We start from the raw sequence: 57,060 nt of genomic DNA on the forward strand, positions 1-57,060 counted from the left end.
TCGGGGCGAACACATCACGAGAGCGGTGCGAGAGGAGGAATAATCCCCTCGCACACAGCGTCCTCGCTGTGTATTTTCAAAGGAACCTCGCCCTCCCAGACGGGAGAGACGGGGTATCAACATATCTGGCGTTGACTTTTGGCACGCTGTTGAGTTCTCAAGGAACGGACGCTTCCTTCGTACTCACCCGAGAGACTCTCTCGCGGCTTTCCTCCGGGCGCTTCCCTTCGGTGCTTCCAACTCTACCAGCGTTTTCCCGGCTCTCTGACCACCGTCCTGCGGGCATGCAGGAGGCGACCCCGAGATAGGATCTGGCGAGTTGGGTTGCTGCCGGGCAAGGACGCCTGGTCGCGTCGCTCAACCCCAAGCAGGCGTACGACTGTACACGGAGCCGCCGAGCGGGTGCAAACCGATGAGAGATGCGGTCTAGACCTCTAATCTGGATCTCTCACACGGAACCGGTACTTCCTATGCCATACCCTGCTGCACAGTTGCGCCGTCCGGGACAGGCAGTGACGGCGTAAAGATCTCCACCCCTGGGAGGCTTCCCATGACCACCGTGACGTCCCCGCTGGCAGGACGCGCCATCGCACTGGCAGCCGTGCCGGATCCGGTCTTCTCCGGGGCCATGGTCGGCCCGGGCACAGCCATCGACCCCGTACGTGAGCCTTCCGAGGCCGTCGCGCCCGTCGACGGAGTCATCGTCTCTCTGCACCCGCACGCTTTCGTCGTCGTCGACGAGAGCGGACACGGTGTGCTCACCCACCTTGGTATCGACACGGTGCAGCTCAACGGCGAGGGTTTCGAGCTGCTCGTGAACAAGGGCGACACCGTTGCGCGGGGCCAGGGCATCGTGCGCTGGAACCCGGCCGCCGTGGAGGCCGCCGGCAAGTCCCCGGTGTGCCCGATCGTGGCGCTGGAGGCCACGGCCGAGGCTCTCTCCGATCTTCGTGACGACGGCGATGTGAAGGCCGGCGACAGTCTCTTCTCCTGGAAGTGACGTCAGTGCCGTCGTATGACGGCGAGTAGGACAACCAACGCGGCGGCGGGACCCGCCGCTCTATCGGAGACGGGTGAGATGGAGACAACGCTGCGAGGCGTCGGCGTAAGCCACGGTGTGGCGATCGGCGAGGTTCGGCATATGGGAACGGCGGTGCTCGAGCCGCCGGCCAAGCAGATCCCGGCGGAGGAGGCGGAGCGTGAACAGGGGCGCGCCCGCAAGGCCGTCGAGGCTGTGGCGGCCGACCTGATTGCGCGCGGCAATCTGGCGGGAGGCGAAGCCCAGGCCGTGCTCGAGGCGCAGGCCATGATGGCTCAGGACCCCGAGCTGATGGCGGATGTGGAGCGGCGTATCGCCGTCGGCAGCACGGCCGAGCGAGCGGTGTACGACGCGTTCGCCGCGTACCGCGAGCTGCTGGCGAGTGCCGGTGAGTACCTTGCCGGTCGCGTGGCCGACCTCGACGATGTGCGGAATCGTATCGTCGCCCGTTTGCTCGGAGTGCCCATGCCGGGCGTTCCGGACAGCGACGAGCCGTATGTCCTTGTCGCCCGTGACCTCGCGCCGGCCGACACGGCGCTGCTGGACCCGGCTCTGGTGCTCGGTTTCGTCACCGAGGAAGGCGGCCCGACCAGCCACAGCGCGATTCTGGCGCGGGCCCTGGGAGTGCCGGCCGTTGTGGCGTTGCCTGGTGCCGGGGAGCTCGCCGAGGGCACGGTGATCGCTGTCGACGGCAGCACCGGCGAGATCTTCGTCAGCCCGAGCGAGGAGAAGAAGGCGCAGTTGCAGGCCGCTGCCGCCGAGCGCAAGGCCGCGCTGGCGGCCTCGACCGGGCCGGGTGCCACCGCCGACGGTCACAAGGTGCCGTTGCTCGCCAACATCGGCGGTCCTGCGGATGTGGCGGCCGCTGTCGAGGCGGGGGCCGAGGGCGTCGGTCTGTTCCGTACCGAGTTCCTCTTCCTGGACGACAACAAGAAGGCGCCGTCCGAGGAGAAGCAGATCGCGGCCTACCGGCAGGTCCTTGAGGCGTTCCCCGAGGGTCGTGTCGTCGTGCGGGTGCTGGACGCCGGTGCGGACAAGCCGCTGGACTTCCTCACGCCGGCCGACGAGCCGAACCCGGCGCTCGGCGTGCGGGGTCTGCGGACGCTGCTCGACCACCCCGAGGTGCTGCGCACGCAGCTGACCGCGCTCGCGAAGGCGGCGGAGGGTCTGCCGGTCTACCTCGAGGTCATGGCCCCGATGGTGGCGGACCGTACTGACGCGAAGGCCTTCGCGGACGCGTGCCGTGAGGCGGGGCTGCGGGCGAAGTTCGGTGCGATGGTCGAGATTCCGTCGGCCGCGCTGCGGGCGCGCTCGATACTGCAGGAGGTCGAGTTCCTGTCGCTGGGGACGAACGACCTCGCGCAGTACACCTTCGCCGCCGACCGTCAGGTGGGTGCCGTCTCCCGACTGCAGGACCCCTGGCAGCCCGCGCTGCTCGACCTCGTCGCGCTCTCCGCGGAAGCGGCGAAGGCCGAGGGCAAGAGCTGTGGTGTCTGCGGTGAGGCCGCGTCCGACCCGCTGCTCGCGTGTGTGCTGACCGGTCTGGGCGTCACCTCTCTCTCCATGGGTGCGGCGTCGATTCCCTATGTCCGTGCGACGCTGGCGAAGTACACGCTGGCGCAGTGTGAGCGGGCCGCCGCGGCGGCGCGGGCGACGGACAGCGCCGAGGACGCGCGCAACGCCGCTCAGGCGGTGCTGTCGGGCGAGTAGGTCGGACCTGGCCGGCCGGTGATCGGCCCGGAGGGGCGCTCCACGGGAGGTGGGGCGCCCCTTCCGCGTTCAGTGGCGGTGTCCCTGGGACGGTTCCTCCTCGCCGAGGTCGGGCGGCTCGCAGTAGTCGACGTTGGACTCCGGGGAGATGAGGTCTCCGGATTCGATGTCGGTGCAGTAGGCGTCGAAGACCTCTCCGGCGGTGAGGGGTGCGAGGCCGTAGGCACGCAGGCGCCAGCCGTAGATGCGGTCGCAGGTGCCGGGGGCGCTGGTGCGCATGACGAGGCCACCTGGGCTGTCGGTGGCGAGGCCGAGGGCCAGGACGGTGGTGAATTCGAGCGCTTCGGCCTCGTCCAGTTCTGTGATGCCGTCGCTGTCGTCGGCGTGGAGGACGGCGACGAGGGTTTCCGGCGGTCCGGAGACGCTGCAGACGAGGTGCCGGTTGCCTGGTGGCGCCGTGTCGAGGATGCGAACGAGGAGGTCGGATGCACGTACGAAGGCGGCGCGGCCGATGTCCTCTCCGCAGGAGGTGCAGGCGCCGAGGCGGGCGAGAAGTGTGGTCGCGTACTCCCAGGTGGCCTGGCGGACGGCTTCGTCGACGAGTGCAGGGAGAAGGTCGGCCAGGGGCTGGCCTTCGTAGGGGATGGCGGGCCCTGTCGCCGCGAGTTCCGCCGTGAACCGCGCGCGGCTCGAGGGGCGGTCGGGGTCGATACCCGCGTCCGTGCAGTACTCGGCGTACTCCTCCGGGTCGAAGAGGGTCACCGTCGTGTGGTTGCCCTGGGAGGCGCGTGCCCGGAGGAGGCCTTCCACCTGCTTGAGGTAGGTGGCGTGGTCGTCGAAGGTGAAGGTTCGGTAGCGCCGCATGGCGCGGAAGTCGTGCTCGTCGGTCAGCAGGCCGATGGTGCCGGCGATCTCGCGGCGCAGAGCGCGCCGCATGGTCTGGTGGTCGGTGTGCGCCATGTTTCCCCCTGTGCGCAGTCGATCAATGCTCACTCACAGTAATCGACGGCACTGACAACGGCGTCCGGGCGAGGCGGTCGGGGACCAGGGGGATGCTGATTCAGGCAGGTCGGGGCTATGTCGGTGATGAAGACGGTCAGCCGACGGGCCGGTGCGCAGAGTGGCGGTGACGCGACCGCCGGTGGCCCAGAGGGCCGCGCCTCACCGTCGCCGGACTCGAGCCGGCCGACGCGGTGCGGGCGGCCTCGGACTTCAGCGCCCTGTTAGGCGAGTCCGAGGCCGGCCACCTGTGGAGGCTGACCACTCTGACCACTCTTGCGAGGGCCGGTCAGGCGCGTTTGCGGGCCAGGTCCTCGTAGAAGTGGAGGAGGTCGAGGTTGTCGATGGAGCCCGGGTTGACCGCCTTCTCCAAGGGGGTGCCCTGGAGGAGGCGTTTGACCGGGACCTCGATGCGTTTGCCGGTGAGGGTGTGCGGGATGCCGGGCACCTCGATGATCTCGTCGGGGACGTGGCGCGGCGACAGCTGTTCCCGGATGGTCTGCTTGATGCGGTTCAGGAGGGCCTCGTCGAGGACGGCTCCCGGGGCCAGGTGCACGAACAGGGGCATCCAGTAGCCGCCGTCGGGCTGCTCGATGCCGATGACGAGGGATTCCCTGATCTCGGGGAGGCGTTCGACGGCTTCGTAGATGTCGGCCGAGCCCATGCGGACGCCCTGGCGGTTGAGCGTGGAGTCGGAGCGTCCGTGGATGATCACGGATCCGCGCGAGGTGACGGTGATCCAGTCGCCGTGCCGCCATACGCCGGGATAGGTGTCGAAGTAGCTGTCGTGGTAGCGGCTGCCGTCCGGGTCGTTCCAGAAGTAGATCGGCATGGAAGGCATGGGGTTGGTGACCACGAGTTCGCCGACCTCGTCGATCAGGGGCTTGCCGCTCGGGTCCCAGGACTGCACGTCGGTGCCCAGACAGGGCGCCTGGAGCTCGCCCACGTACACCGGGAGGGTCGGTACGGCTCCCGCGAAGCAGGAGCACACGTCCGTGCCGCCGCTGACGGAGGCGATCCACAGGTCGTCGCGGACCTCGTCGTGCAGCCAGCGGAAGCCGTCGGGGGGCAGGGGCGAGCCGGTGGTGGCGACGCACTGTACGGCGGACAGGTCGAAGTCACGGGCCGGGTGCACGCCCGCCTTGCGGCAGGCCATGACGTACGCGGCGGAGGTGCCGTAGAGGGTGGCCCCCGTGCGTTCGGCGACCCGCCACTGGGCGCCCGTGTCCGGGTAACCGGGGCTGCCGTCGTACAGGACGATCGTCGTGCCGGTGAGGAGGCCGGAGACGAGGAAGTTCCACATCATCCAGCCCGTCGACGTGTACCAGAAGAAGCGGTCGTCCGGGCCCAGGTCGCAGTGGAGGCCGAGCTGCTTGAGGTGCTCGACCAGGATGCCGCCCTGGGACTGGACGATGGCTTTGGGCAGGCCGGTCGTGCCGGAGGAGTAGAGCACCCACAGGGGGTGGTCGAAGGGCACCTGCTCGAAGACGGGGTCGGTGTCCGCGGCCGTGAGGGCCGACCAGTCCAGGGCGCCCTCGGGGGCCTCGGTGCCGAGGAGGGGGATGTGGACGACGGCGCGCAGGGTGGGCAGTTCACGGCGCAGTTCGGCGACGATGTCGCGGCGGTCGTGTTCCTTGCCGCCGTAGCGGTAGCCGTCGACGGTGAGCAGGACGACGGGTTCGACCTGCTGGAAGCGGTCCAGGACGCTGCGGGCGCCGAAGTCGGGCGCGCAGGACGTCCAGACGCCGCCCACGGCCGCCGTGGCCAGGAGGGCGACCACGGCCTGGGGGATGTTCGGGAGGTAGCCGCTGACGCGGTCTCCGGGGCGTACGCCGAGAGCGCGTAGCTCGGCGGCGAGGGAGCCGACCTGGCGGCGCAGTTCGGCCCAGGTGACGGGGCGCGGCTCGTGGGTCTCGTCGACGTGCAGGAGGGCCGGTTCGTCCGGGCGGGTCGCTGCCGCGCGCAGGGCGTGCTCGGCGTAGTTCAGAGTCGCTCCGGGGAACCACTGGGCGCCCGGCATGGCACGGTCGCCCAGCACGCGCGCGTAGGGGGTCGAAAAGCGGACGTCGAACCACTCCGTGACGGCTTTCCAGAACGTGTCCAGTTCGTCGACGGACCAGCGGTGCAGGGCCGCGTAGCCGCCGCCGGAGGGGGCGCCGTGGTGTTCGGCGGCCCAGGCCTGGAACCTGGTGATCTGTGCCTTGGCGATGCGTTCCGGATCTGGCTGCCGGAGCGGCTGGGGCTTCACGGTCGACATGGGGCGGCTCCCGGAATGTGCGCGTCGTGTGCGTCCTCCGCGCACGGGCTGGGTGTGCGCGTGACGCGGCTGACACGGACGATGCCACGTGATCGACTTCCGCACCAGGGAGCGCTCCACATAGTCCGTGTCGTGAAGATGTGGTCCCGCCACGGGTGAACGGCAGTTGAACGACACGCACGCGTGGGGCGCTCAATGGCAGGGTGAGCAGCATGGACGGTCGTGACCTGGTGCGTTCGGTGAAGGCGGTCGGTTCGGTGGGGGCGGCGCAGGGGGTGCGCACCGTACGGGCCGCGTGGCGCAGGCGGCGTGCCGACGCCGCCGGGCTGCCGCCGCGGGGGACCGAGCGCGCGCGGGTGCCCGGCCCCGTGCAGGAGGTGGAGCCCGGGCCGGGTGGCGGCATCGTGCGGTTCGGCCGCTCCGAGCTGCGGGTCCTCGTCGCCGTGAACGGGGCGGTCTTCTGGGGCTGGGACGGGGCCGGTCCCGAGCCGTCGTACGCGCTGGCGGGCCGGTGCCCCGAGCCGGATCCGCGGGCGGTACTGGAGCCGGACAAGGACGGCGGCTGGCGGGTCGTGGCCGAGCGGGTGACGGTCGTCGTCTCGCGGCACGGCGCGATCGAGGTGCGTACCCCCGGTGGGGTGACCCTGCGCCGTGACCTTCCGCCGCGGTGGTGGGAGCCGGTGGGTGGTGGCCCTGCGCGCTGGATGCAGCGGTCGGAGGTGGCCGCTGACGCGCGGTTCTTCGGGCTCGGGGGGCGTGCCTCGGGCCCTCGGCTGCGGGACGGGACCTACCGGCTGTGGAACACCGATCCCGGCTACGCCTTCGCCCCTAGCGACAACCCGCTGTACATCACGATGCCGGTCCAGCTGGTGGTGGCCGACGCGGGCACGCACCTGATGTTCCACGACAGCTCGTGGGACGGCACGGTGGCGCTGCGGGAAGGTGAGGAGGGCGCGGGGTCCGGGCACGATCGGGCCGGGACGAGCGAGCTGCGGATGGACGGCGGTCCGCTGCGCTGCTGGGTGATGGTGGGCACCCCCGCGCGCGTGCTGCTCACGTGGGCCTCGCTCACCGGTGCGCCCGCTCTGCCGCCCGCGTGGGCGCTCGGCCACCATCACGCGCGGTGGGGTTTCGGCAGCGAGCAGGAGGTGCGGCGGATCGTCGCGGGCTATCAGGAGCACGGTCTGCCCCTCGACGCCGTTCACCTGGACATCGACCACTACGACGCTCACCAGGTGTTCACCGTGGACACGGAGCGCTTCCCGAAGCTGCCGGTGTTCGCCGAGGAGCTGCGGCGGGACGGGATCCGGCTGGTGTCGATCGTCGATCCCGCGATCAGGGCCGCGCCGGGCAACGCCGTGTACGACAGCGGGACGGCCGAGGACGCGTTCGTGCGGGACGCCTCGGGCCAGGTGGTGCGGGGAGTCGTGTGGCCCGGGGAGGCGGTCTTTCCGGACTTCACGCACGCGCGCGTGCGGGAGTGGTGGGGCGGCCTGTACGAGGAGCGGCTCGCCCAGGGGTTTTCGGGCTTCTGGCACGACATGAACGAGCCGACGTCGTTCGCGGCCTTCGGGGAGACCACGTTGCCGCGTTCGGCCCGGCACGCGCTGGAGGGACGGGGCGGCGATCATCGCGAGGCGCACAACGTGTACGCGCTGTGCATGGCCAGGGCGGGCTACGAGGGGCTGCGGAAGCTGGCGCCCCAGGAGCGCCCGTTCGTGTTCTCGCGCTCCGGGTGGGCGGGCATGCAGCGGTACGGCGGGACGTGGTCCGGTGACGTGGCCACGAGCTGGCCGGGGCTGCGGGCGTCGCTGGCGTCGGTCCTGGGGCTCGGGCTGTGCGGAGTTCCGTACTCGGGGCCGGACATCGGAGGCTTCGACGGGAATCCGTCGCCCGAGCTGTATCTGCGGTGGTTCCAGCTGGGCGCGTACCTGCCGCTGTTCCGCACACACGCGAGTCTGCGGGCCGGACGCAGGGAACCGTGGGAGTTCGGTTCCGAGGTGCTGGAGCACGCGCGCGTGGCGCTCCTGGAGCGACGTCGGCTGCTGCCGTACTTCATGACGCTGGCGCATCTGGCATGTCGTACGGGGGCGCCCTATGTGCGGCCGGTGTGGTGGTCGGCGCCTGAGGAGCGTGCGCTGCGGGACTGTGAGGACGTCTTCCTGCTGGGTGACTGCCTGCTGGTTGCCCCGGTGCTCGATCCGGGCGCGGACCGGCGTGCCGTGCAGCTGCCGAGGGGACGCTGGTACGACACGTCGACGGGACGGGCGTACGAGGGGCCGGCGCAGGTGCTCGTCGACGCTCCCCTGGCGCGGATTCCGGTGTTCGCGCGCGCGGGTGCCGTCCTTCCCGTGCGCGGCGAGGACGGCGGGCTGGAACTGGAGGTGTGGGCGCCCGCGCAGGGCCGGACCGGAGGTGGGCTGGTCGTGCCGGACGCGGGCGACGGCTGGGACGAGCCGGAGATCGAGCGTTACACCGCCCGCTGGGAGGGGCGTCGGGTCGTCATCGAGCGGGAGGGTGAGGACGGCGGGAGCGAGCCGCCTCACCCGGTGCGCGTCCGCGGGCTCCAGGAGCGCTGAGCTCAGACGTAGCGGCCCTCGAACCAGGCCCGCACGGCCAGGGTGTGCAGGGGGAAGGCGAGTTCCTCCGGCCTGCGCAGGAGGTGCCAGCCCTCCGTCTCGTCCGTGGCGGCGGAGGGCGGCAGGCCCTCGGCGGGGCGTTCCGGGAGGAGCCCGAACAGCAGGAGGTGTCCGTCGGGCGAGCTCATCGCGTCGACGAGCCGTACGTCGCGGCTCGCGGCGTCGATGCCGGTCTCCTCCTTGAGCTCGCGGACGAGCGCCTGCCGCCAGTCCTCGCGGTCGTTGATGTAACCGCCGGGCAGGGCCGTGCCCCCGCGCGCGGGAGCGACGGTTCGGGTGATGACGACCAGGGCGGTGCCCTTGGTGTCGTACACGGGCTGCAGGGCGACCGCGACCGGCAGCGGATTGCGGTAGGCCACCGTGCCGCACGCCGGGCAGGTGCGGGGCCAGCCGGAGACGCCCTCTTCGTAGGGCGCGCCGCAGCTCGAACAGTGGGAGTTCGGCGCGGGATTGGAACTGGAGTGCTGAGTTTCGGACACGCGGCGGACTGTATCCGATCACGGGAGCGACGTCTCCGGGAGGCGACTCAGTTGTTGCCGGTGAGCGACCTGGAGGACACCGGGAAGTCGAAGTAGGTGTCCGGGTGGGGCTCGGGCTTGTACGTGTAGTGCCACCATTCCTCGGCCAGGTTCACGAAGCCGAGGTCTTCCATGGTGCTCTTGAGCAGCAGCCTGTTGGCGCGTTGTTCGCCCTGGACGCGCGGGTCCAGGGTGTGCGAGAGGGTGTCGAAGCAGTCGAAGCCGGTGCCCATGTCGACGGAGTTGTCGGGGAACCTCTCGTCCTGGGGCGCGAAGCAGGGCACGAGGGGCTCTCCGGGGTGGTACGGCCGGGTCGGCCGCGCCGGGAGCCGCACGATGGTCAGATCCACGGTCGAGCCGCGGCTGTGGCCGGATTTCTCCGCGATGTAACCGTCCGCGAACAGCCGGGCCTTGTCGACGTTCGGGTAGAACTCGCCCTTCATGGCCTGGTCGTCGAGGTCCTGGGCCCAGCGCACGAAGTGGTCCACGGCGCGCTGCGGCCGGTAGCAGTCGTACACCTTGAGGGCGTAGCCCTGGCGCAGCAGCTTCTTCTGGGCCTTGTGGAGGGCTTCGGCGGCGGGGCGGGTGAGGATGCAGATGGGCTGCTGGTAGCCGTCGATGCGCTGGCCCACGAAGTTGTGGAGGGTGAAGTAGCGCATCTCCTGGAGAATCGTCGGGTCCACGCTTCTGAGGGCCACGAAGTCCTCGGGCGCCTTGGGTTCGGTCTTCGCCTGGGCGGGGGCGGAGGCGGTGGTCACGGCGAGCAGGGTCGTGAGCACGGTGAGCAGACCGCGTAGCGCGCTGGAGAGTCGTGTCATGTATCTGCCTCTGCCCAGGCCGGGACTCCCATGACACACCGACGTCCCGCCGGTCCACGACCGGCGTCTCACGTCGTACGAACACCCGTGTCGGCGTACGAACGCGTTCTCACCGGCGTACAGCGGACTCGGCGAGATCCTTCTACGCTCTGTGATCACGCCGGAATCCTGCGTGAACGTCTCATGAACTGGGCTTGCGCCTGTTGCGGCGGAGCCATCATGCTCCCGTGCGCTCCTGGACGGATACTCTCCGCTTCGCCTTCCAACCGGTGGTCAACCTGACGACCGGCGGGGTCGCAGGGCTGGAGATACTCGCCCGCCCGGAGACCGGCGGCATTCTGGCCGAGGCCCGCCGCGATCCCGAACTCGATGTCCGGCTGGCGGTGTCGGCGGTCCGTGCGGCGGTGCGCAAGGAGACGCTGCTGCCGCTGCACATCAACGTGTTCGCCGGCACGCTCGCCGACCTGGGCGGGCTGCCGTCGTTGCACGACGCCGTGCGCCAGGCCGGACGGCTGCCGTGGGAGGTGACGATCGACGTCAGCCCGCCCTGCACGCATGTGCCGCAGCAGTCCCTGCTGGAGGCGGTGACCGCGTTGCGCGGCCAGGGCTTCCGGATCTGCGCGGACGGCGTCGGGGACGGGGACGTGCCGTTGCGGCTGCTCACGGACCTCTCTCCCGACCTGGTGAAGCTGGACGGGTCGCTGCTGGCGCGGCCCGCGGCGGTGCGGGCGATGCGGACGCTGTGCGACGGGCTGGGAGCGCTCCTGTCCGTCGAGGGCGTGGAGACGGAGGGACAGTGCGCGACCGCGCTGTCGGCCGGTGCGCAGCTGGCGCAGGGCGAACTGTTCGCGCCGCCGGCCCGGCTGCCCGCCGCGGACGTGTACGTTCCGACTCGCGGCCCCGGTGTGGTGGCCACGCCCCCGTCCGGCCCGTCGGTACGGGAGTTCGTGCGGCCCGCCGCGCTGCTGCCCGCCACCGCGTCCGCGGGACAGGTACGGGACCTGCTGACCGGGTCGCCGGACGTGTCCGGGGTGCTGCTCGTGGACACGGCCGGGGTGCCGGTCCGGTCGGTGCACCGGTCCCGTTTCCTGCTGTCGATGTCGGGGCGCTACGGACATGCCCTGTATGCCGACCGGCCCGCCGCCAAGCTGGGTGATCCGCCGCGCACGGTGGGCATCAACGCCACCGCCTGGGAGGTCCTGGACGTGGTGGCGGTCGGCGACCGGGACCGTACCTCGGACGACGTGGCCGTCGTCGACGAGTATGGGCGGTGCGTGGGCGTCGTACGGCTGGCGGACCTCGTGCGGGCACTGGCCGAGAGCCGGGTGGAGGAGGCGGCCGGACTCAATCCGCTGACGCGGCTGCCCGGCTCGGACGCCATCACCGGTGAGGTGGACCGGCGGATCGCGGCAGCGCGGACGTTCGCGCTGAGCTGGCTGGACGTGGATCACTTCAAGCAGGTCAACGACGGTGCCGGCTTCGCGGCGGGCGACGAGCTGATCCGGTCGGTCGGACGGGCGCTGCAGCAGGCCGCGTCCGGCAGCACGCGCGTGGGGCACATCGGCGGGGACGACTTCCTGGTGCTGACCGATCCGGAGCGGCTGGATCCGCTGGCGGCCGCCGTGCTGGACGCGCCCTGGTCGGCGGGTGGCCGCCCGGTCACGTTGTCGCTGGCCACGGTGGTGTGCGCGCCGGGCAGCGTGACGGATCACCGGCAGGCGGCCGCCTGTCTGGCGCCGCTGAAGAAGGCGGCGAAGGCGTTGCGGGGGGCGAGTTGGGTGCTGGGGCGGGCGGGCGTGCCCGGGCATGAGATCCGCCGTGGCTCGGAGATGGCGTCGGCGCCTGCCGGGTGAGCGCCGCGCCATCCGCGGTGAGGGAGCCGGGAGGGTGAGCCGGGTGAGTGAGCCGGGTGCGTGAGCCGGGTGGGCCTGTAGTCGCTGCATGCCTCCTGCACGACGGCCGGTGCTTGCGTAGGCGGCTCGGGCGACGTCATCGGCCGAGCCGTTCGGCCTCCGCTCGGTCCAGCAGCGGCATCGCTCGTGGCCGGGCCTCGGCGGGTGCCGAACCATCGCCTCTGCCCGTCCGCCCCGCGGGCTCAGCTGATCGCTGCGGGCCGCCCCGGCGCCGGTCGCCCGGCTGCCCGCCTTCGGCTTGGCAGGCGCCGAGCGCCGGCCTGTGCGAACCTGATGAAAAAGCGGCCGTCCGTCCGGTCTCAACCGTTGGCGTCAGCGACCTTGACGCCCCAGGGGTGCCGGTGAACACTTCCGGTGTCAGTCGACATCGTCGTACATACTCGGCGTAATCCGGCACCGCGCCACGGGGCCCTCCTGCGTCAAGGCCCATTCCCCCACGGGCGATTCGGCTGCGACGGCACGCTCGTCACGGACGCCGGGCGGGGCGCGGGACTCCCTGCCTTCGGCTGAAGTCGCCATGGGAACCGCACCTCGCACGGAGGACCGGGGCCGACGCCCCGGGCAAGGGCCTAGGAGCCGCCATGAGCAACGTAGACATTTTCGTCGGCGAGATCATCGGTACGGCGATCCTCATACTGTTCGGCGCGGGAGTCTGCGCCGCAGTCACCCTCAGATACTCGAAAGCGCGGGCCTCGGGGTGGACCGTGATCGCTTTCGGCTGGGGGTTCGGTGTGCTGGCCGGCGCGTACACCGCCGCTCCCCTGTCCGGCGGCCACATCAACCCCGCCGTCACCCTCGGTATCGCCATCGACACCGGCAAGTGGGACAAGGTCTGGATCTATGTCCTGGGCCAGCTGGTCGGTGCCATGCTCGGCGCCGTCCTGTGCTACCTCACTTACTTCGCCCAGTTCCGGGCCAACGTCAGGGATGTGGGCACCACGGAGGGCACGGAGGAGGAACCGGTACCGACGCTCGGCATCTTCTCCACCATCCCGGAGATCCGGAACCCGGTCGCCAACCTGATCACCGAGATCATCGCGACGATCGCCCTGGTCCTACCGATCCTCGCCTTCGGCCTGACCAGGGGTCTCGGCGAGTCCGGCATGCTCGTGCTGATCGTCGCGCTGCTCGTCGTCGGTATCGGCCTCTCCCTCGGCGGGCCGACCGGCTATGCCATCAACCCGGCGCGCGACCTCGGCCCACGGATCGTGCACACCTTCCTGCCGATTCCGCACAAGGGCACGTCCGACTGGGGCTACGCGTGGGTCCCGGTCATCGGCCCGCTGATCGGCGGAGCGCTCGCGGGTCTCATCTACAACATCGCCTTCTGAATCCAGCCCAAGGGGTAGCCATGACGGACAACGCCGAGAAGTACGTCGCCGCAATCGACCAGGGCACCACCTCCAGCCGCTGCATCATCTTCAACCAGGACGGCGCGATCGTCGCCGTCGACCAGCGCGAGCACCGCCAGATCTTCCCCAAACCCGGCTGGGTGGAGCACGACGCCACCGAGATCTGGTCCAAGACTCAGGCGGTGGTCGCCGGGGCGGTCGCCAAGGCCGGGCTGCGCGCCGACCAGCTGAGCGCACTCGGCATCACCAACCAGCGGGAGACGACGGTCCTGTGGGACCGGGCGACGGGCAAGCCCGTGCACAACGCGATCGTGTGGCAGGACACGCGCACCGCGGCCCTGTGCAACCAGCTGGGCGGCTCCGACGGGCAGGACCGTTTCCGCGAGCAGACCGGGCTGCCGCTGGCCACCTACTTCTCCGGCCCCAAGGCGGCCTGGCTGCTCGACAACGTGCCCGATCTGAGGGCCCGCGCCGAACGCGGCGAGATCGCCTTCGGCACGATCGACTCCTGGCTGATCTGGAACCTCACCGGCGGCACGGACGGCGGGAAGCACGTCACCGACGTGACCAACGCCGGGCGCACCATGCTGATGAACCTGGAGACCCTCCAGTGGGACTCCTCGATCCTCTCCGCGATGAACATCCCCGAGGCCGTGCTGCCCGAGATCAAGTCCTCGGCCGAGGTGTACGGCACCGCCATCGGCCAGCTCGGCGGGGTGCCCGTAGCCTCCGCGCTGGGCGACCAGCAGGCGGCGGTGTTCGGGCAGGCCTGCTACGACGTGGGCACGGCGAAGAACACGTACGGCACGGGCAGCTTCCTGCTGCTCAACACCGGCAACCGGCCGGTGGCGTCCAAGAGCGGGCTGCTGACGACGATGGGCTACAAGATCGGTGAGGAGGCGCCGGTCTACTGCCTGGAGGGGTCGATAGCCATAACGGGCGCGCTGGTGCAGTGGTTCCGCGACCAGCTCGGCATCATCCGCACCGCCGACGAGATCGAGCCGCTGGCGGCGAGCGTGGAGGACAACGGCGGGGCGTACATCGTGCCCGCGTTCTCCGGCCTGTTCGCGCCGTACTGGCGCTCCGACGCGCGTGGTGTGATCACCGGGCTCACCCGGTACGTCACGAAGGCACATCTCGCGCGTGCGGTGCTGGAGGCGACGAGCTGGCAGACGCGCGAGGTCGTGGACGCCATGTACCAGGACTCGGGGGTGCACATCACGACCCTGAAGGTCGACGGCGGCATGACGAAGAACAACCTGCTCATGCAGCACCAGGCGGATGTGCTCGACGTGCCCGTGGTCCGGCCCAAGGTCTCCGAGACGACCTGCCTGGGCGCCGCCTACGCGGCCGGGCTCGCCACGGGCGTGTGGAACGACCTCGACGAGCTCAAGGCGCACTGGCAGAAGGACGTCGAGTGGACGCCGGCCATGGAGGCGTCGGTGCGGGACCGCGAGTACCGCAACTGGCACAAGGCCGTGGAGAGGAGCTTCGGTTGGGAGGACGAGGACGGCGGCAGCTAGGCACACGCGCGTGGGCGTCGTTTTCCGGACTGCGGCCCGTACCCCGGTCGGCGGGGGTACGGGCCGCTCCGTCAGGTGGTGACGGCGTTGGTCCGGCGGCGGTCCGCCGCGTACGCCATCGCGTGCTCCACGACGCCGATGAGGACCTCCTTGACCGACTCCCGGTCACGCGCGTCACACATCACCAGCGGTACGTCGTCGTCGAGGTCGAGGGCCTGGCGGACGTCCTCCACCGGGTAACGGGCCGCTCCCTGGAAGCAGTTGACGCCGACGAGGAACGGTATGGAACGCCGTTCGAAGTAGTCGACGGCGGCGAAGCAGTCCGCCAGGCGGCGGGTGTCGGCGAGCACGACGGCACCGAGCGCGCCCTCGGACAGCTCGTCCCACATGAACCAGAACCGTTCCTGACCGGGCGTGCCGAAGAGGTACAGCACCAGGTCCTCGCGCAGCGTGATGCGGCCGAAGTCCATGGCCACGGTGGTGGTGTGCTTGCCTTCCACACCGCTGATGTCGTCGACCGGGCGCCCGGCCTCGGTGAGCAGTTCCTCGGTGCGCAGCGGCCTGATCTCGCTGACCGCGCCGACGAGCGTGGTCTTGCCCACGCCGAAGCCGCCGGCCACCAGGATCTTGAGCGTGACGGGCTCGACCGGGGGCTTGCCGCGCTCAGAACGCCCGAAGATCATCGATCTCTTCTCCTGCGTGATGGGGGTCGTGCGACGGTGGGCCGTAGCCTCCGCCGCCGGGGGTTTCGATGACGAGGACGTCGCCGGGGCCGACGTCCGCCGAGTCGCTGCCGCCGAGCTCGGTGACCGTGCCGTCCGTGCGCTCCGCCCGGTCGGCGCCCAGCGCGCCGGGCTCGCCGCCCGCCATGCCGTACGGCGGCACCCTGCGGTGCTGGGACAGGGTGGAGACGGTCATGGGCTCCAGGATCCGGATGCGGCGCACCGCTCCGTCGCCACCGCGCCACCGTCCGGCGCCGCCGCTGCCGCGCCGGACCGCGAACTCCTCGAGGCGGACGGGCAGTCGCCACTCCAGGACCTCGGGGTCGGTGAGCCGCGAGTTCGTCAGGTGTGTCTGGACGACGGGCGCGCCGGGGAAGCCGTCGCCCGCGCCGGAGCCGGAGGCGACGGTCTCGTAGTACTGGTGGCGTTCGTTGCCGAAGGTGACGTTGTTCATGGTCCCGGAGCCCTCGGCCTGCACGCCGAGCGCCGCGTACAGGGCGCCGGTGATGGCCTGCCAGGTCTCCACGTTGCCCGCTACGACGGCGGCCGGGGGCTCGGTCGCGAGCAGGGAACCGGGCGGAACGACGGTCTTCAGGGGGCGCAGGCAGCCGTCGTTGAGCGGGATGTCGTCGGCGACGAGGGTGCGGAAGACATACAGGAACTGCACGACGGCGTCGGTGGCGACCGTCGTGCCCATGCGCACGGCCTCGATGGGGTCGCCGGAGCCGGCCAGCAGGACGCGGGCGCCGGCGACCGCCGCGTCGGAGTAGCGCGCCGGGTTGTCCGACAGCAGCTTGTGCGTGAGCAGCCGGCCGTCCGGGCGCCGCGCGACGATGTCGGTGAACGTGCCGCCTCGGTCGACCCAGAACTGCCAGCCTGTCACGTCACTACCCCGCTTCCGCGCCGCTCACAGTGCTCGGAGGCCGTTGATCACGTCGCGCAGAATACTCTCGTCCGGCAGTTCGGCCGGGGGTACGGGCCGGTTCACGTGGACGAGTTCCGCGTCCACGAGGTCCCCGATGAGGACCCGTACCACTCCGATCGGCAGGTCGAGTTCGGCGGCGAGTTCGGCGACCGACTGGGGAGTGTCACGGCACAGTTCGACGATGTCCACGTGTTCCGGGGACAGGGCGGGGTCCGCTTCCGGATCGTCCGCGTGGGGTTCCGTGACGACCACCGCGATCAGGTCGAGGCGGTGCTGGGCCGGACTGGTGGTGCGGCCGCGCGTCATGGCGTACGGACGGACCACCGGTCCGGCCTCGTCGTCGAACCAGTGGCTTCTTCCCTGACCGTCTGCGCTCATGTCATCCCACTACCCGCCTGCGGGCAGATCGGTGCGCGGAGCGGTGCCCAGATGCACGCCGACCCGCTTCACGAGGAGGGTCATCTCGTAGGCGACCTGTCCGACGTCAGAGTCGGCGTCCGACAGGACGGCGAGGCAGCTGCCGTCTCCGGCGGCCGTGACGAACAGGAAGGCGTCGTCGAGCTCGACGACGGTCTGCCGCACGTTGCCGGCCTCGAAGTGGCGCCCGACGCCCTTGGCGAGGCTGTGGAACCCGGAGGCGACGGCGGCCAGGTGCTCGCTGTCCTCCCGGGTCAGGTCCTTGGACACGCCGGTCGGCAAGCCGTCTCCCGAGAGCACGATGGCCTTGCGGATGCTCGCGACGCGGTCCACCAGGTCGTCGAGGAGCCAGTTCAGCTCGCCCTTGTCGGCTGCGGTGTGGCCGGTCGCCTTCGGTGCGGTCATCGACCGTCCCCCTTAGTCGTTCCTTGTGGTGCTGTGCCGCTGTGGGCGTCGTCGCCCGCGGCGTTCTCTGCGCGGCCGCGCTGCCAGCCGCGCTGGAGCGAGGCCATACGGCTGCGTACTTCCTCGGCGTCCCGCTCGACGGGCTCGGCCGTGTCCTCGGTGCGCCGCTGGGAGCTCTTCTTGAGCTGCGGGGCCAGGTTGGCCTGCCGTACGCGCCGGGGCAGCGGTGTGGTGCCGGAGGGGAGTCCCTGCGGGTCGGAGCCGGCGCCGGGCCGCAGCGGTGCGGATCCGCTCTCCGGTGGCATGGGGCCGGAGCCGGTCTGCGGCACCGCTCCGGAACGCCGGGTGGTCTCCGGGCCGCCGCCCGGGACGATCTTAGTGCCGGACGGGTGCCTGGGCAGGTCGGGGGTCTCCGGTCGGTCGTCGAGGGTGCGACCGGGCGACTCCGGGGATTCGGTGGGCTCGTCGGCGCCGGTACCCCGGTGCGCCGGGTCGGTGCCACGGCGGCGGGCGGGCAGCGGGGGCGGTGCGTCCGGTCCCGACCGGCCCTGTGTCCCGCCGGTCGAGGGTTCCTCGCCACGGCGGCGGACCGGCAGCGAGGGCGCCGGTTCCGGCCCGGGCCCGGTCGCACCGCGACCGCTGGTGGAACCCTCACCACGGCGGCGCATCGGGAGCGACGGCGCAGGCTCCTGCCCGGACCGACTCGTTCCCTGGTCGCTCGCGGGCTCGGCATCGCGACGGCGGGCCGGGAGAGACAGCGGGGCCTCCGTTTCCGGCCGGCCGGCGCCGGTCGCGGTCTCCTCGTCCGTCCTGTCCCGCCGGCCACGTTGCTCGGTGACCGGACGGCCGTGCGAACTGACCAGCTTCGGGGTGTGGCGGCGGGGCAGCGGGACCGGTGGGCTCAGCTCGTCCTCCGTGTCGGCCGGGTCCGGTGCGCCGCGGGAGCCGGGGGCCTGCCGGTGCGGCTCACGGCGGCGGCCGGAGGCCTCCTCCTCGGCGCGGGTGCCGGGACGGCGGGGTCGGAACAGGCCGCCGTGTTCGCCGTCCTCCTCCAGCGCGTCGGGGAAGTCGTCCAGGGCGTCGAGGTCGACGGGGGCCTCCAGTTCGACCGGGCCGTCCAGGAGCGAGGCGGGCAGGCCGGGCAGCTGTACGGGCACCTGGGAGAGTGCGGCACGGCGGCTCTCCCGCGGGTCGCTCTCCTTGGCGCGCTGGGGGCGGTCGAGGCGGAAGCCGATGCCGTTGGTGTCGGGGACGTCGTCCGTCAGCAGCGCGTCGGGGACGAAGACGACGGCGGTGGTGCCGCCGTACGGGGAGGGTTGCAGGGAGACCCGGACGTTCTGCCGCTGGGCGAGGCGGCTGACCACGAACAGGCCGAGCCGGTCGGTGTCGGTGAGCTCGAACTCCGGTGTCTCGGCGAGCCGGAGGTTGGCGTCCAGGAGCGCTTCGGCCGTCATACCGAGGCCACGGTCGTGGATCTCCAGCGTGAAGCCGTTGGCGACCCGCTCGCCCAGGACCTGGACGGCGGTGTGCGGCGGCGAGAACACCGTGGCGTTCTCCAGCAGTTCGGCCACGAGATGGGTGAGGTCCGCGACCGCCGGGCCGGTGACGGCGATCCGTGGCAGACGGCGTACCTCGATGCGCTCGTAGTCCTCGACCTCGGCGACGGCGGCGCGTACGACGTCCATGAGCTGGACGGGTTTGCGCCACTGCCGGGAGGGCGCGGCACCGGAGAGGATCACCAGGCCCTCGGCGTGCCGGCGCATGCGCGTGGTCAGGTGGTCGAGCCGGAACAGGTCGGCGAGTTCCTCGGTGTCCTCGGTCCGGCGCTCCATGGCGTCGAGCAGGGTGAGCTGCTTATGGAGCAGGACCTGGCTGCGGCGGGCGAGGTTGACGAAGACCTCGGAGACCCCGGCGCGTAGTTCGGCCTGCTTGACGGCGGCTTCGACGGCGGCGCGCTGCAGGGTGTTGAGGGCCTGGCCGACCTCGCCGATCTCGTTCTTGTCGTACTCCAGGCGCGGGACCTCGGTCTCGACGTCGACCTGCTCGCCCGCCGAGAGGCGGCGCATCACGCTGGGCAGCCGTACGCCGGACGCCTCGTGGGCCTCCAGGCGCAGTTGCCGCAGGTCGCGGATGAGGGCGCGGCCGACGCGCACGGACAGGAAGAGGGAGAGCAGGAGGGCGATCAGTCCGAGGACGCCGGCGATGACCGCCTTGGCGATGACGCCCATGGCGACCGGCCGCACGCGGTCCTGATAGCGGTCCTGGGCCTGGTCGTTGAGGGTGCCCAGCTCGTCGAGCACGTTCCCGGCCGCGGTGTCCCAGCTCTTCGCGGTGACGCTGCCGGGCGTGCCGGTCCCGGAGGAGACGGCCGCTTCCTCGGCGACGCGCAGCGGAGCGGAGGAGGCGTTCTTCCAGAAGCTGCCGTAGCGGTCGCGCTCGGAGGCGGGCAGCAGCGGCAGGCTGACGTCGTACATCAGGGTGCGCTGCGCCACGAGGTCGGAGATGTCCCGCGCCTCGGCACGGGAGATCCTGCCGACGATCAGGGCGGAACCGAGGAGGGCGTCCTCGCGGGAGAGCAGTTCGCGGGCGCGGGCCAGGTTGACGAGCGCGCGGTACTGCTTGTCGAGTTCGACGTTGTCGACGACGTGCAGGTTGGCGAGCAGGACGTAGCAGGGGTCGACCAGCCGGTTGTAGAGGTCGAGGGCCTGGGAGCGGTTGACGGTGCCGTCCTCGACGCTGCGGCGCAACGGCTCGATGCCGTCGAAGGCGTCCAGGACGGCGGTCAGCCGTTCGTCGGTGTCCTCGCCCATCGCGTCGCGTACGTCCGGGTCCTTGGCGTTCGCGCGGATGCCCGCGACGGCCTCGTCCGTGGCGGTCCGGCTGCGCCGGAGCGCTGCGAGTCCGTCGGAGGCCCGGGGATCGGCGAGGTGGACGAGGGTCTGACGGCGTTCCTGCTGGAGGACGCGGACGGTGTCCTCGATGGGATAGCCGATCTTCTCCACCACGGACGACACGTTGAACAGATCGCCCGCCTCACGTCCCGTGAGCACCGTGGCGAAGGCCCAGATCCCGGTCAGGGACACCAGCGGCACGAGAAGCAGCGCCACGATCTTCCGGCGGATGGACTTCCCGCGAAAGCGCATGGCCTCCCCCAGCTCAGCCCCCCGACCGACAGGGGGTACACATGTGCGTCAACAAACGGCGCGAGCCTACTACCGACGCGCAGGTATCTCGAAGAGCGGTGCGGAAGCTGAACCTCCGTACCGGCCACGAGTGATGGGGAGTTGTCCGGCCATTGCGGGAGATTGCCGCCCGGAATCCGGTGGTGATCGTGCGGGCCAATCCACAGCATGCGCCTGGGCTATTGGCCGAAATTTTTCCATCGGTGGGAATCTTCGTGACGCGTCGTTCGTCCTTCTCTACGGGAAATGGGGGCGGAATCGGCCACAGGAGCCGTATCCCGCACCTGGGCGGCGTAAAGCAGCGCAAGCCGGGCAGCCACTGGGGAGCCAGGTCTTCGAACATGGGCGAACGGTCTGCTGGCGGTGGGGAGTGACACGGTGATGGGCACGGCGGAACGGCGCAGGGCGCCCGGAGACGGCGCAGGAGTGCCGGTGACGGCTCAACGAGACCCCGAGGCGCCGGATCGCGACATTCCGGCAGCCGGGCATGGGGCGGCGGAGGGACGCGACGCTGCTGCGGCGGCGGCCACGGGCAGCGGGGCGACGCTCGGCACAGAGGCGACGGCCCACGAGGCAGCTGCTGTAACCGACGAGGAGGCCAAGGCCTACGCGCTCGGGACAGTTGGCGCAGAGGCGAGGGCATACGAAGCCGGCGCAGCCCCGGAGAAAGCGGCGAGGGCCCGCGAGACCGTGACGGCGGCTGAGAAAGAACCGAGAGCCTACGGAGCCGAACCGACTGTCGGCGAAGGGACGACCGTCTCCGGGGCCGGGACCGGGACCGGGGCCGGGACCGGGACCGGGACAGCGGCGCGCGGCAGCACGACGAGAGCCGGTGACAACCGCGCGGCACACCAGCGGCCGTACTACCGGCCGTTGTGGGTCGAGGAGCCTGCACGGCGGCCGCGGTTGCCGGATCCGGTGCGGACGGCGGCCGTGCGGGCGGTGCTCATCATCGCCGTGACACTGCTTCAGGCCATGGTGGCCTTCCTGTGCACGTTGGCCGGGTCCTGGCTGGCGTTCCCCATGGTGATCAGCAGCGTGGTCAGCACGGTGGTGGCCACGTGGGGCGCGCTCGACGTGTGGGTGACGCGCCAGGTCTGGAAGCAGCGCAACGGCGTGGTGTCGACGCCGAGCAGCACCGCGCGGGCCCTGCGGCGCGAGCGGCGCCGGGCCCGCAGGCGGGCGCGGACCGCCGAGCGGGCGCAGGAACGGATACGTCGGCGGGGTGGAGCGGGGCAGTTGTCGCACTCCTGAGGATCTGCCCGGCGTCCGGGGCCGCTTGAGCGACCCCGGTGCTGTGCGGGCGACGGCGGTACGGACGCAGGCTGTTCAGAGCGCGGCCGGCTGCACCGGTCCCTCGCCGCGTACAAGGTGGTGTCGCGCCCGCATGAAGGGGCGTGGGCGGTCCACGGCGAGTACTGCGGTCGTGCGGCCGTCCCGCTCGTACACGGCGAGAGGGGATCGAGGGCCTGCGGGTCGCCGACGGGTCGGTGATGCCGGATCTCGTCACGGTCAACCCGTGCATCGCGACCATGATGACCGGCGGGAAGTGCGCGGACCTGGTGAAGGAGGACGCCTGATCAACCCGCTGCCGGAGCGGGTCGTTTGAACATCCGTGTCGCCGTGATCTCGCTGTGCACCGACTCTCCCTCCCCGGCCGGGGTCTGCTGAGGCAGTCCCGGCCGAAGGTGTTCCTCCACGCTGATGTACTTCAGGCCGGCCCGGAGGTCGGCGTCGTTGCGCAGCCGGATGACCAGTGGGAACTCGGCGAGCGCCGTCGTGTCGAACAGGCCGGTGGTGTACAGGAGCTGGACGCCGAGCGCGTCGGCGACGGCCCGCTGGAGCTCCAGCAGATACGTGGCGTTGGCGCGACCGATCGGGTTGTCGAGGAACAGCGTGCCCGCGTGCCGGTGCTTGTCCCTGCCCCGGTCGTTGCTGCGCAGCGCGGCCATCGTGCAGTACAGGGCGATGGCGGCGGTGAGCAGCTGGCCGCCGGAGAACACGTCGCCCATCTGCCCGACGGGGACCCGCTCGGCGCGCAGCACGGCGTCCGGCTTGAGGATCTCGACGGCGACGCCCTTGGGCTGGAGCGCGGCGGCGACCCCGCGCAGCAGCAGGGACATGCCGTCCCGCCGCAGGTCGGAGTTCTTCTTGACGGCCGCGCGGGTCGCCTCGTCGATGACCTCGCCGAGCCGCTCGGTGAGCGTGGCCTGGTCGGGCTCCTCGAAGCGGATGCGCAGGAACTCCTGCCCGGACCACTCGCCGAGCCCTTCCGGAAGACGGGAGAGGCGCTGAGCGGACCTGAGGGTGGCGAGGGCCGACTCGACCAGTCCCCGCAGCCGGTCCACGATCGAGTCGCGGTTGCGCTCCAGCTGCTCCAGCTCGTCCGTCAGGACGCGGAGCCGGGGCGCGAAGGCGTTCGCCCACTTCTGGGCGTGCTCGGGCAGCGCCGAGGCGGGCAGCTCGCGGATCTGCTGCCGCGCGGGGGTGCGGACCTGCTCGTAGCGCGTGGAGTTGGCGTGCCGCACGAGGACGTCGCTGGCCTCCCGTACGGCGGCCTCGGCGGCGGACAGGTCGGCGGCGCAGCCGCGCAGGGAGCGGCGGGCCTCGGCGGCGGACTGCCGGGCCTCCTCCAGGGTGCCGGGGTACGGCTCGGGCTCCTCGTGTTCCTCCTCGGGGGCGTGCTCGCGCAGCAGGTCGCGGAGCATCGCTGCGATCTCGTCGAAGCCGCCGGCCGCGTCCTCGGCCGCGCGGTGGGCTTCCAGCAGCTCGGCGTGCGCTTCCCGGGCCTGCGTCAACGCCTCGGTGCGGGAGGCGAGTTCGGCCGTGGCCGTACGCAGCAGCGTCTGCGCGTGCTCGGCGTCGCGCGGCACCAGCTCCTCCGGGAGCTCGGTGTGGGCCTCGCCGTCCTGGGGCGCGTGCCGCTCGGCCTCGCCGCGCAGCCGCCCGAGCTGCTCGCTGGCGCTGGACATGCGGGTCTCCAGGAGCTGCACCAGCTCCTCCGCGCGTGCGGCGGCCGCCTGGCGGCTGGGACCGTCGGAGCCGTCGGGCGACTCCAGCAGTTGCTCGGCCCGGGTACGGACCTTGTTGCTGAGCCGGTCCAGTTCCGCCCGGGCCGCGCTCTCGTCGCTCTCCGCGCGGGCCTGCTCGGCGCGCAGGTCGGCGCCGACACCGACCTTCTCGTACACCTGGGAAGCTGCCCGGTAGGCCTCGCGCAGGGCGGGCAGGGACGCCTTCGGGGCCTGAGCCCCGTCCTCCGGTACGTCGTCGGGGGCCCCGGCGATCTCGGAGCGCTCGGCGCGCAGCGCACGCGCGGTACGGCGGGCGTCGTCGGCGGCGCGCTGGGCGGCACGCCGGTCCTCGTCGGCGGCGCGGGCCCGTTCCTCGGCGGCCTGGGCGCGGGCCTCCGCCTCGGTCGCGTCGTCGGCCAGTTCGCGCAGCTTGACCTGCCAGCCGGCCCGCTCGCGCAGCCGGAAGGCGAGCCCGGCGAGGGCGTCGGCGGAGCGCCGGGCCTTCTGCGCGGCCTCCTGCCGCTCGTCGCGGACCCGCACGGCCTCGGCGGCGGCCTCGTCGGCCTCCGCCCGCACGGTCCGGGCCTCGGCCAGCTCGGCCTCGGACTCCTCGGCGAAGGTCCGCGCTTCCTGTGCCGCCTGTGCCAGCTCGGCGAGCCGGCCGGCCGGGCAGCCGGTGCGCCAGGAGGCGAGCCGCGCCGCCAGCTCCCGGTCCTTGCCGAGCCGGGCGGCGAGCGTACGGATCTCCTCGTCGCGCTCGGTCGCCCGCGCCCGCAGCGCCTGCCGCTCCTCGTCGGCGGCGTGCTCGTCGTGCATGGCCGGGTTCGGCGGTACGAGGAAGACGTCACCGGTGTCCGAGTCCGGGGCCGGGGTCGGCGCGAGCAGGGCGGCGGCCGTGCCGACCGCGACGGCGGACCGGGGCAGCAGCGCGGCGTCGCTGAGCGCCTCGCGTGCACGCGCGTGCGAGGCGGGGTCGGTGATGATCACACCGTCGACGAGCTCGGGCCGGGCGGCCAGCACGCGCGCGTGGTCGGCGGGGTCGACGGCCTGCGCGAGATAGCGCCAGCCGGGCAGCGCGGGGATGCCGTGCTCGCCGAGGTACTCGACTGCGGCCAGCACGTCCGGGCCGGGCGGCAGCAGCCCGCCGTCACCGAGGGCGCCGAGGATCCGGGCATCGTCCGCAGCGGCCGTCCGCAGCTCGAACAACTGCCGCTCGGCGGAGGAGATGGCGTCGTCGAGCAGGTCGCGCAGGTCGTCGGCGAAGCGGTCGAGCTCCTCGGGGGTGAGAGGGCCATCGCCCGCGTCCGGGCGGTCGGGCGTGCCCTCGTCCTGCCGGGGCTGCGGAATCCTCGGACGGACCTCGGAGGTCAGGCTGAGCAGCTCCGCCAGCCGCTCCTCCCCCGCGAGCGCTTCGGCCGTGCGGCGCTCCGCCTGGTAGGCCCGCTCCGCCGCCGTGGCCGCGTCGGCCGCGCGGGCTGCGGTCAGTTCCGCGCGGGTCTCGGCGGCGGACGCCTCGCGCGCGTGCTCCGTGGCCCGGTGTGCCGCCTCGCGGGCGGTGTCCCAGGCCGCGACGGCCGTCTTCTCGGCGTCGCTGGCGGCGAGGGCCGCGCGGGCCGGGTCGGCGTCGGGCGCGCTGTCGTCGAGCCAGCCCGCGCGCACCGCCTCGGCGGTCTCCTGCTCGACCTCGGCGAGGCGCTGCCGCAGGTGCCCGATCTCGCTGCGGGCGCGCTGCGCCTCGGTGGCGGCCGCGGTGGAGTCCCGGTAGGCGGAGTCGCTGACGTCCTGAAGGGCGGCGGACCGCTCCTCCTCCTCGTTGGCGAGGTTCTCGGCGTTCTCGGCGGCGGCGTGCAGGGCGCGTACGAGGTCGACGGCGGCCTTGGCGCGGGCGGCCAGCGCGGGGGCGGCGTCGCGCTCCGCCTCCTGGATCGCGGCGGACACGCGCGCGACCCGGTCGGCGGCGGCGCGGTGGCGCAGCACGGCCTCGGCGGCCTGCCAGGCGGAGTGCAGCGTGCGGGCGTCGGCGAGCTCCCGCTTCTGCGCGGCGGCGGCCTTCTCGGCCGCGGCGAGCGCCAAGGAGGCGTGCCGGTAGGCGAGTTCGGCGGAGATCAGCGCGCTGCGCTCGCGCGCCGCCTCGGCCTGCGTGACGGCGTACGCGGCGGCGGTGACCCGCTGCGCCAGGTCGGCGGCGCGGACGCGTTCCTGGGCTCCGCGCGCGGTGAGCCTGCGCGCCAGGGTCCGGGTACGGCGCTCCGCCGCGGCGTGGATGTCACGCGCGCGTGTACGTGTCTCGGCCGCCTCAACGATCCGGCCGAGCAGATCCACCGACCCCGCCGTGAAGTCCCGTTCGGCGATCAGCTCGGCGCGCCGGCCCAGCTTGTTGCCGAAACCGCTGACCAGGTCGGCGAGCCCGTCGGTGTCGCGGGTGTCGGTGACGGCGCGCAGCAGCAGGTCGGTGAAGTCGGAGTCCTTCTTGACCGCGAAGAGGCCGGCGGCCTCGCCCTCGTCGGCGTTCATCTCCCGCTGGTAGCGGAACAGTTCGGGGTCGAGGCCGAGGTCGCCGAGGTGCTCGGTCCAGCGCTCGTGGATCTCCTCCCAGTGCACCTCCAAGTGCGGGTACGTCTTGCCGGCGTCCATGAGGGCGTCCCGGAAGCCCTTCATGGTGCGGCGCCGGCCCCGCGCGCCCGACTGGCCCTCGGCGGGCGGCCGTACGGCGGTGGACTCGGCGACGGGCAGGTTGTCCAGGCTGAGGCCGGGGCCGGGCCGGAAGGAGTACCAGGCCTCGGCGAACTTGCGCGGGTCGTTGGAGACCTGCCGCCCGCGCCACTCGCTGACCTTGCCGACGACGACGCACTCGCCGGTCAACACGTGCTGCCACTCCAGCGCCACGTGCCCGCAGTCGTCGGCGAGCAGGAACTTGCGCAGCACGCCGGAGCTGGCGCCGCCGAGGGTGTTGCGGTGGCCCGGGAGCATCACGGAGAAGATCAGCTTCAGCAGCACCGACTTGCCGCCGCCGTTCTCCAGGAAGAGCACACCGGCGGGCGCGGGCCGGCGCGGCGGGCCGACGGGCTCCTCCTCGAAGAATTCCGCCTGTGTGGGCGCGGGGTCGGGCACGACGTCGCCCACGCCCCGCAGGTCCAGCACGGTGTCGGCGTAGCGCGCACCGGCGGGACCGATGGAGTAGAGGCGGACCCGGGACAGCTCGTACATGGCGGACTCTCGTAAGTCTTCGTCAGGGCAGGGAGGTTCAGGCTCGGCAGGCTCAGGCGGAGTGGAACGGCAGCCCCGCGTCGGCCACCAGCTCCAGGTCGTCCGTGTCCTCGGCGGGCAGCAGGGTCGGTGTGCCGTCGGTGACCTGGACGACGCCCAGCTCCAGCAGCTCGGCCATGGCGGCGCTGCCGGCCATGTCGCGTACCTGGAGCTGGTAGCGGGCGGTCGTACGGTACGTGCCGCCGTTGTCGTCGCCCGTGCGCTGCAGGAAGCCGGAGTCGGTGAGGAAGGCGACGGCCTTGGCGACGATGCCGGTGGTCGAGCCCGCGAGGCGGCGCGCGTCCTTGGTGGCGCCGGTAGCGCTGCGTCTGGCCCAGATCCGCCACGCGGCTTCCAGGCCGGGCGCGTCGGTGGCCGGGTCGGTGTTCTCGCCCTGCTCGGTGGCCCGTTCCTCCAGGCGGCGGCAGGCCTGCCGGACGAAGGCGTCGACGCCGTTGACCGTGACCCGCCCGATGTAGCCGTCGTCGGCCAGGTCCTCGGGGCGCGGGAACGCCATGGCGGCGACGGCGAGATGGGCGAGCCCGTGCAGGAACCGGTCCCCGGAGTCGGCGGACGTACGACGCGCGTAGTCGCCCATGCGGACGGCGAAGACGGAGTCCTCGGCGGCGGTCACGGCCATCCCCGCGCGCGGGGACACCTCCAGAACGATCAGGCCCAGACCGGCCGCCACGGCGTCGGCGAGCCGCGCGAACGGCGGGTCCTCCCGGTAGCGGCGCAGCAGGTCGGCGTACTCCTGGTCACGCGCCGGCTGCAGCTTGGGCTGCAGGCCGAAGGCGACGAGCCGCGCCGCGTCGGCGGCGTCGGCGGGGGTGACGGCGGCGCTCCCCGGTGCGGCGGGGGCCTCCGGCTCACTCCACTCGACGTGCTCGGTCACGGTTGGGGCTCCTTGCTGCGATGGTGCTCAGTCACGCTGCTTCCGTCCTGTCCGCCGCCATCCCGGCCGCGTCCAGCAGGGCCGTGCCGACGATGAGGTCGGCACCGCCGAACTCCGGATCGTCGAGCTCCGTGCCGTCGTCCACGGCGAACAACAGCTTCTGCTCGCCCTGGCGGTAGGCGGTGCCGACCGGCGGACTCGCCGCGTGGATCGCCAACAGGGCCACCAGATACGGCAGGTCGGGATCCTGCTTGCGTGCGTCCGCCAACAGCCCGGAGAGCCGGCGCGGCGCATCGGCCGGCAGGTCCAGCAGCTCCATCGCCGCCGCCATCTGCTCCTCGCTGAACCGGCTGTCGTCCGGAGTGGCGATGAGGTCGGGCTCGGGCATCTCGGCGCCCAGGTGCTCCCGCACCACGGGCGGCGTCAGCAGTATGTCGACGAGGTCGCCGACCCGGACGGACACCGGTGTGCGCAGCCCGGTGCCGCGCGCGAAGAAGGCGTCGGTGACCCGGACCGCCTGCTCCAGCGGCAACGGCAGGACGGGCGCGACGAGCTGCCCGTACAGGTCTATCCCCGCCCCGGACGCGGGCGTGGCGAAGGCCTGCCGGTCCTGCTCGGCGCGGAAGAGCGGCCCGGCCTCCAGCAGCCGGGACTGCAGCTGTGTGTGGCGGCGGATGCAGTCCTTGACGATGTCGACCAGCTCGGCCGCGCGGCGCTTGTGCTCGGGGTCCTCGGACTCGTCGCGCGCCTTGCGGATGTTGGTGAGGATCGCGTTCTCGTGGCGGTAGCGGTCGGCGACGTGGTCGAGCGCTTCGGCGATCATGTCGGGCACGGCGTTGAGCCAGTCGACCGCGCGCACGTTGCGCCGGGTCGCGTCGAGCGCCTTGCGCAGCGTCTCCGAATACTGCACGGTCCGGTACCGGGCCTGCTCCGCCGCGAGTTGGGCGTCGGCGAGGCGGCCGCGGCTGATCAGCACCTCCAGCTTGACCTCGGCGGCGATCTGCGCGCTGGTGACATCGGTGTCGAGGGCGCCGACGAGGACGTTGACCGCCTCGTCCGTCGTACGGAGATAGACCGTGCCGCCGGGGCCGGGGACCTCCTCGATCAGCTTGAAGTCGTAGTCGCGGCGCACATAGGTGCCGTCGGGCCCGAAGGTGCCGTACACCGCGCGGAAGCCGCGGTCGACGCTGCCGACGTTGATCAGGTTCTCCAGGACCCAGCGGGCCACCCTCTCGTGCTCGGCGGTGGGCCGCTGCGGGGCCTGGGCGGCGATGCGGGGGATGAGTCGGGCGACGATCTGGTCGTGGTCCGCGCCGGTGTCGAAGTCCATGTTGAGCGTGACGAGGTCGATGGCCGCGAGGGCCACCTCCGCCATGCCGTACACCGAGTACTCGCCCGCGAGGTTGGCCTTGCGCGCGTCGAGGTCGTGCAGCGGCGCGGTGCAGGCGAGCGCGCGCAGCCGCCGCGCCAGTCCTTCGTCGGCGGCCGGCCCCGGGGCAGGGCGCGGCCCCGCGCTGAGCTGGGGCGGAACACGATCCGTCGATGCTGGCGAAGTCACGGTGCACAGACTAGGTCCTCGGTCTGACAACGGCCCAAACGACGCAGAGGCGCCCCGGCGGCACGGTTGTCACCCCGATCCGGCTCAGTCCTCAGTCCCCGGCGCCTTCCTCCGCCACCCGCCGCCGGTACACCTCCACGATCCGCTCCAGCGAGACGTCGAGGTACCGGGCGAGGAGCCCCTCGGCCTTGTCGCGCTCCCCGGCCTGAAGAGCCTCGAGAATGGCGACATTTCGCTCGATGTACGGTTCGTGCAGCTTGCGCGGATCGTCCACGACGTGGAAGGCGAGGCGCAGTTCGGCGAAGACACTGCGCATCAGCTCGTCGGTGCGCTCGCTGACGGCGAGGGCGACGAGTTCCCGGTGGAAGTGGATATTGGCCGTACCCACCGCTTTCCAGTCACCTTCGCGGGCCGCCCGGCGCCCCTCCGCGACGGCCCGCGCGAGCGCGTCGACGTCGTACGGCGGCTCGCCGAGCCCGCGGACGACGGCGCACTCGACGAGGCGGCGGGTGCGGTAGATGTCCTCGACGTCCTCGACGGTCAGGACCCGGACGAAGACGCCCCGGTTCAGCTCGTGGACGAGCAGGCGTTCGTGCGTGAGCAGCCGGAAGGCCTCGCGCAGCGTGTTGCGGGAGACGCCGAGCGCGCCGCCGATGCTGTCCTCCGACAGCCGTGTCCCGGGCGGGAAGTACCCCTCGGCGATGCGGCTCCGGAGGATGTCCGCGACCCGCTCGGCGGTGCTGGTGCGCCCGAGGAGGGCCCGGTCGTCGGCGAGGTCCTTCAGCTGCTCTGCCATGCCGGAATTCAATCGCAGATCACAAGAACGAAACAACATGGGTATTGAGGGATCGTTGAACAATCCTCTACGGTGCTACGCACGGCGCCGCCTCCCTCACCGCGGCGCCGGTCCGACTCCGCACCGCACGGCTCAGTCCCAAGCACCCTCCGTCCTCCTTCTGCGAGGTGCCCATGAGCACGACCCCTCCACCGCAGGCCCGCACCGACGACCCACGCCCCGCGGCGGCTGAACGCACCACCGACGACGGGGCGTTGGGCTGGCTGCGGGCCCTCGGACCGCGCGGCCGCCGCGCCTTCGGCGGCGCGTTCGGCGGCTATGCCCTGGACTCGTACGACTACTTCACGCTGCCGCTGAGCATGGTCGCGCTGGCTGCGTACTTCGGCCTCGACAGCGGCCAGACGGGCCTCTTCACGACCGTCACCCTGGTGGTCTCCGCGGTCGGCGGCGCCCTCGCGGGCGTGCTGGCGGACCGGATCGGCCGGGTCAAGGCGCTGCTGCTCACGGTGATCACGTACGCGGTGTTCACCGTCGCCTGCGGTTTCGCGCCCAACTACGAGACGCTGCTGGTCTTCCGCGCCCTGCAGGGCCTCGGTTTCGGCGGTGAGTGGGCGGTCGGCGCGATCCTGGTCGCCGAGTACGCGAGCGCCAAGCACCGGGGCCGCACCCTGGGCGCGATCCAGAGCTCGTGGGCCGTGGGGTGGGCGCTGGCCGCGATCGTGTACACCCTGGTCTTCTCGCTGGTCGACGACGACCTGGCCTGGCGCATCATGTTCTGGACCGGCGCGCTGCCCGCGCTGCTGGTGGTCTGGGTGCGGCGCAGTGTGCACGACGCACCGCAGGCGGTCGCCGCGCGCGAGCGGAGCGCCGACAAGGGCTCCTTCACGGCGATCTTCAAGCCCGGCCTGTTGCGCACCACCGTCTTCGCCGTGCTGCTCTCCACCGGCGTCCAGGGCGGCTACTACACGCTCGCCACCTGGGTGCCGACCTACCTGAAGACCGAGCGGGACCTGTCGGTCGTCGGCACCGGCGGCTATCTGACGTTCCTGATCTCGGGCGCCTTCATCGGCTACCTGACCGGCGGGTACCTCACCGACCGGCTGGGCCGCCGCCGCAACATCTGGCTGTTCGCCCTGCTGTCGGCGATCTGCATCCTGGCGTACGCGAACATCCCGAGCGGCGCCAACGGCCTGCTCCTGGTGCTCGGTTTCCCGCTCGGGTTCTGCATGTCGGCGATCTTCAGCGGCTTCGGCTCCTACCTGAGCGAGCTGTACCCGACGGCGGTGCGCGGAACGGGCCAGGGCTTCACGTACAACACCGGGCGCGCGGTGGGCGCCGTCTTCCCCACGACGGTCGGCTTCCTGGCCGACAGCTGGGGCGTGGGCGGCGCGCTGGTCTTCGGCGCGATCGGCTACGGACTGGCGGCGCTGGCCCTGCTGGGGCTGCCGGAGACGCGCGGGAAGGAGCTCACGTGAACCGCACCCCAACCGAGCACCGTCCTGTGACCCTCGTCGACGAGCGCGCGCACGCGTGGAGCCCGAAAACCGCGCGGGCCCGCTTCCGGGCGGGTCTGACGGGCCCCACCGCCGGGGTCGCGGCGGGACACACCCAGGTCAACCTGATCTCGGTGCCCGCCGACTGGGCGTACGACGTGCTGCTGTTCTGCCAGCGCAACCCCAAGCCCTGCCCCGTCCTCGACGTCACCGACGCCGGATCATGGACGACCGTCCTCGCGGACGGCGCCGACCTGCGCACCGATCTGCCCCGCTACCGGGTGTGGCAGGACGGCGAGCTGGTGGACGAGCCGACGGACGTGCGCGCGTACTGGCGGGACGACCTGGTGTCGTTCCTGATCGGCTGCAGCTTCACCTTCGAGTGGACGCTGGCCGAGGCGGGCGTGCCGATGCGGCACGTCGAGCAGGGCCGGAACGTTCCCATGTACGTGACGAGTCGGCAGTGCCGCCCGGCGGGGCGGCTGCACGGGCCGCTGGTGGTGTCCATGCGGCCGGTTCCGCCGCGGCATCTGGCGGCGGCGATCCGGGAGAGCAGTCTGCTGCCCGCGGTGCACGGCAGCCCCGTGCACTGCGGCGATCCGGCGGGGCTCGGCATCGCCGACCTCGGCCGCCCCGACTTCGGCGATCCCGTGGACCCCGAACCCGATGACATCCCGGTGTTCTGGGCCTGCGGAGTGACCCCGCAGGCCGCGGTGATGGCCTCGCGTCCGCCGTTCGCCCTCACCCACGCCCCGGGCCAGATGTTCCTCACCGACGCCCGCGACGAGCAGTACCGCGTGGCCTGAGAAGGAGACACTGGAACCATGACCTCGATCGATCTGAACGCCGACCTCGGCGAGGGCTTCGGCCGCTGGCGGCTCACCGACGACGAGCGCCTGCTGTCCGTCGTCACCAGCGCCAACGTGGCCTGCGGCTTCCACGCCGGGGACGCGATCACCATGCGGCGGGTGTGCGAGCTGGCGGCCGAGCGGAGGGTGCGGATCGGCGCCCAGGTCTCCTACAGGGACCTGGCAGGGTTCGGGCGGCGCGCGATGGACGTGCCGCCCGCCGAACTGGCCGCCGAGGTGGCCTACCAGATCGGCGCCCTGGAGGTCTTCGCCCGTGCGGCGGGCGCCCGCGTGGCGTACGTCAAGCCGCACGGAGCGCTCTACAACCGGGTGGTCCACGACGAGGAGCAGGCCGGTGCGGTCGTCGACGGGGTGCTCCTCGCGGACGCCACGCTGCCCGTGCTCGGCCTGCCCGGCTCACGTCTGCTGGAACTGGCCGGGAAGGCGGGGCTGCCCGTCGTCACGGAGGCGTTCGCGGACCGCGCGTACACCGACGAGGGCACGCTCGTGCCGCGCCGGGAGGAGGGCGCCGTGATCACCGACCCGGCGGCCGTCGTGGAGCGCTCGGTGAGCCTGGCCCGCTCGGGTGAGGTCACCTCCCGCTCCGGGGCACGGATCGCGGTACGCGCGCGTTCCCTGTGCCTGCACGGCGACACGCCCGGCGCGGTGGACCTGGCGCGCCGGGTCCGGGAACGGCTCGAGGCGTCCGGTGTCCGGGTGGAGGCGTTCGCATGAGAGTCCTGCCGGTCGGCGATGACGCCCTGCTCGTCGAGGTCGCCTCGGGCGACGAGGCCCAGGCGCTGCACGCGGAGCTGCTGCGGCGCCGCGCGGAGGGCGCGCTGACGGTCCGCGAGATCGTGCCCGCGGCCCGTACGGTCCTCCTCGACGGTCTCGCCGACCCGGCCCGGCTCGCCTCCGAACTGACCGCCACCGACGTGCCGCCCGCGCCCCCACGCGCGCGTGAGGTGGTCGAGATCCCGGTGCGCTACGACGGCCCGGACCTGGCCGACGTGGCCGCCCACTGGGATGTCCCCGAAGAGGACGTGGCGCGCATCCATGCCGCGACCGAATTCCGGGTCGCCTTCTGCGGGTTCGCGCCCGGCTTCGGCTATCTCACCGGGCTGCCGCCGCGCTACGACGTCCCGCGCCGGGCCACCCCGCGCACGGCGGTCCCGGCAGGGTCGGTCGCGCTGGCGGGGCCGTACACGGGCGTGTACCCGCGCTCGTCGCCGGGCGGCTGGCAGCTGATCGGCACGACGGACGTCGTCCTGTGGGACCACGCGCGCGTGCCGGCCGCTCTGTTGTCGCCGGGCACGCGCGTGCGCTTCGTTCCGGTCGAGACGGAGGCGTCATGACGGACCGCGCGCTCGCCGTCGTACGCGCCGGGGCCCTGACCACCGTCCAGGACCGGGGGCGCCCCGGTCACGCCCACCTCGGCGTGCCCCGCTCCGGAGCGCTGGACGGGCCCGCCGCGGCGCTGGTCAACCGGCTCGTCGGCAATCCGTCCGAGGCGGCTGTCCTGGAGACGACCCTCACCGGCTGTGCCGTACGGCCCCGTTCGGCGGTCACCGCGGCAGTCGGGGGCGCGCCCTGCCGCGTCACGGTGAACGGACGCCCGGTCCCCTGGGGCACGCCGGTCCGCGTGCCCGCCGGGGCGCTGCTGGACGTCGGACCCGCCACAACCGGCGTGCGCAGCTACGTGGCCGTCTCCGGCGGCATCGCCGTCGAGCCGGTGCTCGGCAGCCGCTCGACCGACCTGCTGTCGGGCCTCGGCCCGGCGCCCCTCACGGACGGCGTCGTGCTGCCCCTGGGCACTCCTCAGGAGCTCCACGCGCGCGTGGACGTCGCCCCGCAGCCGGCGCCCCCGGCCGAACTCGTGCTCCGCGTGACGCTCGGCCCGCGCGACGACTGGTTCACCCCGGAAGCCGTACGGGCCTTCACCTCGCGCGCGTACCGCGTCTCCCCCGCGAGCAACCGCATCGGGCTGCGCACCACCGGACCCGCCCTGGAGCGGGCCCGGTCGGAGGAACTCCCCAGCGAGGGCATGGTGCTCGGCGCGGTCCAGGTCCCGCCCGACGGCATGCCGGTGGTGTTCCTGGCCGACCACCCGACCACCGGGGGCTATCCGGTGATCGCCGTGGTCCGCGCCGCCGACCTCCCGGCCGCCGCACAGGCCGTGCCGGGCACTCCGGTGCGCTTCGTGGCGGTCCGCCGCCGCTGAGCCCCAGGTCGCATGGCGCTGAGCTCCAGGCAGCATGGCGCTGAGCCCCCAGCAGCATGACGCTGAGCTGCCCTAGGACTGCCCCTGGGCCGCATCAGGCTGCTGCTTGCTCCCCCACCGACAGCGCGGCCAGCGCCGCCGACACCGCCGCGGACGCCCCCAGGTCGAGCCGGGCGCTGGTGCCCCGGGCGCGGTGCCGCATCTCGTCGGCGGCGAGCGTCAGCAGCTGCGGCAGCAGGTCGGTGCAGCGGCGGGCCACCCAGCCGGTGCCGGCCGTGGCCAGCCACCACAGGCTCGCCGTCTTCGTGGGTGCGGGGAACTCCGGCTCGGTCAGGGGCGGGGGCCCTGTCGCCAGACCGTGCTCCGTCAGCAGCGCGTGGAAGCGCACCGCGAACTGCCGGTGCCCCCGCTCGCCCGGGTGCAGCCGGTCCGCGCTCCACATGGCGCGATCGGTGATCCAGTCGCCCTCGCACGCATGCAGGTGCACCGCGCCGTACCGGTCGGACAGCGCGTGGACCACCGTGTTCACGGCCCTCTGCCGCCGGGCCAGCGGACGGGCCAGCGCGCCCGGCAGCCCGAGCATCGCGCCCGGGTCGGGCAGACACGCGGTGAGCAGGACCGCGCCCTGCCCGGTGAGGGCCGAGTACACCGTGTCGAGCCGGGCGGCCACGGCACGGATGTCGAAGGTGCAGCGCAGCGTGTCGTTGACGCCGATGACGACGGACACGAGGTCGGGCCGCAGGCCCAGGGCGGCGGGCAGTTGCGTCTCCAGCACGTCACGCGTCTGCGCCCCGCTCACGGCGAGGTTGGTGAAGTCCACGGGTTCCTCGGCGAGCCCGGCGGCGAGCAGCGCGGCCCAGCCGCGCCACCCGTCGCCGACGGGGTCGCCCACGCCTTCGGTCAGCGAGTCACCGAGGGCGACGAAACCCGCCGGTCTCATGCGAGGCCTCCGACCACGGACGGGCGCTGCGCGACCGTCGCGTCGTGCGCCTCGAGGAACGCCGCGACGGCCGCGCTCCACCCGAAGCACTCCGCACGCGCGCGTGCCACCTCGCGCCGGTCGGCCTCCGGGCGTTCCGTCAGCAGGTCCACGGCGTCCGCGAAGGCCTCCCCGTGGTCCGCCGCGACGGCACCCGCCGAGCCGATCACCTCGGGCAGCGCGGAGGACGCGCTCGCCACCACGGGCGTGCCGCACGCCATCGCCTCCAGCGCGGCCAGCCCGAACGTCTCGGCGGGCCCCGGCGCCAGGCACACGTCCGCGGACGCCTGAAGCGCACCGAGCAGCCCGCGGTCGGAGACGTGGCCCAGGAAGGTGACCGGCAGGCTCCGCTCCCGCGCGCGCTGTTCGAGCCGGGCCCGCAACGGACCGTCCCCGGCCACCACCAGCACCGCCCGCCGCCCGCGCCGCCGCAGCGCCTCCAGCGCGTCCAGCGCCGTACCGGGCCGCTTCTCCACGGACAGCCGGGAGCACATCACGAGCAGCGTCTCGTCCACGCGCGCGTGCCGGGCCCGCAGCCCTGGGTCGTGCAGCGCCGGGTGCCGCTCCTCCAGGTCGACGCCGAGCGGAGCCCGTACGACGTTGCGGGCGCCGATCCGCACGAACTCCCGCTCGGCGAACTCCGTGGTGCACACGACACGCGAGTACGTGTGGGCCGTACGGATGTTGAGCGCGTCGGCGGTGCGCCGGGCCGCCGCCTCCGGCAGGCCCCAGGTGCGCAGGACGCCGTCGGCGGTCTCGTGGGAGACCATCACGGCGGGGACGCGGGCCCGTCGCGCCCACTTGCCGGTCCACCTCAGGGTCGTGCGGTCCGAGACCTCCAGGCGGTCGGGGGCGAGTTCCTCCAGGAGCCGGGCCACCCGGCGTTTGTCGGTGAGCACGCGGTAGCCGCCGGTGCCGGGCAGCAGCGGCCCGGGCAGGGTGATCACCCGGCCCTGTTCGGTGTCCCGGTCGCTCGGGCGCTCTCCGGGGACGATGAGGACGGGCTCGTGCCCTGCCGCCTTGAAGCCCTTGCCGAGTTCGCGCAGCGCGGTGCGCAGACCGCCGGACGCGGGCGCGACGAAGTTCGCGAGCCGGACGATCCGCAGCGATGCTCCGGTGACGTTGCGCGGCCGTGTGCCGTTCATGCCGCCACCACCGGCCTGCGCGCGGCGAGCACGTCCGCGTAGTGCCCGATCAGCTGGTCGCCGACGGCCGCCCAGGTGCGCCCCTCGACCATGGCGCGCGCGGCGGCACCGTACGCGACCCGCAGGCCGGGGTCGGTGGCCAGGGACCACACGGCGTCCCGTACGGCGGCCGCGTCACGCGGCGGGACCAGCAGCCCGGTGCGCCCGTGGGCGACCAGGTCCAGCGGGCCGCCGGCGGCCGGCGCCACGACGGGCACACCGCTGGCCATGGCCTCCTGCACGGTCTGGCAGAAGGTCTCGAACGGGCCGGTGTGCACGAAGACGTCCAGCGAGGCGAAGACCCGCGCTAGGTCGTCGCCGGTACGGCGGCCCAGGAACACCGCGCCGGGCAGCGCCTGCTCCAGGTGCGGTCGGCTGGGCCCGTCGCCGACGACCACGACACGGACGCCCTCCAGGCCGCAGGCCCCGGCCAGGAGTTCGACCTGCTTCTCGGGCGCGAGCCGGCCGACGTAGCCGACGATCAGCTCGCCGTTCGGGGCGAGTTCGCGGCGCAGCGCCTTGTCGCGCAGGTCGGGACGGAAGCGGACGGTGTCCACGCCGCGCGGCCACAGCTTGACCCGGGGCACGCCGTGCGCCTCCAGGTCGCGCAGGGACGCGCTGGACGGGGCGAGGGTGAGGTCGGCGGCGGCGTGCACGGAGCGGATGCGCCGCCAGGCGGCGGCCTCGCCCGCGCCCATGTAGGTGCGGGCGTATCCGGCGAGGTCGGTCTGGTAGACGGCCACGGCGGGGATGCCGAGCCGGGCGGCGGCGGCCATGCCGCGGACGCCGAGGACGAAAGGGCTGGCCAGGTGGACGACTTCGGCACGGTGCTCGACGAGAGCCGCGGCCAGGCGCCGGCTGGGGAGGGCGACGCGGACCTGGGGGTAGCCCGGGAGCGGGAGGGAGGGTACGCGGACGATGGGGACGCCGGTGCACGGCGCAAGGCCGTCAGGCTCGCTCCCGGGAGCCGGGGCGGGCGCGACGACCAGCGGAAGGTGACCGCGATCTACGAGGTGCCGGGCGGTCTGGAGCGCGCAGTGGGCCACGCCGTTCACATCGGGGGGAAAGGATTCGGTCACGATGACGACACGCATACCGGTGTTGTCGCCGTCCTGGACGTGGCCGCGTCAACGTGGATCTTTCCGAACGAGGAACGTCCCATGAGCGTTGCGCAGCGCACCCGAGCAGGTCAGGTTTCGGCCACGGTCACCTGACCTGCGGGTCACTCCTCGTTCACCCGGGGGGCGCGGCGCGGGTGAGAAGTCCGGGCAGGGGGTCACACAGCGGTTTCCTCGGGACCGATCCGGCTGCGTACGGCGGTCTGGACCTCGGCCTCCTCGGCCGGATCGGCGGCGAGTCGGCGCAGGCGCTCGACGACCCGGGTGTCACCGGTCTCGGCGTGCCGGGCGGCGAGTTCGCGGGTGGTCTCCTCGCAGTCCCAGAGGCACTCGACGGCGAAGCCGGTCGGGAAGGAGGGGTCGGTGGCGGCGAGGGCGCGGGCGGCCCGGCCACGCAGATGGGAGGAGGCGGTCTCGCGGTAGATGTGGCGCAGCACGGGTGCGGCGCAGGCGATGCCGAGCCGTCCGGTGCCGTCGACGAGGGTCCACAGGGTCGGCGCGTCGGGGCCCTCGCCCCGTACGGCTTCCCGCAGGGCCGCGAGGACCAGGTCGCGGTCCTGGGTGCCACCCCGGCAGGCGAGGACGCGGCCCGCGGCGGCCCCCAGCTCGTCCGGCCGCCGGGCCCAGCCGCGCGCCCGGTCGACGGCGGCGACACTGCGCATGCGTTCGAAGGCGTCGACGGCGGCCTCGACGACGACCGTCGAACCGGTGGCCACGGCACCCTCGATCAGGTCCAGGGCAGCGGGATCGTTGGTGTCGGCGAGGTACCGCAGGGCGGTGCACCGGGCCCCCTCGGAGCCGTCCTTGGCTGCCTGGACGATCTCGGGCCGGTCCTCGGGGCCCGCCACGGCGGTGAGGCAGCGGGCGGCAGGTACGTACAGGGCGGCGCCGCGTTCGAGGCCCTGCTGGGCCCATGCGAAGACGGCCTGCACGCTCCACCCCGGACGGGGCCCGGTGGGTCGCATCTGCCGCTGCCAGCGGTCGAAAGAGCCGGTCTCCTGTGCGGCACGCACGCGCGTGGCGATGGATTCGCGCGGATCCTCGGCCCACAGCCGCCAGGGCCGGGGTTCGAAGGCGTCACGGACGGCGGCGGCCAGCTCGGCCTCGCCCTCCGGATCGGCCGGGAAACGCGCCAGGACGGGTACGGCAAGGGCGCGCAGCCCCGCGTCGTCGTCGCGCAGCGCCAGTTCGTCCAGGGCCCAGGCCCAGTTGGAGCCGTGGGCGGCGTACCTGCGCAGCAGGTCGAGCGCGTCCCGCCTGCCGTAGGAGGCGAGGTGGCCGAGGACGGCCAGGGCGAGTCCGGTGCGGGACTCGTCGGTGTCGAGGATGTCCTCGGGGTCGAAGAGGTGGGCCTCGATCGCGTCCAGTTCGCCGTGCAGGTCGAGGTACAGGCGGGCGTAGTAGAGGGAGCGGTTCTCCAGCTGCCAGTCGTGACGGGGGTCGCGCAGCACACAGTGGTTCAGCGCCGCGAGTGCCTCGGCGCGCGGTGCGGTGAGCGCGTGCAGCGTGCCGTCGCCGCGACCCCGCTGGAGCAGGCCGAGCAGCGTACCGCTGGGCGCTATGACCGGATCGAACATGGGAAACAGCCTCACATCAAGCGTCGACGCAACCGGGGACGTGCATTACCTGGCCGCGTGACAACACGTCGGGGCGCCCGCCGTTTCCTGCTTGCTGTAGACCATCTTCCTCTGCCTCTCGTCGGTGGGCCCATGCGGACCGCGTCACGGTCCGCGCGGTGCGGCAACAGCTGCCCGGCCATCACGTCCGTGAACCACGACGTCATGATGACTCGGCAGTCAGACCTGCCGCGACCGAAATTTCGGCGGCCCCGTACCGCCTCCCCCGTTTTCCGTGTTGTCGCTGGTCAGAGCGTTCGGTTCAGTGCTCGCCAAAGAGTTCGAGCAGTTCCGTCCGGCCGAACATCCGGGCCGTGTCGACGGCCGAGGGCGTGCCCGCGGACGGATCGGCGCCGCCTTCCAGCAGAGCCTTGATCACTTCCGTCTCACCCTTGAAGACCGCCCCCGCGAGCGGGGTCTGGCCTCGGTCGTTGATCCGGTCGGCCTCGGCGCCGCGGGCGAGCAGCGCGCGGACCGCCTCGGCGTGACCGTGGTAGGCGGCGAGCATGACGAGCGAGTCACCGCGGTCGTTGGTGAGGTTGGCCGGAACGCCCGCGTCGACGTACGCCACGAGCTCCTCGGTCCGGCCTCGCCGGGCCAGATCGAAGATCTTGGTCGCCAGCTCCACGACCTCGGGGTCGGGGGCTTCGGTCATCGGCCGGACCGCCTCTCACTGTGAACGTCGTGAACGTCGGGACTGCGTGCACGCCCGCGTGGTGCGGCCGTACGAGTGAATCGCCAGGGTACTGGCTCGCGCGGCACATGACCCGATGTGCCCGAGGTAAAGATCACCGCAGACCCGCCCGTACGCAAGAGCCGGGCTCAACCGGGCCAATGACCACTCCGCCACGCGGGGCAAAACGCCCCAAATTCACCCAGTTGCACCTTTAATAGTATGGATACATCCTGTGAGCCTGGAAGTACTCATGGTGACTGTCCCCGCGAACCAGGAGACCCCACATGATCCTCTCCATCTCAGGCGTGGTCCTGCTCGGCATCGTCGTCTTCATCTTCTTGCGCAAGGACGGGCTCAAGCCGGTCCACGCCATCATCGCGGTCCTGTTCGGCTTCTACCTCGCGAGCACGGCCATCGCCCCGAGCATCAAGGCGGGCGGCGAGAGCCTGGCGAGCCTCCTCGGCGGCATCAAGTTCTGACCCTCCTGACATCCCCCACGCCCGTACGCACCCTCAGGAGGCAGCAGTGGCCCGGCGCCCCCTCCCCCGCATTCTGAGCAACGGCGGCGCACAGCTCGCCCGGAGCCGGGAGCTGGCCCGGACGGCGGCCGACAGCGCCACCGACATCCTCCACCCGCTGATCACGATCACCCGTGGTCTGCGCCGGCTGGCCTCGGCCGGGCGACGCAAGTGGACCGACACCCCCAAGGAAAAGCGCGGAGCGCTGCTGTTCCTGGTGGCCTCGGTGGTCCTGGTCGTGGCGCTGGTGCCGTATGGACCGCTGCTCGCCGTCATCACGCTGATGGCGGCGGCAGCCTGGCAGGGCCGGGACCGCGCCCCTGCCGCGCCCGACGGCCCCGACGAGTCGCAGATCCAGCGGCTGAAGTCGCTGTACGAGGCCCTGGTGCCGTACTTCTCGGCCGCCGAGGACCCGGCGCCCCTGTACGCGCACGGCGGTGAGTGGGAGAAGGCCTTCCCCGAGTACGAGTTCGACGGCACGGGCCGGATCGCGTACCTGGTGATCAGTTACCCGGCGTACTTCCCGGACGGCGAGGCCGAGTCCCGCGCCCGGATCGAACACCTCCTCGCCGCGAAGTCGGGGCGGGGCCGCGAGTACCACTTCGCCTGGGACGAGGAGGGCAACCAGCTCACCGTCACCGTCCTCGCGCCGCTGCCCGCCGACATCGCCGCCCAGCGTTTCGTCACCGCCCCTGGCGAGACGGTCCTCGGCTTCACCGACCCGACCGAGGTCCAGCGCACACTCCCTCTCACCTACGGGGAGGAACAGCGTGACGTGCCCCCGGTCGTCTGGCGCACGGGCATCCGCTCCACCGAGCCCCACCTGCTCGCCCTGGGCCAGCCGGGCAGCGGCACCTCCACCCTGCTGCGCTGCATCGCCCTGCAGGCCCTCCAGCAGGGCGACGTCGTCATCGTCGACGGCGGCGGCACCGGCGAGTACGCCTGCCTGACCGGCCGGGCCGGCGTCTTGGCCGTCGAGTGCGGGCTCACCGGGGCGCTGGCGAGCCTGGAGTGGGCCGCGCACGAGACGGAGCGCCGGCTGATCGCCGCCAACCGCGCCCACCAGGCCGGCCACCCGCCGCCGGACGACACCAAGCGCCCCCTGTGGATCCTCCTGGACCGCCCGAGCGCGTTCACGCACCTTGCGGCCGCCGGCGGCCGCAAGGACCCGCAGTCCCTGCTCCAGGTCCCGCTGCGGCACGGCCGCCCGGCGAACGTGACGGTGGTCATCGCCGACCAACTGGACAGCCTGGAGACGCTGAGCGACGCGGTACGACAGCACACGCGCGCGCGTGTCGTCCTCGGCGCGGCGACCGCCGAGCAGGTGGAGACCGTCCTGGGCGCACCCCCGCACACCACGCCGGTCGACTCCGTCCCGCCCGGCCGCGGCTACGCCCGCCTCGGCACGGGCCCGGTCCACCGCCTCCAGGTCCCGGCGACGCCGAACCCCTACGACGAGGCGACCAGCGAGACGCACCGGCTGGCGGTGCAGGACCTCCTTCCGCCGCGCACGACCCCGGCGGAGGCGGAAAGGGAACCCCGGCCGGACCCGGAACCGGAGCCGACGGAAGCGGAGCCGGTACCCGCAGAGGCGGCGGTGGCGGCGGAGACCAAGTAGCGGAGCAGCCGGCGGCACCTCACCGCGCTGCGCACACCACCGGCCCCAAACGGCGACGCCGGGCACCTACGCAACGAACGTACGCGGCGCCTCCGCACTCCCCGCCCCACCCGCCTCCACCAACCGCGCAGCCGCCGCCAACCGCGCGGCCGCCTCCTCCGCCACCGCCCCGCCCACCGTGAACGGCAGCCGCACATACCCCTCGAACGCGCCGTCGACGCCGAAGCGCGGCCCGGACGGCACCCGCACGCCCACCCGCTCCCCGGCCTCGGCCAGCCGCGACCCCGAGAGTCCCCCGGTGCGCACCCACAGCGTGAGCCCGCCCTTGGGCACCTCGAACTCCCAGCCGGGCAGCTCCCGCCGCACCGCCGCCACCAGCGCGTCCCGGTTCTCCCGGGCCTGCTGCCGCCGCACGTCGACGGCCTGCGCCCAACCCCCCGTGCTGAACAGCCAGTTCACGGCCAGCTGCTCCAGCACGGGCGTGCCCAGGTCGGCGTAGGCGCGCGCCGCGACCAGGCTGCGGATCACATCGGGAGCCGCCCGCACCCACCCGATGCGCATGCCGGCCCAGAAGGCCTTGCTCGCCGAGCCGACCGTGATCACGGTGGACCCGGCCGGGTCGAACGAGCACACGGGCCGCGGCATCTCGACATCCGCGTCCAGCCACAGTTCGCTCATCGTCTCGTCGGCGACCAGCACTGTCCCCGCCGACCGCGCCGCGTCCACCAATTGCCGCCGCTGGTCCTCGTCGGCGAGCGCGCCGGTCGGGTTGTGGAAGTCGGCGACGACGTACGCGATGCGGGGCGCGGCGTCCCGCAGGACCTGCCGCCAGCGGTCCATGTCCCAGCCGGAGAGCCCCTCGGCCATCGCGACCGGCACGAGCCGGGCTCCGGCCTCCCGCATCAGCTGGAGGATGTTGGCGTACGAGGGCGACTCGACGGCCACGCGCTCGCCGCGCCCCGCGAAGAGATGGCAGATGGCGTCAATGGCGCCCATCGCGCCGGTCGTCACCATGATCTGCTCGGGCATGGTCGGGATCCCTCGCGCGGCATAGCGCTCCGCGATCATCGCGCGCAGCGCGGGCAGCCCGGCGGGGTAGTCGCCGTGGGTGTGCGCGTACGGCGGCAGCTCCTCCAGGGCGCCCTGCACGGCCCGCGTCAGCCACGGCTCCGGCGCGGGCAGCGCGGCGCAGCCGAGGTCGATCATCGAGCCGAGGGCCTCGGGCGGCAGGGGCTCCAGACCACGCGCCGGCAGCGGATTGCCGGCCGGCACGGCGGTCCAGCTGCCCGCGCCGCGCCGCGACTCCAGGAACCCCTCGCTGCGCAGGGCCTCGTAGGCGGCGGCGACCGTGGTCCGGCTGACGGACAGGGACAGGGCGAGCTCGCGCTCGGCGGGCAACCGGGCGGCCACCGGCACGCGTCCCTCCAGGACCAGCAGACGGATGCCGTCGGCGAGCGCCCGGTAGGCGGGCGGGCGCCGCGTGCCCGGCCCCGCCGGGCGGTCCTGCTGGGATTTCAGCAACCGGGCAAGCTGCGCCGCACCCACGGCCGAGGTCCACTGCGTCATGGAAATCAGTCCACCTTCCCCGAATTGGCCATGGATGGCTCTTCCTTCCAAGCCACAGGGTGTCATGCGTCAGGCCACTTCCACCACAGGGGGGCACATCGTGTCCACGCAAGGGCATCTCGCACGGCGGCTGCTGCAGCTCTACGCCGGTCTCGCGCTGTACGGCGCGAGCTCGGCGCTCCTCGTCAGATCGGGGCTCGGGCTGGAGCCGTGGAACGTGCTGCACCAGGGCCTCGCGGAGCGGACCGGCCTGTCGATCGGCGCGGTCCTGACCATCGTCGGCGCGGCGGTGCTGCTCCTGTGGATCCCGCTGCGCCAGCGGCCGGGGCTGGGCACGATCTCCAACGTCCTGGTGATCGGCGTCGCGATGGACGCCACGCTGGCCGTGGTGCCCGACGCCCGCACCTTGCGGTCCGGGTTCCCGTGATGGTGGCGGGGATCGTCCTGAACGGCGCGGCGACCGGCCTGTACATCGCGGCGCGCTTCGGCGCGGGCCCCAGGGACGGCCTCATGACGGGACTGCACCGGCGCACGGGGCTGTCGATCCGGGTGGTGCGCACGGCCATCGAGGTCACCGTCGTGGTGACGGGCTTCCTCCTGGGCGGCACGATCGGCGTCGGCACCCTCCTGTACGCGGTGTCGATCGGCCCGTTCGCCCAGCTGTTCCTGCGCCTGTTCGCCGTCCCCCCGGCATCCGGCGGCAGCACCGTCGTTGCCACCGGTCAACCCCGAGGAGCGATACTGCGTCCGTGACCTCCGCGATACGGCACCCCTACCTCGACCATCCCGGCCCGATCGCCTTCGCTCACCGGGGCGGGGCCGCGGACGGCCTGGAGAACACCGTGCGGCAGTTCCGCCGCGCGGTCGAGGCGGGCTACCGGTACATCGAGACCGACATCCACGCCACCCGGGACGGCAAGCTCGTCGCCTTCCACGACGCGACCCTGGGCCGGGTGACGGACGGCGCGGGCCGGATCGCCGACCTGCCCTGGCAGGAGGTACGCCACGCGCGCGTGGCGGGCGAGGAACCGGTGCCCCTCTTCGAGGAGCTCCTGGAGACCTTCCCCGACGTGCGCTGGAACGTCGACGTCAAGGCGGAACCGGCCCTCCTGCCCTTCCTGGACCTGGTCGAGCGGACCAACTCCTGGGACCGGATCTGCCTGGGCTCGTTCTCCGAGGCGCGCGTGGTGCGCGCCCAGCGGCTGGCCGGGCCGCGCCTGGCGACGTCGTACGGCACGCGCGGCGTGCTGAACCTGCGGCTGCGCTCGTGGGGACTCCCGGCCGCGGTGCGCCGCTCCGCCGTCGCCGCCCAGGTTCCTGAGGTCCAGTCCGGCATCCAGGTGGTGGACCACCGCTTCCTGCGCACCGCTCACGCGCGCGGGCTGCACGTGCACGTGTGGACGGTCAACGATCCCGCGCAGATGCACCGGCTCCTGGACCTGGGCGTGGATGGCATCATGACCGATCACATCGACACATTGCGCAAGGTCATGGAGGACCGCGGCGTCTGGGTCTGAGGCCCCCGGCCCGGCGCCTTTGCGCGTTCACGGGGAAGCGAGGGCACGGGTGGGCACCGACACCGTGCGGACACCGCAGGCCGACGAGGCCGCCGGACTCAAGCGCGAGCAGCGCGGCTGGTACTTCTACGACTGGGCCTGCTCCGTCTACTCGACGAGCGTGCTCACCGTCTTCCTCGGCCCCTACCTGACCTCGGTCGCCGAATCGGCGGCGGACGCGGACGGATACGTCCACCCCCTGGGCATCCCGGTGCGCGCGGGCTCCTTCTTCGCCTACTCGGTGTCCGTGTCGGTGATCCTGGCCGTACTGCTGATGCCCCTGGTCGGCGCCGCCGCCGACCGCACCGGCCGCAAGAAGCCCCTCCTCGCGGCCGCCGCCTACACCGGGGCCGCGGCCACGACCGGCATGTTCTTCCTCGACGGCGACCGCTATCTGCTCGGCGGGGCGCTGCTCATCGTCGCGAACGCGGCACAGTCCGTCGCGATGATGCTCTACAACTCCTACCTGCCGCAGATCGCCCCGCCCGAGGAACGCGACGCGGTCTCCTCCCGCGGCTGGGCGTTCGGATACGCGGCGGGTTCGCTGGTCCTCGTCCTGAACCTCGTCCTCTACACCGGCCACGACAGCTTCGGCCTCTCCGAGAGCACGGCGGTCCGCATCTGCCTGGCCTCGGCCGGCCTGTGGTGGGGCGCCTTCGCGCTCGTACCGCTGCGCCGGCTGCGCGACCGCAGGTCGCCCGCGCGGGAAGCGGCCCTGCCGGGATTCCGGCAACTCGCCGCGACCGTGCGCGACATGCGCCGCCACCCGCTGACGCTCGCCTTCCTGCTCGCGTACCTCGTCTACAACGACGGCATCCAGACGGTGATCTCCCAGGCCTCGGTCTACGGCTCCGAGGAGCTGGGCCTCGGGCAGTCGACACTCATCGGCGCCGTGCTGCTGGTGCAGCTCCTGGCGGTGGCGGGCGCGCTGACCATGGGGCGTCTGGCCCGGACGTTCGGAGCGAAGCGGACGATCCTGGGCTCGCTGGTCGCGTGGACGGTGACGCTGACGGCCGGGTACTTCCTCCCCGCCGGGGCGCCCCTGTGGTTCTTCGTCCTGGCCGCCGGGATCGGACTCGTCCTCGGCGGCAGCCAGGCGCTGTCCCGGTCGCTGTTCTCCCACCTCGTCCCGCCCGGCAAGGAGGCCGAGTACTTCTCGGCCTACGAGATGAGCGACCGCGGTATGAGCTGGCTGGGCCCGCTGCTGTTCGGGATCACCTATCAGCTGACCGGGAGTTATCGGCACGCGATCATCTCGCTGGTGGCCTTCTTCGTCATCGGATTCGCCCTGCTCGCACGGGTTCCACTGCGGCGTGCGATCACCGATGCGGGCAACCCGGTACCCGAAAGGATTTAGCACTGGACGCGAAAGGGCGGTAGTGTACGCGTTTGGCCTGCCAGGCGTACCGTTACTGCGCGTCAAAGATGCCGAAACGCTGGGTCACATCTGCTAGCAGATGTGACAAACCGGGCGCTGGTGGGTACAACAAGGGCGGCTACGACGGCGACGCATGACCCGGAACGGGACTCGGATCGGGAATCTTTACCGCCGACCGGACGTTGACCGGATGACGACGACAGCGACACCTGTCCTGTGGGCGACAAGCCCGGGAGGCACGATTCATGAGTGAGCGAGCTCTTCGCGGCACGCGCCTCGTGGTGACCAGCTACGAGACGGACCGCGGCATCGACCTGGCTCCGCGCCAGGCCGTGGAGTACGCATGCGAGAAGGGGCACCGATTCGAGATGCCCTTCTCGGTCGAGGCGGAGATCCCGCCGGAGTGGGAGTGCAAGGTCTGCGGGGCCCAGGCACTCCTGGTGGACGGCGACGGCCCGGAAGAGAAGAAGGCCAAGCCCGCGCGTACGCATTGGGACATGCTGATGGAGCGGCGCACCCGCGAGGAACTCGAAGAGGTCCTCGAGGAGCGTCTGGCGGTTCTGCGCTCCGGGGCGATGAACATCGCGGTTCACCCCCGGGACAGCCGCAAGTCTGCATGACCCGGACGGGGCCTGGGCGGATTTTCAGCGCACGTCAGTGAGTGACCGCGGGCGCCGCACATGAGTGCGGCGCCCGCGGTTTTTTTATTCGTCTTTGTCCCGTACGTCTGCCGCTCGGAGAGGCTCAGCGCGTCAGCGGAGGGCGCGGCTCCTGCGGGGCGTCGCCCGGCTCGTCCCTGATGACCTCACCGTGCACGACCTTGCCGTCCGGGTGGTGCATGCGGGCTTGCCTGAAGGCGTCGCCGAGGGTGCCCGGGCCTGCCTCGCGGAGTTTGCGGTCGAAGGTGCGCTCCGCCCGGCGGCTCACGGCCTTCTGGACCGGGGGCAGCAGCAGGAGCAGGCCCACCGCGTCCGAGACCAGGCCCGGGATCATCAGCAGCAGGCCGCCGAGCATCATCAGGCCGTTGCCCTCACTGTTCGGCCGGGCCGCGGCGGGCTTTACTCCGCTCTGCTGCTGTTGCAGTGTCTCGGTGAGGTTCCGGAAGGCCCGCCGTCCCGCCCGCTTGATCACGACAGAGCCGAGCACGAAGCCCGCCACCAGGAGCAGGAAGACCACCAGCCCGTTCGACGCGCCGGCGACGACCGTCAGCAGCCAGATCTCCAGCACGAGCCACGCGGCGATGCCGAGCGGCAGGAACGTACGCAGCCGGGATCGCCGGGGCCGGGCGGGATATCTGGAGGGGTGAGCACCAGTCGTCATGCCCCCAGTGTGCCTGGCCCCGGCTCAGCACGGCATAAGGCCACGACCAACGACGACCCTGTCTCCGCCTTCGCTTGCGTCTACGCCTTCGACGGCGGGTTTCCGTCGCGGCCCAGAACCTTGCCGACGCGCTCCCCCACGCCCCACGCCGTGACCCGCCACAGTGCCTCGACGAGGATGTCGCGGCTCATCTTGGAGTCGCCCAGTTCCCGTTCGACGAAGGTGATGGGCACCTCGACGACGTGGTAGCCCGCCTTGACCGCGCGGCGGGCGAGGTCGACCTGGAAGCAGTAGCCCTGGGAGGCGACCTCGTCGAGGCCGAGGCCCTCCAGGGTCTCGCGGCGGAAGGCGCGGTAGCCGCCGGTGATGTCCTTCAACGGCAGGTCGAGCGCGAGGCGCGAGTAGAGGCTGCCGCCGCGGGAGATGAACTCGCGGGACTTGGGCCAGTTCACGACCCGGCCGCCGGGCACCCAGCGGGAGCCGAGCACCAGGTCGGCGCCCTTCAGGGCGGTGAGCAGGCGGGGCAGTTCCTCGGGCTGGTGGGAGCCGTCGGCGTCCATCTCGATCAGCACGCCGTAGTCGCGCTCCAGGCCCCAGCGGAAGCCCGCGAGGTAGGCGGCGCCCAGGCCCTCCTTGCCCTTGCGGTGCAGCACGTGGACCTGGTCGTCCCGGGCGGCCAGTTCGTCGGCCAGCTTGCCCGTGCCGTCGGGGCTGTTGTCGTCGGCCACGAGCACGTGCGCCTCGGGGACGGCCTTGCGCACCCGGCCGACGATGCCCTTGATGTTCTCCGCCTCGTTGTAGGTCGGGATGATCACCAAGGCCGTGCCGAGCGGACCGAACTTCCTCCCCTGGGCTCCTGCCGCGAGGGTCCCGTCGCCGTCGTTCACTGCTGCCCCTTCATGTCCGTACGCAGGGGTCCACCATAGTGTCCCCGGCCTGCGCTGACGTGACAGGACGTTCGTATGGTGGTGTCGGTTCCACAAGACGCGGGTAAGAGCGTGCCCCTCGGTGGGCGGCCTGCGGGGGATCCGCGCACGGAGTCGTACGGCGGATGGGGGCCCGGCGCCCTTCGGGCCGACCTGGGACCCGCTGGCTGCGGATCGACCGAAAGCCGTTGTCTACTGAGCGGCCGGGCCCCACCCGGGTCACACCTCCCCGACCGGCCGGAACGTTCTCCCGGCGCCGCGCCGGCCTGAGCCTGGCTCCCAGTGGCGGTGCCCGCTGCGGCACACCGTCCCTGACCCGGCGGCGCTGCGGCGAGTGCGCGGACGTTCCCCGGTCGGGCGTCCGGTGGTGGACGCGGCCGAACCTACCGGCCCTCCGCCGCCGCCTGTCAACAGCCGTTTGACCTGCGCATTCTGCCTCAAAGGCCTGGTCAGCGCGGAGGATGCGCAGGTCGCGCGACGGTGGCGGGGCGGATGATCGCCACCGCGCCACCCCCGTAGATCACTCGCCCGGCCGTACGAAAACGGTCCGTCCGCCCACCACCGTGCGCAGGCAGACGGGCAGGTCACGGCCCGGAGTCAGGTCGGGCAGGCCGGGCGTGCCGGAGCGGGGGTCGGTCGACCAGCGGGCGACGCGGTCGTCGGGGGCCTGGACGACGAGTTCGCCGGTGCGCCACACGGCGTAGTCGGCGGGTGCGCCCGGTACCAGGACGCCCGCGTCGTCCCGACCGACCGCCCGCCAGCCGCCGCGCGTGTGCGCGGTGAACGCGGCGCGTACGGAGACGCGGTGTTCCGGCGTTCGGTGGAATGCGGCGGCCCGGACGGTGCCCCACGGGTCGAGAGGCGTGACCGGGCTGTCGGATCCGAAGGCCAGCGGGACACCGGCGCTCAGCAGGGCCGCAAAGGGGTTCAACGACCGCGCCCGCTCCACACCCAGGCGCTGGGCGTACATGCCCTCCTCGCCGCCCCACAGCGCGTCGAAGGCGGGCTGGACGGAGGCGGTCAGACCGAGGTCGGCGAAGCCCGCGATGGTCTCGGGGGTGAGCATCTCGGCGTGTTCGACACGGTGCCGGGCGGCGCGGACGCGGGCCAGGCCCACCTTCTCGGCGGCGGCCCGCACGCCCTCGACGACGGCGGTCACGGCGGCGTCGCCGATCGCGTGGAAGCCCGCCTGGAGGCCCGCCTCGGTGCAGGCGACGACGTGCGAGGCCACCGCCGCGGCGTCCAGGTAGGCGGTGCCGGTGTGGTCGGCGTCGGCATACGGCCGGTGCAGGCAGGCGGTGTGCGAGCCGAGGGCGCCGTCGACGAACAGGTCGCCCGCGGCCCCGAGCGCGCCCAGTTCCCGGGCCTTGGTGATGTCCTGCTCGGCCCAGTAGCCGACCACGCGCGGACCGGGCTCCTCGGCGGCGAGCCGGAGCAGGCCGGTGAAGTCGTCCTCGGAGGAGATCTCCGGACCGGCGCACTCGTGGACCGTGCCGATGCCGAGCGAGACGGCGTGCGCGAGGGCGGCGCGCTGGGCCTCGGCACGCTGGGCGGGGGTGATGGCGCCCAACGCGGCGGCGCGTACGGCGTGGTGGGCGTCGCCGGTCAGCGGACCGTCCCCACGGCCGGTGTCCCCCGCGACAAGGTCGAGCAGGGCCGTGGTGACGACCGCCGAGTGGACGTCGATCCGGCTGAGGTAGAGCGGGCGGCCCCCGGTGGCCTCGTCGAGCTCGGCGCGCGTCGGGGGGCGGCCGCCGGGCCAGCGGGAGGCGTCCCACCCGTGCCCGAGGAGGACACGGTCGTGCGGGCGTGCCGCGGCGAACTCCCGTACGAGGGTGAGGGCGGCCTCGAGGGAGGGGGCGCCGGACAGGTCGAGGCCGGTGAGGGCGAGGCCGGTGGCCGTCGTGTGCACGTGCGCGTCCGTGAACGCCGGGGTAACCAGCGCCCCGGCCAGGTCTATCACCTCGTCGACCCCGTCCGCGAAGGCGTCCGCAGCGCCCTCGGAGCCGACCCAGGCGACCTGGCCGCGCTCGACGACCATCGCGGTCGCGAACGGGTCGGCAGGACTGTGGACTTCTCCGCGGCGGAGCAGGACGGTCTTCGGCGGGGCGGTGCGTTCACTCATGACGGACAGTTTCGCGCGTGCAGCCGCTTGCGCCGCATCCGGGGCGTCATGGGAGGCGGCAGATCTTCAGTCGGCCGACCGTGGCTGTGGCGGTCTTGAGCCGGCCGATCCCGAGACTGCCACCCCAGGGCAACCCGATCCGAGTCGACCGAGCCCGAAACGACCAGGCCCCAGGCAGCCATCGCCCAGGCCACCATCGCCGTGCCGGCCATCCCTGAGTCGGCCGAGGCGCCTCCTCCGTCGGCTCACACCTTCGGCGGCCGTGCCTCGTACGGCGTCGACAGCACCACCGTCGTCCGCGTCGAGACGCCCGCCAGCGTCCGCACCCGCGCCAGCAGTTCCTCCAGTTCGTGCGGCGTGGCCACCCGCACCTTGAGGATGTAGTTCTCGTCGCCCGCGACGCTGTGGCACGCCTCGATCTCGGGGACGTCGGCCAGCCGGTCCGCGATGTCGTCGGGGGCGCTGGGGTCGAACGGTTTGACCGAGATGAAAGCGGTCAGGGGCAGTCCGACGGCCTCCGGGTCGACGACCGCGGCATAGCCGCGGATGACGCCACGCTGCTCCAGCCGGCGCACCCGCTGGTGCACGGCCGACGTGGACAGGCCCGTGGCCTTGCCCAGGTCTGTGTAGCTCATCCGCCCGTCCTTGACGAGCAGCTGCACGATCTGTCGGTCCAGCTCCTCCATGGCGCAAGAACCTACAGGGCGCTTGATCTCCTCGGATACCTGAGCGGCCCAGGTCATACCCGGTTCGTGATGTGACCGGGGGCGGCCCGCGCGCCGCCGGGGCGACACACCCCTCGCACGAGGCACCTGCGAGCGGCATGTGACGAACGCCACAGGCTTCGAACAGGCTCCGTGATGTTCTCGTGATTACCCCCGAGAGGGGACGGGAAGTGCTTGCTGTGGTCGAGGCCGCAGTGCCTTCACGGCCCAGCCCGAGGGGGAGAACCCAATGCAGAGTCTTAAGCGCCCTGGTCGCACCGCACCCAAGCGGCAGCAGCTCGTCGTCGAGCCCGAGCCGGAGGGTGTCGAACCCGACGCCTTCGACGACGGGGACACCGAGGAATTCGACGCGTACGACACCTTCGAGATGTACCGGGTGATCTGCCCGGACTGCGCGCAGCCCATCGCCCTGCTGGCGGACGAGGAGGTCCTGCCGGAGCACGCGCTGTGCGCCTCACCGTGGAACCCGTTCGGGCTCACTGTCTGCCCCGGCACCGGCCGCAATGCCTCCGACGCCCGGCCCGCGGACGAGTCCTTCGAGCCCCAGGAGCAGGACACCGCCCTGCTGTTGACGCTCCCTCAGGGACTCGACTGGCGGACCCAGCCCTTCTCGCACGTCGGCGGTCCGGGCTCCCGCCCCATCAGGGTCCCCGTCATGCGGCGCCACGCCGCCTGAGCACGGGCCCGCCCGGCTCCGTCGCTCGATCCCCGTAACCGTCCTGCACCACGGCCGCAGGCTGCCGTGGTGCGGGTTCGGTGCGTCCCGGGGGGTGCGTCGGGGTGCGACGTGAAATCCACCTGCCTCGCTGGGAGCGGCCGTTCACCTGCCCTGCGGAGAGTGGCAATTCACCTGGACCGCAGGGGAGTTGGAACCGGCGACACGGGGAGCGGACGTCCGCGAACGTACTCCCGATTCCGTCACCCGGTGACCTGTCCGCCCCGCCTGACGTTGCCCTGATATGACCCCCACGTACTCCGCGACCGGGCGTCAACGCCGCCTGTTCGTCCCGGTACCCGCGAAATCGGTTCCGCCTGCGCCGCCGCGCCCCCCGGACCCGCCGATCTACCAGGATCTGATGCGGACCTGGGCGGACCGCGGCCGCACCCTGCCGGGGCGGCACGACCCGGAGTGGGCGCGGCTCGCGGCGCCCTGGCGTGGGCTCGGTCAGTTCAGCGTGTCTCCGGACCCGCGAGGTGACGGGCGATGACCATCCGCTGAATCTGGTTCGTGCCCTCGACGATCTGCAGCATCTTGGCCTCGCGCATGTAGCGCTCGACCGGGAAGTCCGCGGTGTAGCCGTAGCCGCCGAGGATCTGGACGGCGTCGGTGGTGACCCGCATCGCCGTGTCGGTGCAGTGCAGCTTGGCCATGGCCGCCTGCTTGGCGAACGGCCGGCCCGCGTCCCGCAGCCGTGCCGCCGCGAGGTAGAGCGCACGGCCGGCCTCGATCTGCGTCGCCATGTCGGCGAGCATGAAGCGCAGCCCCTGGAAGTCGGCGATCGGCCGCCCGAACTGCCGGCGTTCGGTGGCGTACCGCAGCGCCTCGTCCAGAGCCGCCTGGGCGAGCCCGATCGCGCACGCCGCGATGCCGAGCCGCCCGGAGTCGAGGGAGGCCAGGGCGATCGCGAAGCCCTGCCCCTCCTCGCCGATGCGGCGGTCGTCGCCGACCCGGACGCCGTCGAAGTGGACCTGCGCGGTGGGCGAGCCCTTCATGCCCATCTTCTTCTCGGGCGCCGCGGCGCTCAGCCCCTCCGCGTCGCCGGGCACCAGGAACGCGGTGATCCCGCGCGGGCCCTCCTCACCGGTGCGCGCCATGACGGTGTAGAAGTCGGCGACACCGCCGTGCGTGATCCAGGCCTTGGTGCCGGTGATCACCCAGCCGTCGCCGTCCCGCACCGCCTTGGTACGCAGTGCGGCCGCGTCCGATCCGGAGTGCGGCTCCGAGAGGCAGTACGCGCCGAGCAGGCCGCCGCCGAGCATCGCGGGCAGGTGCTCGACCTGCTGCTCCTTGGTGCCGTAGGTGGCGAGTGCGTAGGTGGCCAGGGAGTGCACGCTGACCCCGAGGCCGACGGTGAGGCGGGCCGCGGCGAGCTCTTCGAGGACCTGGAGGTAGACCTCGTACGGCTGGTCGCCGCCGCCGTACTCCGAGTCGTACGGCAGGCCGAGCAGGCCGGCCCGGGAGAGCAGGGTGAAGACCTCGCGCGGGAAGCGCCCGGCGTCCTCCTCCTCGGCCGCCTTGGGGGCGATCTCGTGCTGCGCGATGTCGCGGACGAGCGAGATCAGGTCCCGGGCCTCGTCCGTGGGCAGTTGTCGGTCCACCGGCTGCGGGGCGCGGTCGGGCATGGCGACGCTCTCCTCCCTTGTCGGGCACTGGCGGTCTGGCCCGTTGGTGGGAGCCGCTCCGCCGGGTCGTTCTGGTGCCGGGCCGATGCTCGCAGTCCCGGGTCTCGGAGGCTGCTGACCAGCGGCTCTGCGCTGTGAGTATGCCCGATCGGAGGCATCGAGTCACCAGTTAACGACCGCTTACTTCAAGAAACCTCCGCGTGCGTTCGCCACCGGAATTGGTCCGCACCATTGACCCAACTGGTCTAGTCCTCCTACTGTTTCGGACCAACCGATTCACCGCGTTCATGCCAATCGACGCGCGTTCCCCTCTCCCCACGAGGAGACACCGGATGCACACCCCCCACCGTCCCCGCGCCCGGCGCCTGCGGGCGCTCGTGTCCGCGGCCTGTTGCGCCGCCCTCGGTGCCGGCCTGCTCGCCGGCGCGGGCACCTCGACCGCCACGGCGGCGACCTCGGCTCAGGAGGCCGCCGCCGACTCGAAGGCAGCCGGTTCGAAGGTCATCGGCTACTTCACCGAATGGGGCACCTACGACCGCAAGTACTACGTCAAGAACATCGAGACCTCGGGTTCGGCCGCGAAGCTCACCCACATCAACTACGCCTTCGGCAACGTCACCGGCGGCAAGTGCGCCATGGGCGACGCCTACGCGGCCACCGACCGGGCCTACACCGCCGCCGAGTCCGTCGACGGCGTCGCCGACACCTGGGACCAGCCGCTGCGCGGCACCTTCAACCAGCTGCGCAAACTGAAGAAGAAGCACCCGGACCTCAAGGTCCTGTGGTCCTTCGGCGGCTGGACCTGGTCGGGCGGCTTCGGCGAGGCCGCGAAGAACCCGGCCGCGTTCGCCCAGTCCTGCTACGACCTGGTCGAGAACTCCAGGTGGGCGGACGTCTTCGACGGCATCGACATCGACTGGGAGTACCCCAACGCCTGCGGCGCCAGCTGCGACACCAGCGGCCGGGCGGCCTTCAAGAACCTGATGCAGGCGCTGCGGGCCAAGTTCGGCTCCGGCAACCTGGTCACCGCGGCGATCACCGCCGACGCCACCCCCGGCGGCAAGATCGACGCGGCGGACTACGCGGGCGCCGCGCAGTACGTCAACTGGTACAACCCGATGACGTACGACTACTTCGGCGCCTGGGACGCCACGGGCCCCACGGCCCCGCACTCGCCGCTCACCTCGTACGCCGGCATCCCCAAGGCGAACACCCACACCTCGGCGACCATCGCCAAGCTCAAGGGCCTCGGCATCCCCGCCTCGAAGCTGCTGCTGGGCATCGGCTTCTACGGCCGCGGCTGGACCGGCGTCACCCAGTCGGCGCCCGGCGGCACCGCGACCGGCCCGGCGGCGGGCACGTACGAACAGGGCATCGAGGACTACAAGGTGCTCAAGACCAAGTGCCCGGTGACGGGGACGGTGGGCGGCACGGCGTATGCCAAGTGCGGGAACAACTGGTGGAGTTACGACACTCCGGCGACCATCGCGACCAAGATGGCGTACAAGAACCAGCAGCGTCTGGCCGGCACGTTCTTCTGGGAGCTGAGCGGCGACACCGCGAGCGGTGAGCTGATCAAGGCGATCAGCTGAAGGACGGGACGCACAGGGGCGGAGGCGCCGCGCGAGGAGCCTCCGCCCCCTTGGTCATCCGCCCTTGCGGGCCGGTTCCGGGGCCGGGTAGGCGGGGTCCAGTTCCTCGATGGCGCGCAGGGCGCCGCCGAGCGTCTTGACGAGCAGCTCGCGCATGGTCTCGTGGGGCAGTTCGGGGCGGTCGATCCATCCGAGGGTGGCGCCCTCGACGCTGCAGACCCAGGCCAGCAGGCCCATGCGCGCGAGCGGCGCGATGTCGCTGCGGCCGTAGGCCCCTTCGGCGATGGTCGCGACGATCGCCTCGCGCACCCCGTCCCGGACGGCGTGCACCTGGGTGTCGAAGCCGACGCCGCCGCTGACGATGGTCCGGTACGCGGCCTGGTTGTGCTCGGCGTAGCGCAGGTAGCTGTCGATGGTGCGGTGCACCCGTTGCACCGGCGGCAGTTCCACGCCGCTCGCCGCGAAGGTGACCAGGTCGGCGGCCGAGTCCTGGATGATGGCCAGGTAGTAGCCACGCTTGGACTGGAAGTAGTAGTAGATCAGCCCCTTGGCGACCTGCGCCTGCCGGGCGATGTCGTCCATCGAGAGGGCGTCGTACGACGTGTCGGCGAACAACCTCCGCCCGATGGCGATGAGTTCGGCACGGCGCGCCACCGAGCGCTCGGTGCCGCGCGCTCTGGGACGAGCGGCAGGTTGTTGACTAATATTCAATTTCGACCCTGGTGTGCGGCGGGGGGTGGGACATCCGCAGTATGGCAGGTCGGGGCGTGGGTCAGGTCACAGCAGTCCGAGCTGGGTCACGAACATCGCGACGACCACGACGAGGGTCCAGCCCATGGCGTGCTCGAAGAGCTTCGGGCCGTCGTCCCGGGGGCCGCCGGTACGGAGGCGGGTGGCGGTGGCTGAGTTCGCGGTCATGTAGGTCTCGCTGGTCTCGGTCGTGCGATTGGACTCCCCCATGCGTTAGTCCACCTTGCCAGCAGGAGCGGCGTGTGCGGCCGAGACGTTGGTCACACGGACCGGCCCCGGTCGGTGCCGGGGCCGGTCCGCCGGCCGGTTAGCGCACGCCCACCGCCGCGAGCGCCGTGCGCTGGCGCGCGGTCGGGCGCGCCGGGAAGTACAGGTAGCAGACGCCGCCGGTGCCGGAGACGACCTTGCCGGAGGCGTTGTACCGCTTGGTCCTGAGCCAGATGTTCTCGAACTCCCGGCGACGGTAGACGCGCCGCACCGCCTCGTTGCTGGGCGAGGCCGGGTCGTTGGCGATCACGTCGCCGTCGGCGGTGAAGCCGATCACGGTCATCAGGTGCCCGGCGGTGCCGTACCCCGCGCCCGT

The 57,060-nt window shown here is 72.3% G+C and carries 47 protein-coding genes and 2 pseudogenes (1 of these 49 only partly in view); 22 read left to right on the forward strand and 27 right to left on the reverse strand.

Translation table 11 applies throughout. The features are described 5' to 3' along the window. Positions 1-550 precede the first annotated feature (550 nt). On the forward strand, positions 551-1,000 hold the full coding sequence (locus ACYVMZ_RS10205; RefSeq protein WP_461077865.1) for a PTS sugar transporter subunit IIA: 450 nt from the start codon (positions 551-553) through the stop codon (positions 998-1,000). 78 nt (positions 1,001-1,078) lie between these two features. Then, a complete protein-coding gene (ptsP, locus tag ACYVMZ_RS10210) occupies positions 1,079-2,749 on the forward strand; it encodes a phosphoenolpyruvate--protein phosphotransferase (protein ID WP_461077867.1) in 1,671 nt (556 codons plus the stop codon). A 69-nt stretch (positions 2,750-2,818) separates the two neighbouring features. Here ptsP and ACYVMZ_RS10215 read toward each other — a convergent pair whose 3' ends face one another. Both ACYVMZ_RS10215 and ACYVMZ_RS10220 read right to left on the reverse strand, forming a co-directional pair. Further along, the gene (locus ACYVMZ_RS10215; RefSeq protein WP_461077869.1) at positions 2,819-3,709 is read right to left on the reverse strand and encodes a hypothetical protein; all 891 of its coding nucleotides are present in this window, start codon (positions 3,707-3,709) and stop codon (positions 2,819-2,821) included. A gap of 328 nt (positions 3,710-4,037) precedes the next feature. Then, positions 4,038-6,005, reverse strand: a complete 1,968-nt coding sequence (locus ACYVMZ_RS10220; RefSeq protein ID WP_461077871.1) for an acetoacetate--CoA ligase — start codon at positions 6,003-6,005, stop codon at positions 4,038-4,040. Positions 6,006-6,217: 212 nt separating this feature from the next. Here ACYVMZ_RS10220 and ACYVMZ_RS10225 point away from each other — a divergent pair, with 212 nt between their 5' ends. Beyond that, positions 6,218-8,584, forward strand: coding sequence for a glycoside hydrolase family 31 protein (locus tag ACYVMZ_RS10225; RefSeq protein ID WP_461077873.1), 2,367 nt, complete (start codon positions 6,218-6,220; stop codon positions 8,582-8,584). Positions 8,585-8,586: 2 nt separating this feature from the next. Here the strand turns inward: ACYVMZ_RS10225 and ACYVMZ_RS10230 are convergent, their stop codons facing one another. Further along, positions 8,587-9,123: an NUDIX domain-containing protein gene (locus tag ACYVMZ_RS10230; RefSeq protein ID WP_461077875.1), complete on the reverse strand. Its 537-nt coding sequence runs from the start codon at positions 9,121-9,123 to the stop codon at positions 8,587-8,589. Positions 9,124-9,170: 47 nt separating this feature from the next. Beyond that, positions 9,171-9,980, reverse strand: coding sequence for a M15 family metallopeptidase (locus tag ACYVMZ_RS10235; RefSeq protein ID WP_461077877.1), 810 nt, complete (start codon positions 9,978-9,980; stop codon positions 9,171-9,173). A gap of 227 nt (positions 9,981-10,207) precedes the next feature. Here ACYVMZ_RS10235 and ACYVMZ_RS10240 point away from each other — a divergent pair, with 227 nt between their 5' ends. From ACYVMZ_RS10240 to glpK, 3 genes are all read left to right on the forward strand, one after another. Beyond that, positions 10,208-11,833 carry an EAL domain-containing protein gene (locus tag ACYVMZ_RS10240; protein WP_461077879.1) on the forward strand — a complete coding sequence of 542 codons (1,626 nt, stop codon included), beginning with the start codon at positions 10,208-10,210 and terminating at the stop codon, positions 11,831-11,833. Between the two features lie 641 nt (positions 11,834-12,474). After that, positions 12,475-13,224 carry an MIP/aquaporin family protein gene (locus ACYVMZ_RS10245; RefSeq protein ID WP_461077881.1) on the forward strand — a complete coding sequence of 250 codons (750 nt, stop codon included), beginning with the start codon at positions 12,475-12,477 and terminating at the stop codon, positions 13,222-13,224. A 20-nt stretch (positions 13,225-13,244) separates the two neighbouring features. Continuing rightward, positions 13,245-14,768, forward strand: coding sequence for a glycerol kinase GlpK (glpK, locus tag ACYVMZ_RS10250; protein ID WP_461077883.1), 1,524 nt, complete (start codon positions 13,245-13,247; stop codon positions 14,766-14,768). Positions 14,769-14,839: 71 nt separating this feature from the next. On the opposite strand, the gene ACYVMZ_RS10255 is transcribed toward glpK, so the two are convergent. From ACYVMZ_RS10255 to ACYVMZ_RS10275, 5 genes are read right to left on the reverse strand one after another with little or no spacing between them, the layout of a single operon-like run. Next, a complete protein-coding gene (locus ACYVMZ_RS10255) occupies positions 14,840-15,451 on the reverse strand; it encodes a GTP-binding protein (RefSeq protein WP_461077885.1) in 612 nt (203 codons plus the stop codon). Beyond that, complete coding sequence (locus ACYVMZ_RS10260) at positions 15,432-16,373, reverse strand: hydantoinase B/oxoprolinase family protein (RefSeq protein WP_461077887.1); 942 nt, start codon at positions 16,371-16,373, stop codon at positions 15,432-15,434. Before ACYVMZ_RS10260 ends, ACYVMZ_RS10255 begins: the two co-directional genes overlap by 20 nt. Positions 16,374-16,397: 24 nt before the next feature. After that, the gene (locus ACYVMZ_RS10265) at positions 16,398-16,793 is read right to left on the reverse strand and encodes a DUF742 domain-containing protein (RefSeq protein WP_461077889.1); all 396 of its coding nucleotides are present in this window, start codon (positions 16,791-16,793) and stop codon (positions 16,398-16,400) included. Positions 16,794-16,802: 9 nt separating this feature from the next. Next, the gene (locus tag ACYVMZ_RS10270) at positions 16,803-17,237 is read right to left on the reverse strand and encodes a roadblock/LC7 domain-containing protein (RefSeq protein WP_461077891.1); all 435 of its coding nucleotides are present in this window, start codon (positions 17,235-17,237) and stop codon (positions 16,803-16,805) included. Continuing rightward, entirely contained in the window at positions 17,234-20,380 is a 3,147-nt protein-coding gene (locus ACYVMZ_RS10275) for a sensor histidine kinase (protein ID WP_461077893.1), read from the reverse strand. The genes ACYVMZ_RS10270 and ACYVMZ_RS10275 overlap by 4 nt, the downstream gene beginning before the upstream one ends. A gap of 729 nt (positions 20,381-21,109) precedes the next feature. Here ACYVMZ_RS10275 and ACYVMZ_RS10280 point away from each other — a divergent pair. Next, complete coding sequence (locus tag ACYVMZ_RS10280) at positions 21,110-21,673, forward strand: hypothetical protein (protein ID WP_461078518.1); 564 nt, start codon at positions 21,110-21,112, stop codon at positions 21,671-21,673. A gap of 185 nt (positions 21,674-21,858) precedes the next feature. Next, positions 21,859-21,999 (forward strand): annotated as a pseudogene (locus ACYVMZ_RS10285) (GMC oxidoreductase); the annotation flags it as partial. Here ACYVMZ_RS10285 and ACYVMZ_RS10290 read toward each other — a convergent pair. The 4 genes from ACYVMZ_RS10290 to ACYVMZ_RS10305 all read right to left on the reverse strand — a co-directional run bounded on the left by ACYVMZ_RS10290 (position 22,000) and on the right by ACYVMZ_RS10305 (position 29,925). Continuing rightward, on the reverse strand, positions 22,000-26,637 hold the full coding sequence (locus ACYVMZ_RS10290) for a hypothetical protein (RefSeq protein ID WP_461077895.1): 4,638 nt from the start codon (positions 26,635-26,637) through the stop codon (positions 22,000-22,002). A gap of 52 nt (positions 26,638-26,689) precedes the next feature. Beyond that, positions 26,690-27,571, reverse strand: coding sequence for a hypothetical protein (locus ACYVMZ_RS10295; RefSeq protein ID WP_461077897.1), 882 nt, complete (start codon positions 27,569-27,571; stop codon positions 26,690-26,692). A 31-nt stretch (positions 27,572-27,602) separates the two neighbouring features. Next, positions 27,603-29,129 (reverse strand): hypothetical protein, encoded by a 1,527-nt coding sequence (locus tag ACYVMZ_RS10300; protein ID WP_461077899.1) that lies wholly within the window; start codon positions 29,127-29,129, stop codon positions 27,603-27,605. Between the two features lie 91 nt (positions 29,130-29,220). Then, entirely contained in the window at positions 29,221-29,925 is a 705-nt protein-coding gene (locus ACYVMZ_RS10305) for a GntR family transcriptional regulator (RefSeq protein WP_461077901.1), read from the reverse strand. A 173-nt stretch (positions 29,926-30,098) separates the two neighbouring features. Here ACYVMZ_RS10305 and ACYVMZ_RS10310 point away from each other — a divergent pair, with 173 nt between their 5' ends. The 5 genes from ACYVMZ_RS10310 to ACYVMZ_RS10330 are packed head-to-tail and all read left to right on the forward strand — an operon-like array spanning position 30,099 to position 34,487. Further along, positions 30,099-31,400, forward strand: a complete 1,302-nt coding sequence (locus ACYVMZ_RS10310; RefSeq protein WP_461077903.1) for an MFS transporter — start codon at positions 30,099-30,101, stop codon at positions 31,398-31,400. After that, on the forward strand, positions 31,397-32,224 hold the full coding sequence (locus tag ACYVMZ_RS10315) for a putative hydro-lyase (protein WP_461077905.1): 828 nt from the start codon (positions 31,397-31,399) through the stop codon (positions 32,222-32,224). The genes ACYVMZ_RS10310 and ACYVMZ_RS10315 overlap by 4 nt, the downstream gene beginning before the upstream one ends. An 18-nt stretch (positions 32,225-32,242) precedes the next feature. Then, entirely contained in the window at positions 32,243-33,001 is a 759-nt protein-coding gene (locus ACYVMZ_RS10320) for a LamB/YcsF family protein (RefSeq protein WP_461077907.1), read from the forward strand. Then, positions 32,998-33,621, forward strand: coding sequence for a 5-oxoprolinase subunit PxpB (gene pxpB / locus ACYVMZ_RS10325; RefSeq protein ID WP_461077909.1), 624 nt, complete (start codon positions 32,998-33,000; stop codon positions 33,619-33,621). Before ACYVMZ_RS10320 ends, pxpB begins: the two co-directional genes overlap by 4 nt. Next, a complete protein-coding gene (locus ACYVMZ_RS10330; protein ID WP_461077911.1) occupies positions 33,618-34,487 on the forward strand; it encodes a 5-oxoprolinase subunit C family protein in 870 nt (289 codons plus the stop codon). The genes pxpB and ACYVMZ_RS10330 overlap by 4 nt, the downstream gene beginning before the upstream one ends. A gap of 94 nt (positions 34,488-34,581) precedes the next feature. On the opposite strand, the gene ACYVMZ_RS10335 is transcribed toward ACYVMZ_RS10330, so the two are convergent. From ACYVMZ_RS10335 to ACYVMZ_RS10355, 5 genes are all read right to left on the reverse strand, one after another. Then, positions 34,582-35,427: an SGNH/GDSL hydrolase family protein gene (locus ACYVMZ_RS10335; protein WP_461077913.1), complete on the reverse strand. Its 846-nt coding sequence runs from the start codon at positions 35,425-35,427 to the stop codon at positions 34,582-34,584. Further along, positions 35,424-36,611: a glycosyltransferase gene (locus ACYVMZ_RS10340; RefSeq protein WP_461077915.1), complete on the reverse strand. Its 1,188-nt coding sequence runs from the start codon at positions 36,609-36,611 to the stop codon at positions 35,424-35,426. The genes ACYVMZ_RS10335 and ACYVMZ_RS10340 overlap by 4 nt, the downstream gene beginning before the upstream one ends. Then, positions 36,608-37,744 (reverse strand): glycosyltransferase family 4 protein, encoded by a 1,137-nt coding sequence (locus ACYVMZ_RS10345; protein WP_461077917.1) that lies wholly within the window; start codon positions 37,742-37,744, stop codon positions 36,608-36,610. Before ACYVMZ_RS10345 ends, ACYVMZ_RS10340 begins: the two co-directional genes overlap by 4 nt. Positions 37,745-37,926: 182 nt before the next feature. Then, positions 37,927-39,345, reverse strand: a complete 1,419-nt coding sequence (locus ACYVMZ_RS10350; protein WP_461077919.1) for a HEAT repeat domain-containing protein — start codon at positions 39,343-39,345, stop codon at positions 37,927-37,929. 301 nt (positions 39,346-39,646) lie between these two features. Continuing rightward, positions 39,647-40,039 (reverse strand): ankyrin repeat domain-containing protein, encoded by a 393-nt coding sequence (locus ACYVMZ_RS10355; RefSeq protein WP_461077921.1) that lies wholly within the window; start codon positions 40,037-40,039, stop codon positions 39,647-39,649. Positions 40,040-40,344: 305 nt separating this feature from the next. Here ACYVMZ_RS10355 and ACYVMZ_RS10360 point away from each other — a divergent pair, with 305 nt between their 5' ends. Both ACYVMZ_RS10360 and ACYVMZ_RS10365 read left to right on the forward strand, forming a co-directional pair. Continuing rightward, positions 40,345-40,539 carry a hypothetical protein gene (locus ACYVMZ_RS10360; protein WP_461077923.1) on the forward strand — a complete coding sequence of 65 codons (195 nt, stop codon included), beginning with the start codon at positions 40,345-40,347 and terminating at the stop codon, positions 40,537-40,539. Between the two features lie 46 nt (positions 40,540-40,585). Continuing rightward, positions 40,586-42,196, forward strand: coding sequence for a P-loop NTPase family protein (locus ACYVMZ_RS10365; RefSeq protein WP_461077925.1), 1,611 nt, complete (start codon positions 40,586-40,588; stop codon positions 42,194-42,196). Positions 42,197-42,262: 66 nt separating this feature from the next. Here the strand turns inward: ACYVMZ_RS10365 and ACYVMZ_RS10370 are convergent, their stop codons facing one another. Then, positions 42,263-43,762 carry an SCO1417 family PLP biosynthesis transcription factor gene (locus ACYVMZ_RS10370; protein WP_461077927.1) on the reverse strand — a complete coding sequence of 500 codons (1,500 nt, stop codon included), beginning with the start codon at positions 43,760-43,762 and terminating at the stop codon, positions 42,263-42,265. Between the two features lie 64 nt (positions 43,763-43,826). Here ACYVMZ_RS10370 and yczE point away from each other — a divergent pair. The 4 genes and pseudogenes from yczE to ACYVMZ_RS10390 all read left to right on the forward strand — a co-directional run bounded on the left by yczE (position 43,827) and on the right by ACYVMZ_RS10390 (position 47,316). Further along, positions 43,827-44,515 (forward strand): annotated as a pseudogene (yczE, locus tag ACYVMZ_RS10375) (membrane protein YczE). Further along, a complete protein-coding gene (locus tag ACYVMZ_RS10380; RefSeq protein ID WP_461077929.1) occupies positions 44,512-45,279 on the forward strand; it encodes a glycerophosphodiester phosphodiesterase in 768 nt (255 codons plus the stop codon). Before yczE ends, ACYVMZ_RS10380 begins: the two are co-directional and overlap by 4 nt. Before the next feature lie 49 nt (positions 45,280-45,328). Beyond that, positions 45,329-46,675 carry an MFS transporter gene (locus tag ACYVMZ_RS10385; protein WP_461077931.1) on the forward strand — a complete coding sequence of 449 codons (1,347 nt, stop codon included), beginning with the start codon at positions 45,329-45,331 and terminating at the stop codon, positions 46,673-46,675. 266 nt (positions 46,676-46,941) lie between these two features. Further along, on the forward strand, positions 46,942-47,316 hold the full coding sequence (locus tag ACYVMZ_RS10390) for an RNA polymerase-binding protein RbpA (RefSeq protein ID WP_003977404.1): 375 nt from the start codon (positions 46,942-46,944) through the stop codon (positions 47,314-47,316). Positions 47,317-47,440: 124 nt separating this feature from the next. On the opposite strand, the gene fxsA is transcribed toward ACYVMZ_RS10390, so the two are convergent. The 4 genes from fxsA to ACYVMZ_RS10410 form a co-directional block, all read right to left on the reverse strand. Beyond that, complete coding sequence (gene fxsA / locus ACYVMZ_RS10395) at positions 47,441-48,016, reverse strand: FxsA family membrane protein (protein ID WP_461077933.1); 576 nt, start codon at positions 48,014-48,016, stop codon at positions 47,441-47,443. An 80-nt stretch (positions 48,017-48,096) separates the two neighbouring features. Beyond that, positions 48,097-48,903 carry a polyprenol monophosphomannose synthase gene (locus ACYVMZ_RS10400; RefSeq protein WP_461077935.1) on the reverse strand — a complete coding sequence of 269 codons (807 nt, stop codon included), beginning with the start codon at positions 48,901-48,903 and terminating at the stop codon, positions 48,097-48,099. A gap of 559 nt (positions 48,904-49,462) precedes the next feature. Next, a complete protein-coding gene (locus ACYVMZ_RS10405; protein WP_461077937.1) occupies positions 49,463-51,067 on the reverse strand; it encodes an amidohydrolase in 1,605 nt (534 codons plus the stop codon). A 245-nt stretch (positions 51,068-51,312) separates the two neighbouring features. Continuing rightward, positions 51,313-51,753 carry an Lrp/AsnC family transcriptional regulator gene (locus ACYVMZ_RS10410; protein WP_461077939.1) on the reverse strand — a complete coding sequence of 147 codons (441 nt, stop codon included), beginning with the start codon at positions 51,751-51,753 and terminating at the stop codon, positions 51,313-51,315. A gap of 268 nt (positions 51,754-52,021) precedes the next feature. Between ACYVMZ_RS10410 and ACYVMZ_RS10415 the strand changes: the two genes are divergently transcribed. Further along, positions 52,022-52,468: a hypothetical protein gene (locus ACYVMZ_RS10415; RefSeq protein ID WP_461077941.1), complete on the forward strand. Its 447-nt coding sequence runs from the start codon at positions 52,022-52,024 to the stop codon at positions 52,466-52,468. Between the two features lie 283 nt (positions 52,469-52,751). Further along, positions 52,752-53,000, forward strand: a complete 249-nt coding sequence (locus ACYVMZ_RS10420) for a hypothetical protein (protein WP_461077943.1) — start codon at positions 52,752-52,754, stop codon at positions 52,998-53,000. Here the strand turns inward: ACYVMZ_RS10420 and ACYVMZ_RS10425 are convergent. Further along, complete coding sequence (locus ACYVMZ_RS10425; protein WP_461077945.1) at positions 52,963-54,135, reverse strand: acyl-CoA dehydrogenase; 1,173 nt, start codon at positions 54,133-54,135, stop codon at positions 52,963-52,965. The two genes, ACYVMZ_RS10420 and ACYVMZ_RS10425, sit on opposite strands and share 38 nt — an antisense overlap. Before the next feature lie 332 nt (positions 54,136-54,467). Between ACYVMZ_RS10425 and ACYVMZ_RS10430 the strand changes: the two genes are divergently transcribed. Continuing rightward, positions 54,468-55,727, forward strand: a complete 1,260-nt coding sequence (locus ACYVMZ_RS10430) for a glycoside hydrolase family 18 protein (RefSeq protein ID WP_461077947.1) — start codon at positions 54,468-54,470, stop codon at positions 55,725-55,727. 54 nt (positions 55,728-55,781) lie between these two features. Here the strand turns inward: ACYVMZ_RS10430 and ACYVMZ_RS10435 are convergent, their stop codons facing one another. From ACYVMZ_RS10435 to ACYVMZ_RS10445, 3 genes are all read right to left on the reverse strand, one after another. Next, positions 55,782-56,438, reverse strand: a complete 657-nt coding sequence (locus tag ACYVMZ_RS10435; RefSeq protein WP_461077949.1) for a TetR/AcrR family transcriptional regulator — start codon at positions 56,436-56,438, stop codon at positions 55,782-55,784. Positions 56,439-56,504: 66 nt separating this feature from the next. Beyond that, a complete protein-coding gene (locus tag ACYVMZ_RS10440; protein ID WP_461077951.1) occupies positions 56,505-56,687 on the reverse strand; it encodes an SCO1431 family membrane protein in 183 nt (60 codons plus the stop codon). Positions 56,688-56,784: 97 nt separating this feature from the next. Next, positions 56,785-57,060: the end of a peptidase C39 family protein gene (locus tag ACYVMZ_RS10445; RefSeq protein ID WP_461077953.1), read on the reverse strand. Its footprint extends 1,086 nt past the window's final position; the window shows 276 of its 1,362 coding nt (coding positions 1,087-1,362); its start codon lies beyond the right edge, outside the window; its stop codon occupies positions 56,785-56,787.

The sequence above is a fragment of the Streptomyces deserti genome (genome assembly GCF_054782695.1).

Coding starts and splice junctions, on each gene's coding strand:
- ACYVMZ_RS10205 (WP_461077865.1), top strand. CDS start 551: ATGACCACCGTGACGTCCCCGCTGGCAGGACGCGCCATCGCACTGGCA.
- ptsP (WP_461077867.1), top strand. CDS start 1,079: ATGGAGACAACGCTGCGAGGCGTCGGCGTAAGCCACGGTGTGGCGATC.
- ACYVMZ_RS10215 (WP_461077869.1), bottom strand. CDS start 3,709: ATGGCGCACACCGACCACCAGACCATGCGGCGCGCTCTGCGCCGCGAG.
- ACYVMZ_RS10220 (WP_461077871.1), bottom strand. CDS start 6,005: ATGTCGACCGTGAAGCCCCAGCCGCTCCGGCAGCCAGATCCGGAACGC.
- ACYVMZ_RS10225 (WP_461077873.1), top strand. CDS start 6,218: ATGGACGGTCGTGACCTGGTGCGTTCGGTGAAGGCGGTCGGTTCGGTG.
- ACYVMZ_RS10235 (WP_461077877.1), bottom strand. CDS start 9,980: ATGACACGACTCTCCAGCGCGCTACGCGGTCTGCTCACCGTGCTCACG.
- ACYVMZ_RS10245 (WP_461077881.1), top strand. CDS start 12,475: ATGAGCAACGTAGACATTTTCGTCGGCGAGATCATCGGTACGGCGATC.
- glpK (WP_461077883.1), top strand. CDS start 13,245: ATGACGGACAACGCCGAGAAGTACGTCGCCGCAATCGACCAGGGCACC.
- ACYVMZ_RS10255 (WP_461077885.1), bottom strand. CDS start 15,451: ATGATCTTCGGGCGTTCTGAGCGCGGCAAGCCCCCGGTCGAGCCCGTC.
- ACYVMZ_RS10265 (WP_461077889.1), bottom strand. CDS start 16,793: ATGAGCGCAGACGGTCAGGGAAGAAGCCACTGGTTCGACGACGAGGCC.
- ACYVMZ_RS10270 (WP_461077891.1), bottom strand. CDS start 17,237: ATGACCGCACCGAAGGCGACCGGCCACACCGCAGCCGACAAGGGCGAG.
- ACYVMZ_RS10275 (WP_461077893.1), bottom strand. CDS start 20,380: ATGCGCTTTCGCGGGAAGTCCATCCGCCGGAAGATCGTGGCGCTGCTT.
- ACYVMZ_RS10290 (WP_461077895.1), bottom strand. CDS start 26,637: ATGTACGAGCTGTCCCGGGTCCGCCTCTACTCCATCGGTCCCGCCGGT.
- ACYVMZ_RS10305 (WP_461077901.1), bottom strand. CDS start 29,925: ATGGCAGAGCAGCTGAAGGACCTCGCCGACGACCGGGCCCTCCTCGGG.
- ACYVMZ_RS10310 (WP_461077903.1), top strand. CDS start 30,099: ATGAGCACGACCCCTCCACCGCAGGCCCGCACCGACGACCCACGCCCC.
- ACYVMZ_RS10320 (WP_461077907.1), top strand. CDS start 32,243: ATGACCTCGATCGATCTGAACGCCGACCTCGGCGAGGGCTTCGGCCGC.
- pxpB (WP_461077909.1), top strand. CDS start 32,998: ATGAGAGTCCTGCCGGTCGGCGATGACGCCCTGCTCGTCGAGGTCGCC.
- ACYVMZ_RS10330 (WP_461077911.1), top strand. CDS start 33,618: ATGACGGACCGCGCGCTCGCCGTCGTACGCGCCGGGGCCCTGACCACC.
- ACYVMZ_RS10335 (WP_461077913.1), bottom strand. CDS start 35,427: ATGAGACCGGCGGGTTTCGTCGCCCTCGGTGACTCGCTGACCGAAGGC.
- ACYVMZ_RS10340 (WP_461077915.1), bottom strand. CDS start 36,611: ATGAACGGCACACGGCCGCGCAACGTCACCGGAGCATCGCTGCGGATC.
- ACYVMZ_RS10345 (WP_461077917.1), bottom strand. CDS start 37,744: ATGCGTGTCGTCATCGTGACCGAATCCTTTCCCCCCGATGTGAACGGC.
- ACYVMZ_RS10350 (WP_461077919.1), bottom strand. CDS start 39,345: ATGTTCGATCCGGTCATAGCGCCCAGCGGTACGCTGCTCGGCCTGCTC.
- ACYVMZ_RS10355 (WP_461077921.1), bottom strand. CDS start 40,039: ATGACCGAAGCCCCCGACCCCGAGGTCGTGGAGCTGGCGACCAAGATC.
- ACYVMZ_RS10360 (WP_461077923.1), top strand. CDS start 40,345: ATGATCCTCTCCATCTCAGGCGTGGTCCTGCTCGGCATCGTCGTCTTC.
- ACYVMZ_RS10370 (WP_461077927.1), bottom strand. CDS start 43,762: ATGACGCAGTGGACCTCGGCCGTGGGTGCGGCGCAGCTTGCCCGGTTG.
- ACYVMZ_RS10390 (WP_003977404.1), top strand. CDS start 46,942: ATGAGTGAGCGAGCTCTTCGCGGCACGCGCCTCGTGGTGACCAGCTAC.
- fxsA (WP_461077933.1), bottom strand. CDS start 48,016: ATGACGACTGGTGCTCACCCCTCCAGATATCCCGCCCGGCCCCGGCGA.
- ACYVMZ_RS10405 (WP_461077937.1), bottom strand. CDS start 51,067: ATGAGTGAACGCACCGCCCCGCCGAAGACCGTCCTGCTCCGCCGCGGA.
- ACYVMZ_RS10410 (WP_461077939.1), bottom strand. CDS start 51,753: ATGGAGGAGCTGGACCGACAGATCGTGCAGCTGCTCGTCAAGGACGGG.
- ACYVMZ_RS10415 (WP_461077941.1), top strand. CDS start 52,022: ATGCAGAGTCTTAAGCGCCCTGGTCGCACCGCACCCAAGCGGCAGCAG.
- ACYVMZ_RS10420 (WP_461077943.1), top strand. CDS start 52,752: ATGACCCCCACGTACTCCGCGACCGGGCGTCAACGCCGCCTGTTCGTC.
- ACYVMZ_RS10425 (WP_461077945.1), bottom strand. CDS start 54,135: ATGCCCGACCGCGCCCCGCAGCCGGTGGACCGACAACTGCCCACGGAC.
- ACYVMZ_RS10430 (WP_461077947.1), top strand. CDS start 54,468: ATGCACACCCCCCACCGTCCCCGCGCCCGGCGCCTGCGGGCGCTCGTG.
- ACYVMZ_RS10440 (WP_461077951.1), bottom strand. CDS start 56,687: ATGGGGGAGTCCAATCGCACGACCGAGACCAGCGAGACCTACATGACC.